Annotated in this window: 64 protein-coding genes and 1 pseudogene (2 of these 65 only partly in view); 47 read left to right on the top strand and 18 right to left on the bottom strand. The window is 55.8% G+C overall.

Features of this window, described 5'->3' with window-relative positions; translation table 11 throughout:
• From traA to EL335_RS13375, 22 genes are all read left to right on the top strand, one after another.
• Positions 1-199, top strand: partial view of a TraA family conjugative transfer protein gene (traA, locus tag EL335_RS13480; protein WP_126448133.1) — the 3' portion only. 98 nt of this gene lie to the left of the window's left edge; only the last 199 of its 297 coding nucleotides appear in the window; its start codon lies beyond the left edge, outside the window; the stop codon is at positions 197-199.
• Positions 200-236: 37 nt separating this feature from the next.
• The gene (traL, locus tag EL335_RS13475; RefSeq protein ID WP_126448131.1) at positions 237-530 is read left to right on the top strand and encodes a type IV conjugative transfer system protein TraL; all 294 of its coding nucleotides are present in this window, start codon (positions 237-239) and stop codon (positions 528-530) included.
• 33 nt (positions 531-563) lie between these two features.
• Positions 564-1,304, top strand: a complete 741-nt coding sequence (gene traE, locus EL335_RS13470) for a type IV conjugative transfer system protein TraE (protein ID WP_126448129.1) — start codon at positions 564-566, stop codon at positions 1,302-1,304.
• Positions 1,305-1,314: 10 nt separating this feature from the next.
• The gene (locus EL335_RS13465; protein WP_126448127.1) at positions 1,315-2,016 is read left to right on the top strand and encodes a type-F conjugative transfer system secretin TraK; all 702 of its coding nucleotides are present in this window, start codon (positions 1,315-1,317) and stop codon (positions 2,014-2,016) included.
• Complete coding sequence (locus EL335_RS13460; protein WP_126448125.1) at positions 2,016-3,269, top strand: TraB/TrbI/VirB10 family type IV secretion system protein; 1,254 nt, start codon at positions 2,016-2,018, stop codon at positions 3,267-3,269. Before EL335_RS13465 ends, EL335_RS13460 begins: the two co-directional genes overlap by 1 nt.
• Before the next feature lie 69 nt (positions 3,270-3,338).
• Positions 3,339-4,085 carry a DsbC family protein gene (locus tag EL335_RS13455; RefSeq protein ID WP_126448123.1) on the top strand — a complete coding sequence of 249 codons (747 nt, stop codon included), beginning with the start codon at positions 3,339-3,341 and terminating at the stop codon, positions 4,083-4,085.
• Entirely contained in the window at positions 4,082-4,657 is a 576-nt protein-coding gene (traV, locus tag EL335_RS13450) for a type IV conjugative transfer system lipoprotein TraV (protein ID WP_126448121.1), read from the top strand. Before EL335_RS13455 ends, traV begins: the two co-directional genes overlap by 4 nt.
• An 18-nt stretch (positions 4,658-4,675) precedes the next feature.
• Positions 4,676-7,345, top strand: a complete 2,670-nt coding sequence (traC, locus tag EL335_RS13445) for a type IV secretion system protein TraC (RefSeq protein ID WP_126448119.1) — start codon at positions 4,676-4,678, stop codon at positions 7,343-7,345.
• Positions 7,345-7,887, top strand: a complete 543-nt coding sequence (locus EL335_RS13440; protein WP_126448117.1) for a hypothetical protein — start codon at positions 7,345-7,347, stop codon at positions 7,885-7,887. Before traC ends, EL335_RS13440 begins: the two co-directional genes overlap by 1 nt.
• Positions 7,884-8,477 carry a S26 family signal peptidase gene (locus EL335_RS13435; protein WP_126448115.1) on the top strand — a complete coding sequence of 198 codons (594 nt, stop codon included), beginning with the start codon at positions 7,884-7,886 and terminating at the stop codon, positions 8,475-8,477. Before EL335_RS13440 ends, EL335_RS13435 begins: the two co-directional genes overlap by 4 nt.
• Before the next feature lie 153 nt (positions 8,478-8,630).
• Positions 8,631-9,248, top strand: coding sequence for a type-F conjugative transfer system protein TraW (traW, locus tag EL335_RS13430; RefSeq protein ID WP_172600131.1), 618 nt, complete (start codon positions 8,631-8,633; stop codon positions 9,246-9,248).
• The gene (gene traU / locus EL335_RS13425) at positions 9,248-10,297 is read left to right on the top strand and encodes a conjugal transfer pilus assembly protein TraU (RefSeq protein ID WP_284155514.1); all 1,050 of its coding nucleotides are present in this window, start codon (positions 9,248-9,250) and stop codon (positions 10,295-10,297) included. The genes traW and traU overlap by 1 nt, the downstream gene beginning before the upstream one ends.
• A 38-nt stretch (positions 10,298-10,335) precedes the next feature.
• Positions 10,336-11,028: a type-F conjugative transfer system pilin assembly protein TrbC gene (gene trbC / locus EL335_RS13420; protein WP_126448111.1), complete on the top strand. Its 693-nt coding sequence runs from the start codon at positions 10,336-10,338 to the stop codon at positions 11,026-11,028.
• Positions 11,025-12,197 (top strand): hypothetical protein, encoded by a 1,173-nt coding sequence (locus tag EL335_RS13415; protein WP_126448109.1) that lies wholly within the window; start codon positions 11,025-11,027, stop codon positions 12,195-12,197. Before trbC ends, EL335_RS13415 begins: the two co-directional genes overlap by 4 nt.
• On the top strand, positions 12,197-12,910 hold the full coding sequence (locus tag EL335_RS13410; RefSeq protein WP_126448107.1) for a hypothetical protein: 714 nt from the start codon (positions 12,197-12,199) through the stop codon (positions 12,908-12,910). The genes EL335_RS13415 and EL335_RS13410 overlap by 1 nt, the downstream gene beginning before the upstream one ends.
• Entirely contained in the window at positions 12,907-14,799 is a 1,893-nt protein-coding gene (locus EL335_RS13405; RefSeq protein ID WP_126448105.1) for a conjugal transfer protein TraN, read from the top strand. The genes EL335_RS13410 and EL335_RS13405 overlap by 4 nt, the downstream gene beginning before the upstream one ends.
• Positions 14,789-15,520, top strand: a complete 732-nt coding sequence (locus EL335_RS13400) for a hypothetical protein (RefSeq protein WP_126448103.1) — start codon at positions 14,789-14,791, stop codon at positions 15,518-15,520. Before EL335_RS13405 ends, EL335_RS13400 begins: the two co-directional genes overlap by 11 nt.
• The gene (locus EL335_RS13395; RefSeq protein ID WP_126448101.1) at positions 15,517-15,972 is read left to right on the top strand and encodes a hypothetical protein; all 456 of its coding nucleotides are present in this window, start codon (positions 15,517-15,519) and stop codon (positions 15,970-15,972) included. The genes EL335_RS13400 and EL335_RS13395 overlap by 4 nt, the downstream gene beginning before the upstream one ends.
• 298 nt (positions 15,973-16,270) lie before the next feature.
• Positions 16,271-17,344 carry a hypothetical protein gene (locus EL335_RS13390; RefSeq protein WP_126448099.1) on the top strand — a complete coding sequence of 358 codons (1,074 nt, stop codon included), beginning with the start codon at positions 16,271-16,273 and terminating at the stop codon, positions 17,342-17,344.
• A 73-nt stretch (positions 17,345-17,417) separates the two neighbouring features.
• Positions 17,418-18,161, top strand: a complete 744-nt coding sequence (locus EL335_RS13385) for a conjugal transfer protein TraF (protein ID WP_172600130.1) — start codon at positions 17,418-17,420, stop codon at positions 18,159-18,161.
• 3 nt (positions 18,162-18,164) lie between these two features.
• Entirely contained in the window at positions 18,165-19,628 is a 1,464-nt protein-coding gene (locus tag EL335_RS13380; RefSeq protein WP_126448095.1) for a conjugal transfer protein TraH, read from the top strand.
• Positions 19,629-19,637: 9 nt separating this feature from the next.
• A complete protein-coding gene (locus EL335_RS13375; protein WP_126448093.1) occupies positions 19,638-22,970 on the top strand; it encodes a conjugal transfer protein TraG N-terminal domain-containing protein in 3,333 nt (1,110 codons plus the stop codon).
• Positions 22,971-23,015: 45 nt separating this feature from the next.
• Here the strand turns inward: EL335_RS13375 and EL335_RS13370 are convergent, their stop codons facing one another.
• From EL335_RS13370 to EL335_RS13330, 9 genes are all read right to left on the bottom strand, one after another.
• The gene (locus EL335_RS13370) at positions 23,016-23,423 is read right to left on the bottom strand and encodes a hypothetical protein (protein WP_126448091.1); all 408 of its coding nucleotides are present in this window, start codon (positions 23,421-23,423) and stop codon (positions 23,016-23,018) included.
• 424 nt (positions 23,424-23,847) lie between these two features.
• Positions 23,848-25,359 (bottom strand): hypothetical protein, encoded by a 1,512-nt coding sequence (locus tag EL335_RS13365; RefSeq protein WP_126448089.1) that lies wholly within the window; start codon positions 25,357-25,359, stop codon positions 23,848-23,850.
• Between the two features lie 7 nt (positions 25,360-25,366).
• Entirely contained in the window at positions 25,367-26,881 is a 1,515-nt protein-coding gene (locus tag EL335_RS13360) for a hypothetical protein (protein WP_126448087.1), read from the bottom strand.
• A 4-nt stretch (positions 26,882-26,885) separates the two neighbouring features.
• On the bottom strand, positions 26,886-27,029 hold the full coding sequence (locus tag EL335_RS13355) for a hypothetical protein (RefSeq protein ID WP_172600129.1): 144 nt from the start codon (positions 27,027-27,029) through the stop codon (positions 26,886-26,888).
• Between the two features lie 44 nt (positions 27,030-27,073).
• A complete protein-coding gene (locus EL335_RS13350; RefSeq protein WP_172600128.1) occupies positions 27,074-27,457 on the bottom strand; it encodes a GtrA family protein in 384 nt (127 codons plus the stop codon).
• Positions 27,454-28,206, bottom strand: a complete 753-nt coding sequence (locus EL335_RS13345) for a class I SAM-dependent methyltransferase (RefSeq protein WP_126448082.1) — start codon at positions 28,204-28,206, stop codon at positions 27,454-27,456. The genes EL335_RS13350 and EL335_RS13345 overlap by 4 nt, the downstream gene beginning before the upstream one ends.
• A complete protein-coding gene (locus EL335_RS13340) occupies positions 28,206-29,186 on the bottom strand; it encodes a glycosyltransferase family 2 protein (RefSeq protein WP_126448079.1) in 981 nt (326 codons plus the stop codon). The genes EL335_RS13345 and EL335_RS13340 overlap by 1 nt, the downstream gene beginning before the upstream one ends.
• Positions 29,183-29,524 (bottom strand): hypothetical protein, encoded by a 342-nt coding sequence (locus EL335_RS13335; protein ID WP_126448077.1) that lies wholly within the window; start codon positions 29,522-29,524, stop codon positions 29,183-29,185. The genes EL335_RS13340 and EL335_RS13335 overlap by 4 nt, the downstream gene beginning before the upstream one ends.
• Positions 29,521-30,585: a PRTRC system protein D gene (locus tag EL335_RS13330; RefSeq protein WP_172600127.1), complete on the bottom strand. Its 1,065-nt coding sequence runs from the start codon at positions 30,583-30,585 to the stop codon at positions 29,521-29,523. Before EL335_RS13330 ends, EL335_RS13335 begins: the two co-directional genes overlap by 4 nt.
• 1,397 nt (positions 30,586-31,982) lie before the next feature.
• On the opposite strand from EL335_RS13330, the gene EL335_RS13325 reads away from it, so the two are divergent.
• The 18 genes and pseudogenes from EL335_RS13325 to EL335_RS13245 all read left to right on the top strand — a co-directional run bounded on the left by EL335_RS13325 (position 31,983) and on the right by EL335_RS13245 (position 43,266).
• On the top strand, positions 31,983-32,162 hold the full coding sequence (locus EL335_RS13325) for a hypothetical protein (protein ID WP_126448073.1): 180 nt from the start codon (positions 31,983-31,985) through the stop codon (positions 32,160-32,162).
• Positions 32,155-33,249: a tyrosine-type recombinase/integrase gene (locus EL335_RS13320; protein ID WP_126448071.1), complete on the top strand. Its 1,095-nt coding sequence runs from the start codon at positions 32,155-32,157 to the stop codon at positions 33,247-33,249. The genes EL335_RS13325 and EL335_RS13320 overlap by 8 nt, the downstream gene beginning before the upstream one ends.
• An 11-nt stretch (positions 33,250-33,260) precedes the next feature.
• Entirely contained in the window at positions 33,261-33,623 is a 363-nt protein-coding gene (locus EL335_RS13315) for a hypothetical protein (protein ID WP_126448069.1), read from the top strand.
• The gene (locus EL335_RS13310; RefSeq protein ID WP_126448067.1) at positions 33,592-33,912 is read left to right on the top strand and encodes a hypothetical protein; all 321 of its coding nucleotides are present in this window, start codon (positions 33,592-33,594) and stop codon (positions 33,910-33,912) included. The genes EL335_RS13315 and EL335_RS13310 overlap by 32 nt, the downstream gene beginning before the upstream one ends.
• Positions 33,913-34,166: 254 nt before the next feature.
• Positions 34,167-34,319, top strand: coding sequence for a hypothetical protein (locus EL335_RS14395; RefSeq protein WP_172600126.1), 153 nt, complete (start codon positions 34,167-34,169; stop codon positions 34,317-34,319).
• The gene (locus tag EL335_RS13305) at positions 34,316-34,915 is read left to right on the top strand and encodes a hypothetical protein (protein WP_126448065.1); all 600 of its coding nucleotides are present in this window, start codon (positions 34,316-34,318) and stop codon (positions 34,913-34,915) included. Before EL335_RS14395 ends, EL335_RS13305 begins: the two co-directional genes overlap by 4 nt.
• Positions 34,916-34,985: 70 nt before the next feature.
• On the top strand, positions 34,986-35,453 hold the full coding sequence (locus tag EL335_RS13300) for a hypothetical protein (protein WP_126448063.1): 468 nt from the start codon (positions 34,986-34,988) through the stop codon (positions 35,451-35,453).
• 208 nt (positions 35,454-35,661) lie between these two features.
• Positions 35,662-36,507, top strand: coding sequence for a hypothetical protein (locus tag EL335_RS13295; RefSeq protein ID WP_126448061.1), 846 nt, complete (start codon positions 35,662-35,664; stop codon positions 36,505-36,507).
• 218 nt (positions 36,508-36,725) lie between these two features.
• Complete coding sequence (locus EL335_RS13290) at positions 36,726-37,358, top strand: hypothetical protein (RefSeq protein ID WP_126448059.1); 633 nt, start codon at positions 36,726-36,728, stop codon at positions 37,356-37,358.
• Positions 37,359-37,414: 56 nt separating this feature from the next.
• Positions 37,415-37,750: a hypothetical protein gene (locus EL335_RS13285; protein WP_126448057.1), complete on the top strand. Its 336-nt coding sequence runs from the start codon at positions 37,415-37,417 to the stop codon at positions 37,748-37,750.
• Positions 37,751-37,851: 101 nt separating this feature from the next.
• Positions 37,852-38,474, top strand: a pseudogene (locus EL335_RS13280) (DUF6012 family protein).
• 267 nt (positions 38,475-38,741) lie between these two features.
• Positions 38,742-39,182: a hypothetical protein gene (locus EL335_RS13275; protein WP_126448053.1), complete on the top strand. Its 441-nt coding sequence runs from the start codon at positions 38,742-38,744 to the stop codon at positions 39,180-39,182.
• The gene (locus EL335_RS14525; protein WP_284155516.1) at positions 39,176-39,523 is read left to right on the top strand and encodes a hypothetical protein; all 348 of its coding nucleotides are present in this window, start codon (positions 39,176-39,178) and stop codon (positions 39,521-39,523) included. The genes EL335_RS13275 and EL335_RS14525 overlap by 7 nt, the downstream gene beginning before the upstream one ends.
• Complete coding sequence (locus tag EL335_RS13265) at positions 39,513-39,980, top strand: zinc-finger-containing protein (RefSeq protein ID WP_126448051.1); 468 nt, start codon at positions 39,513-39,515, stop codon at positions 39,978-39,980. The genes EL335_RS14525 and EL335_RS13265 overlap by 11 nt, the downstream gene beginning before the upstream one ends.
• An 885-nt stretch (positions 39,981-40,865) precedes the next feature.
• Positions 40,866-41,477: a phospholipase D family nuclease gene (locus EL335_RS13260; RefSeq protein WP_126448049.1), complete on the top strand. Its 612-nt coding sequence runs from the start codon at positions 40,866-40,868 to the stop codon at positions 41,475-41,477.
• A 124-nt stretch (positions 41,478-41,601) separates the two neighbouring features.
• Positions 41,602-41,946 (top strand): hypothetical protein, encoded by a 345-nt coding sequence (locus EL335_RS13255; protein ID WP_126448047.1) that lies wholly within the window; start codon positions 41,602-41,604, stop codon positions 41,944-41,946.
• A 184-nt stretch (positions 41,947-42,130) separates the two neighbouring features.
• The gene (locus EL335_RS13250; RefSeq protein ID WP_126448045.1) at positions 42,131-42,784 is read left to right on the top strand and encodes an ERCC4 domain-containing protein; all 654 of its coding nucleotides are present in this window, start codon (positions 42,131-42,133) and stop codon (positions 42,782-42,784) included.
• A 200-nt stretch (positions 42,785-42,984) separates the two neighbouring features.
• Positions 42,985-43,266, top strand: coding sequence for a hypothetical protein (locus EL335_RS13245; RefSeq protein ID WP_126448043.1), 282 nt, complete (start codon positions 42,985-42,987; stop codon positions 43,264-43,266).
• 163 nt (positions 43,267-43,429) lie between these two features.
• Here EL335_RS13245 and EL335_RS13240 read toward each other — a convergent pair whose 3' ends face one another.
• Genes EL335_RS13240 through EL335_RS13230 form a run of 3 tightly spaced genes read right to left on the bottom strand, consistent with a single transcriptional unit; the run spans position 43,430 to position 45,481 of the window.
• On the bottom strand, positions 43,430-44,515 hold the full coding sequence (locus EL335_RS13240; protein ID WP_126448041.1) for a DUF4942 domain-containing protein: 1,086 nt from the start codon (positions 44,513-44,515) through the stop codon (positions 43,430-43,432).
• Complete coding sequence (locus EL335_RS13235; RefSeq protein ID WP_126448039.1) at positions 44,512-44,865, bottom strand: hypothetical protein; 354 nt, start codon at positions 44,863-44,865, stop codon at positions 44,512-44,514. Before EL335_RS13235 ends, EL335_RS13240 begins: the two co-directional genes overlap by 4 nt.
• A 1-nt stretch (position 44,866) precedes the next feature.
• The gene (locus tag EL335_RS13230; RefSeq protein WP_126448037.1) at positions 44,867-45,481 is read right to left on the bottom strand and encodes a hypothetical protein; all 615 of its coding nucleotides are present in this window, start codon (positions 45,479-45,481) and stop codon (positions 44,867-44,869) included.
• A 182-nt stretch (positions 45,482-45,663) separates the two neighbouring features.
• On the opposite strand from EL335_RS13230, the gene EL335_RS13225 reads away from it, so the two are divergent.
• A complete protein-coding gene (locus EL335_RS13225) occupies positions 45,664-46,329 on the top strand; it encodes a hypothetical protein (RefSeq protein WP_126448035.1) in 666 nt (221 codons plus the stop codon).
• On the opposite strand, the gene EL335_RS14390 is transcribed toward EL335_RS13225, so the two are convergent.
• The 5 genes from EL335_RS14390 to EL335_RS13205 form a co-directional block, all read right to left on the bottom strand.
• Entirely contained in the window at positions 46,322-46,492 is a 171-nt protein-coding gene (locus EL335_RS14390) for a hypothetical protein (RefSeq protein ID WP_172600125.1), read from the bottom strand. The two genes, EL335_RS13225 and EL335_RS14390, sit on opposite strands and share 8 nt — an antisense overlap.
• Positions 46,493-46,507: 15 nt before the next feature.
• Positions 46,508-47,020 (bottom strand): tetratricopeptide repeat protein, encoded by a 513-nt coding sequence (locus EL335_RS13220; protein ID WP_126448033.1) that lies wholly within the window; start codon positions 47,018-47,020, stop codon positions 46,508-46,510.
• A 213-nt stretch (positions 47,021-47,233) separates the two neighbouring features.
• Complete coding sequence (locus tag EL335_RS13215; protein WP_126448031.1) at positions 47,234-47,536, bottom strand: helix-turn-helix domain-containing protein; 303 nt, start codon at positions 47,534-47,536, stop codon at positions 47,234-47,236.
• Positions 47,533-49,722, bottom strand: a complete 2,190-nt coding sequence (gene dinG, locus EL335_RS13210; protein WP_126448029.1) for an ATP-dependent DNA helicase DinG — start codon at positions 49,720-49,722, stop codon at positions 47,533-47,535. The genes EL335_RS13215 and dinG overlap by 4 nt, the downstream gene beginning before the upstream one ends.
• 247 nt (positions 49,723-49,969) lie before the next feature.
• Positions 49,970-50,212 (bottom strand): hypothetical protein, encoded by a 243-nt coding sequence (locus EL335_RS13205; RefSeq protein WP_126448027.1) that lies wholly within the window; start codon positions 50,210-50,212, stop codon positions 49,970-49,972.
• Positions 50,213-50,289: 77 nt separating this feature from the next.
• Here EL335_RS13205 and EL335_RS14385 point away from each other — a divergent pair, with 77 nt between their 5' ends.
• The 6 genes from EL335_RS14385 (at position 50,290) to EL335_RS13180 (ending at position 54,862) form a co-directional block, all read left to right on the top strand.
• A complete protein-coding gene (locus tag EL335_RS14385; protein ID WP_172600124.1) occupies positions 50,290-50,466 on the top strand; it encodes a hypothetical protein in 177 nt (58 codons plus the stop codon).
• Between the two features lie 141 nt (positions 50,467-50,607).
• Positions 50,608-51,255: a helix-turn-helix domain-containing protein gene (locus EL335_RS13200; protein ID WP_284155515.1), complete on the top strand. Its 648-nt coding sequence runs from the start codon at positions 50,608-50,610 to the stop codon at positions 51,253-51,255.
• Positions 51,256-52,093: 838 nt separating this feature from the next.
• Positions 52,094-52,291 carry a hypothetical protein gene (locus EL335_RS13195; protein WP_126448025.1) on the top strand — a complete coding sequence of 66 codons (198 nt, stop codon included), beginning with the start codon at positions 52,094-52,096 and terminating at the stop codon, positions 52,289-52,291.
• 220 nt (positions 52,292-52,511) lie between these two features.
• A complete protein-coding gene (locus EL335_RS13190; RefSeq protein WP_126448023.1) occupies positions 52,512-52,976 on the top strand; it encodes a hypothetical protein in 465 nt (154 codons plus the stop codon).
• Between the two features lie 219 nt (positions 52,977-53,195).
• On the top strand, positions 53,196-53,588 hold the full coding sequence (locus EL335_RS13185; protein WP_126448021.1) for a hypothetical protein: 393 nt from the start codon (positions 53,196-53,198) through the stop codon (positions 53,586-53,588).
• Positions 53,589-53,812: 224 nt separating this feature from the next.
• Positions 53,813-54,862, top strand: a complete 1,050-nt coding sequence (locus EL335_RS13180) for a DUF7146 domain-containing protein (protein WP_172600123.1) — start codon at positions 53,813-53,815, stop codon at positions 54,860-54,862.
• Between the two features lie 87 nt (positions 54,863-54,949).
• Here EL335_RS13180 and EL335_RS13175 read toward each other — a convergent pair whose 3' ends face one another.
• Positions 54,950-55,138, bottom strand: partial view of an HU family DNA-binding protein gene (locus EL335_RS13175; RefSeq protein WP_126448017.1) — the 3' portion only. It continues 96 nt past the right edge of the window; 189 of the gene's 285 nt are visible here — the last part of the coding sequence; its start codon lies off the right edge, out of view; the stop codon is at positions 54,950-54,952.

Raw genomic sequence — 55,138 nt, 5'->3', positions numbered from 1 at the left:
CGGCGGCCTGTACAACCTGGTGAAGGGCTGGTCTGAAGGCTACCTGGGTCGCACTCTGGCTATCGCCGCTTTCTTGGTGGGCGCCATTGTCGGCTTTGCGAAGTCCACCGCGATGCCCGCTCTGATCGGCATCATCTTCGCCGTGCTGTTCGCCATCGGCCCAGGCATCATTGACGGCATCGCTTCCGCGCTGATCTGATTCAGCCGTAGCAGGCCACAAGCGTAGAGCAATCGCCATGTCGGATATCGATCACAAGTACATCATCCCGCACCGTCTGGATGATCCACCCAAGTTCTTGTGGTGGGACTTCGACGTGGCGATCCTCTTCATGGGCTGTGTCGTCATTGGAATCATGACGAACCAGACCCTGACATTCTCTGGTCTGGGCGTAGTTATCGCCTTGTCCTACCAGAAATTGAAGTCCGGGCGTAGTCGTGCCTTTGGGCTTCATGCCCTTTACTGGTATTTGCCTACCAGTTTCGGGTTTCGTATCACCCCTCCATCAGCCATACGTGAATTCATCGGCTGATTATCCCAACACCGAGACGACGAGACTGTACTGATGTTACTCAGAAAATTGATGGCAGATGTGGAAGCCCGCGCAGGCGTTACCAAGGCTTTCCAGATGATCTTGATTGCTTCCCTGCTGACCAACGTGTTTATGGCAGGAGCCTTCTTCACGATGGACCGCACTGTGCGGACCATCCTCGTGCCCCCTGAAATCAACAAGACCTTTTGGGTCGATGGAAAACACATTGGTCCTGAATGGCTCGAACAGATGGGTTCTTGGGTAATTTCCCAGTACGCGACCGTTTCTCCTCAGTCCATCGATTATCAGAATTCCGTCCTCCTCAAGCTAGTTCACCCGTCCGTTAATGGTGAGCTGGCCGTTCGCTTCAAGATGGGTGCAAATCGTCTGAAGCAGGAGAACATGAGCAAGATTTTCATGCCTCGTGAAGTGCGGATTAGCGAAAAAGACCAGGCAGTCGCTCTGATTGGTACCCAGTCTACCTTCATCGCAGACAAGCGCGTCCCTGGTGATGAAGTGAAAGCCTATCTCGTTGTCTTCGACTACGACGGCAGCCGTACTTTTATCAAGGAGTTGAGGGAGACAAGCCCGGTTCGTCCGTTTGATCCCCCCAACGCTCCACCCACCGCTGAGACTGAATCTCTGTATCAGCAACCGGCCCAAGACGTACCAGCTGTCCAACAACAGGCTGGAACCTTCCACTCACCGGCGACACCAGCGCCAACCGCTCCTGTTACGCCAGCGGCGACTCCTGCTGCCCCGATCTCCCGTTAAAGGATACGGCATGGTAATCAAGAAACTGCTTTTTGCGGCGACGGCTGTTGTCGTCTCCTTCAACACTCTCGCGCTTCAGGAAGTTAATCCAGTCGAGGGCCAGAATGCATTCGTGAAGATCAGCGCCAAAGAGACGACGCGCCTGTACATCGACGGAGGGAAGATTCGTACCCTGATCGCAACGGATGGCGAACTAACCGTCGAGAAGGACGAAGACCGCGGTCAGTTGTTCATCCGGCCGGCGATTCTCAATAAGCCGATCAATGTGCGCGTGATTGCAGGTAGCGGTGCGACCTATAACCTAGTCATGCAGCCTGTCGATATTCCGCAAGAAGACATCGTAATCAAAGAGCCATCCACCTTCCGCACTACTGAGAACAGCAAGGGGAAGCGGAGGTCTTCCAGCAACTTGGAAAAGCAGGTTCGAAATCTGGTCGCATCAATGGCCTTGGAAGAACCACCTACCAGCGTTGAGATGCGGGTCACCCATCAGGAATTTGCTCTCTGGGAAAACACCCGTTTTGTGATGACGGCCGTATATAACGGGCGCGACTTGGTAGGTGAGAAATATGTCCTCACCAATACAGGAAAGACTCCAATGCGTCTTGTTGAGCAGGAGCTGTATCGCAAGGGTGTTGTCGCTGTGGCCATCGAGAACATGCTCCTCGAGGCCGGCCAATCGACCACCATCTATGTGGTAAGGAGCAACTGATGGCTGGTATCAAGGCGAAAGGCAAGGCAATATCCCAGGTGCGACGGAAGCAAATCATCATCCTTGTCAGTCTTCTAGTTGTTGTTGTCTTGATTGCCTTTGGCGCTGCCATGCTTGGAGAGAAAAAGAAAGCGCCCCCGCCGCGTGCCCAGGAAACTACCCGCAAGGCGTTTGGCGCCCAAGGCGAGCAAATCAATCAGGCCGACATATGGCGTACGCAGGAAGGGGCTCGCATTTCGCAGCTTCAGCAGCAGCTCTCCGATATCCAGGCGAAGCTGGCAGCCAAAGAAAAGGCTGACGCCGACGCCAAGATCCGCGATCAGGAAGCTGCTGCTAAACGAGAAGAGGAAGAGAAGAAAAAACGCGAGCGTGAAGAAGCCGAGCGCCGCGCATCAAAGGCACCGCCAGCGACGGGTCTGCCAATGCAGACGGGGCCGCTCGGTCAGCCGGGCCCACCTGACTTCAACGGTGGAGCGCCAAAAGCAGAGATTGTTAAAGGAATCATGCGCGTGGATATGGGTAATAGCCAATCCAAGGGCCTTCCAGCCCCGACAGGCAAGAACAACATCACCCATGACGCCAATGATGAAAATAACGGTGCAGTTGCTAAAGCGACTAGTGACCAAAACGCCGAAACATATATCCCGGCCGGCACGTTCATGCGTGGTGTCTTGCTTGCTGGGCTTGACGCCCCGACCGGAGGCCAAGCCCAGCAGAATCCCCATCCTGTTGTGATTGAGGTTTTGGACATGGCATCGCTACCGAACAAGTTCAAAGCTGACTACAAGAATTGTCGGTTCACGGCAAACGGTGCCGGCGACCTGAGCAGTGAGCGGGCATTGATCCGACTTGACAGACTGAGTTGCATTTCCGAAGACGGTGGTGCGCTTGATGTATCTGTGAAAGGCTACGTAGCTGATTCGACAGGGAAGGCCGGCATTCGGGGCCGCTTGGTTAGTAAGCAGGGCCAAGTGCTTGCAAATGCTCTCTTGGCGGGTGTGGCATCGGGGATCGGTACTGCCTTCTCCCAGGGCGCAATGACCACCTCCGTATCGCCCCTAGGCGCGACGCAAACAGTGAAGGATGGGCAACAGCTCCAGGCCGGCATTGGGCAGGGTGTCGGGAATGCCCTGCAGCAATTGTCACGGTATTACATCCAGCTCGCCGACAAAATGTTCCCAGTCATTGAGGTGGATGCAGGCCAGCCGGTGGACATTGTGATAACCAAAGGCATTTCCGTCGCCCGCAAGTAAGAAATTCCAGAAAAGCACGGGTCAAATTGGAAAAATGGCCCAACCACAACCCTCGAAAAAGGACCTGAAATGAAGACGACGAGACTGATCACTTCCCTCTTGGCTTCTGCACTGTGCACCGGTACCTCGCTTGCAGCCGGAGACACACTCAAGGACACCGCTGTCCTGGCCAATCTGAGGCAGAAGTATCCCAGCACGGTATTCAAGTCTGTAACAGCCACCAACCTGCCGGGTATCTATGAAGTAGTCATGGGCAAGAACGTCGCCTATGTCGAAGAATCCGGCCGGTATTTCCTATTTGGCCATCTCTTTGACATGCAGACCCAGACCGATTTGACGGAAGGCAAGATCATGGCAGAACAAGTGGCCAAGATTGACTTCAATAGTTTGCCCTTGAAGGATGCAATTACCATCGTCCGCGGCGACGGCAGCCGGAAGGTCGCCATCTTCAGCGACCCGGACTGCCCGTACTGCAAGCAACTGGAAAATAACATCGCCAACCTGACAAACGTGACGATTTACCTCTTCATGTTCCCAATCGACCAACTGCACCCACAAGCCAAGACAAAGGCGGTGGCTGTCTGGTGCTCGGCGGATAAAGCCAAGGCTTGGGAAGGTCTCATGCGTCGCAATGAAATCCCCACCGGCTCCTGCGAGCACCCGATTGATCGTAACGTGGCGCTGGCCGAATCCCTGGGTATCAATGGTACGCCGACAGTTATCCTGCCGGACGGTTCGATCATTCCGGGTGCCCCCTCGGCCGCGAAGCTGGAACAGATGCTCAATCAAGCCACTGGCAAGGTCGCCAAGAGATGATGAACAAACTCCTACTCGCAGCATCTGCGCTTACCGCCGCGTTCCTGGCGGGCTGTGGTTCGATGAGCGGCCTTGATGCCGCCAGTAGCTTCAGCTGTAAGGCAGCACCGGGTGTGAACTGTCAATCCATCACTGGCGTATATCAAAACACCATGGCTGGCAATCTTCCTTTCCAGCGCCAGGAGGAGGCCGCATCGAAGACGCAGGACGGAGAGAAAAAGCCTTATGGGACACAGCGCAACGATAGCAAGGTCTCGCCCAAGGACATGAATGCCCCGTTTTCGGGGATGCCCGTGCGACAACCACCACTGGTGCTTCGCATCTGGATGGCTCCGTACGAAGATGCAGACGGCGATCTGCATGATCAGTCCTACCTCTACACGATGGTCCACAGCGGCAAGTGGATGATCGAGGTCAATCGGAACTCAATCAGTAGTCAATTCAAACCGATCTATCCGCTCAATCGACCGACTCAGAGTAGCCAGGAGCAATCCCAGGCAGACAAGACAGTTCAGCCGCTCATCCAAAAGCAGCAGTACGAACACTTGGTCGAGAAACCCGATACCAAGTAATAGAGTGACTTCCTCCCCATGGGCACCATTAAGAATTTCTTCAAAACTATCTTTAAGGAAGGGGGGGTAGAGCATTACACCCCGTCTCCGATCGCCAATCCGTCCCGAGAAGTGAACTATGACCGCTTCTCGGACTTGCTGCCATATCTCGCCTGGATACCAGAGCGCCGCCTTTTCGTTCTTGAAGGCGACGTTCCGCAAAAGGTTGACGCGATTGGCTTCTGCCTGGAGATGACACCGCAGACCGGGGCAACCCCAGACATGGCGGATCTTCTCACCACGATCTTTACCTATTTACCCAAGGGTTCCGGTGTCCAGTGGAGTCTGATTGCCACGCCTCTCATTGACCGTTTTTTGGATGCATATGTTGGCGTTCGATTGGATCCGGCAACAGCACCCACGAAAGAGGAGCGGGAACGCCGCGAATTGTTCCGCGCACTGGCCCAACGCCAAGCGGAGCACTTTCGCAAGGGTGCGACAGATCCTCTGGTGCCGAACCAGCCATACCTACTGCGCGATTTCCGAATTGTAATGAGCGTCGTCATTCCGGCTACCTCCTACGAGGACGAAGATCTTCTACATGAGATTGAAACAATTCGTGAAACGTGCGCAACGACCCTGAAAACATACTACCAATACGAGCGGGACTGGGATCCTGAAGACCTCATCAATTGGTGTGCAGTGGTCTTGAATCCCCAGGAAGCCATTCTCAAGCGCAACGCTCCCCACATCAATTACGATGAAGGCCGGCCCATCAAAGAGCAGATCATCGCCCCGAACACCGTGATGCGCGTCACCGAGGACGGGTTGATTTACGGCCTACCACAGAGAAAGAATGAGTGCATTGCAAAGTGCATGTCGGTTCGGAGCTATCCGAAGGCCTGCACGCTGAATGCCATGGGCTCGTTGATTGGCGACTACATGCAGCCGGCGATCGGCTACACCTCGCCATTCATGATCACCATCGGCATTTCTACTCTTGATTTTGAAGAATCTCGGGCAACTACTCAGATGAAAGCAGCCCGAGCCACCCAAAAGGCGGAGAGCCCGATGGCGAGATTCCTGCCTGAACTGCAGGACATCAAGTACGATTGGGACATTGCCCAGCGTAGCTTCGACGAGGGCAAGGGCACGGTTCACATGTACCACCAACTCATCCTGTGGGCTGCCCCAGAAGACATGGCCCGGGCAGAGCAATCTGCCCAGGCGGTATGGCGGTCACGTCAGTTCGAGATCGTCGAAGACACCTTCATCCAGATCCAAGGCCTGCTCGGTTCTTTGCCGATGTCCCTGACGCCAACGCTGACCAAGGATATCCGTACCGCTCAGCGCATGACGACCAAGACGATCCCCAATGCAGTAAACATGGCACCCCTGCTTGCGGAGTGGCACGGGGTTGGCCGTCCGATTGTGCCGATGTGGGGCCGTCGTGGCCAGGCGATGTCCATCGATCTGTTTGCAAACATGACAGGTAACTTCAACGCCGTAATTGCAGGGACCAGTGGCTCAGGCAAATCCGTCCTCCTGAACTCGATCGCACTGTCATATCTGGGGATTGGCGGCCGCGTATGGATCGTCGATATTGGTAGGTCGTTCGAAAAGCTGTGTCATACGGTTGGCGGCCAGTATCTGGAATTCACCCCGGAATCGGATATTCGGCTGAATCCATTCACGATGGTTGAAGACATCGAGGATGACCTTGAAATGCTGGTCCCCCTGTTCGAACAGATGGTTTCGCCAAGCGAACCATTGGACGACTATCGTCGCCGGCAACTTGGACTGCACATTCTGTCCGTGTGGTACGAAAAGGGCCGCGAAGCAACGGTCGACGACCTCGCGTACTCGCTAATCAACAACTGCGAGAAAGGTGGTCCGAATTCCAAATGGGCCGATCCAGAGTGGATCGCCAAGGTTCGCGCACTGCCGCATGAGGAGCGCCAGAATTTATGCGATCCACGGATCCGGGACATTGGGATCCAGTTGTTCCCCTACACAAGCGATGGTCCGTACGGACGATACTTTCATGGAGAAACCAACGTCAATTTTGAAAGCGATCTGATTGTCCTTGAATTGGAAGAACTTGCTGCCAAGAAAGACCTTCAGGCTGTCATTATGTTCTTGCTGATGTACCGCATCACCCAGAACATGTACTTGACGCGGAATCGTCCCAAAATATGCATCCTGGACGAGGCCTGGTCCCTCTTGGGTAGCGGAAACAGCGGTGATTTCATCGAAACAGGGTATCGCCGCGCTCGGAAATATCACGGAAGCTTTTGCGCTGCGACACAGGGGATAGGGGACTTCAGCATGTCCCGCGCCGCCGAGGCTGCCTTCAACAACGCTGATTGGCTGTTCCTATTGCGCCAAAAGCCCGAATCGATCCTCGCCCTAGAGAAATCAGACAAGCTGGTCATCGACGAGGGCATGAGAGACATGCTGATGTCGGTGAAGACAGTACAGGGCGTCTATTCCGAGGTTTTCGTACACGGAGGTCAGATGGGGCACGGCATCGGCCGTGTTTTATTTGACCCGTTCTCTCTGCTCCTGGTTTCCTCCAAAGCCGAGGACTTTGAGGCTGTCAAAGCATACCGCCAGCAAGGCTACACGATTGTCGAGGCGCTGGAATCCGTTCTGGCCGATCGTGGCATGCCGGGCTACACCCACAAGCTGCAAAGGAAAGCTGCTTAATGAACCAAAACCAAAACACTGAGGTCCTGGCCGAGGTCGATCCGGGAATCTCAGAAGCAGAAGTTACATCCGACGATGTTGAGAAGGGCGAGAGCGTCTGGTTGGGGAGGTTGATCAGCCTCGTTACTACCGTTCTCATTGTGGTCATTGTGCTGATTGCCTACCACTACTTCTATGTGTTGCCGAATAAACAGAGATACGCTGTCGTTGATCTCTCAGAAGTCCTGAACATCAAGGAACTCCAAGTCACCATTGCGGCGATGCGTCCGGACGCCTCCGAGGAAGCAAAATTAAAGGCTTACGACGACGTGGCGAAATTTGGCAAGGATGTGGGAGTCGCCCTCAACGAACTCCAACAGGAGTGTGGCTGCAGCATCTTCGTCAAAGCGGCCGTAGTTAAGCCGGCAGGCGCTGAGGACCTAACCCCGGAACTCAAACGTCGCTTGGGAATGGAAAACGTCAATCAGGATGAGCTCGTCAAGCAATTGCGTTCGCTGGGCGGCGGTAGCCGTACCCCGATCATTGAAGGAGACAAGAAATGAGCCTGCTTGCGCCAGCCAACGGTGCTCGCCGCCTTTCCTTGCCGGAATACCTGAACCTCTGTAAGTCCCACTTTCTGCGGTATTGGAAGCACTACACCATCCCATTGGTTGTGGTGTTCTTGCTTCAACTCGTGATTCGTATCGACGTTAACTACACGGACTCTTTACCGGATCACGTGTTCATCACCGTGAAGGGATGGAAGACGGGCCTCAAACGAGGCGACTATGTGGCTTTCGAATTCCCGACCGAAAACCCGGTTTCCCCATTTCGTAAGGGTGCTCATATGGTCAAAATCATTGGCGGTGTTGGTGGTGACATAGTGAGCATGACGCCTGCCAGGGGGTTCTCTGTCATGTCACCTGGAGAACGCAATATGGCAACGATGATTCCTGGTAGCAATGGCACGATCGGGGTAGCGAAGACTTTCTCGATGAGTGGCAAGCCGCTCGAGGCGGGGCCGGTTGGGGTGATCCCGCAGGGCTCATATTACGTTTACGCTCCGCACCCCGACAGTCTGGATTCACGCTACGCGATGGTTGGATGGATTACTGAGAAAGAAATCATCGGCCGGACCTTTTCGTTGTTCTGACTCGGCCCTTATCAGGCTCCAACCGCAGCTCCAGCTGTATTTTTTGCCAGTCCATTTCTACGCCTAGTCCCACATTTTCGGCGGCATTTCTCCATTGGCATAGCAAAGGGGGCTCGTTATCTTAACGTGATGCAAATCCCCCTTATATCTTCCATGCTGCGTCGACTCACTCCACTGATTATCGCCTGTGGTGTTGTGATACCAAGTAAAGCCGCAGAGCAGATTGGCCCGGTACATCCGATCGTTGAACCAGACATGCTCCAAGAGATCTATCGGGTCCTGAAAGAAAAGCAGAGGTCCGGAGAGTTAGCTCGGTTGCAGAAGGAAGCTGTCGACCGCGCGAAGCGCTCTATCGAGAACCCTAAGCCCGTTAAGGGTCTCTCCCGTGTCGAAAAAGCGCGGGTGTTCTATTGGGACCCAACGGTGCGGGTCCCCAAAACGATCACGGATCCAAACGGAAACGTGATCGCTGAAGCAGGAAAAACTATCAACCCACTCGACTACGTGACCTTGCCGAAGAATTTGCTGTTCTTCGACGGTACCGACCCTGCCCAAGTGAAGAAAGCAGAGGCCTTGATGCAGCAATACAACGGCCAGATGAAGGCCGTCTTGGTCAATGGGCAGCCCCTAGAAATGTCTCGTCAATGGAAGACTCAGGTTTATTTCGACCAAGGCGGAATGCTGGTGCGCAAACTGGGCATTATCCGCGTTCCTTCACTGGTGAGCCAGGAAGGGAAACGGTTGCGAATTGACGAGCTGGAGATGAATTGATGTTCTTGTTCTACCGACGAATGATTGCTGCTACCGCTGCTTTGCTGGCTGGGGCGTTCTCCTTGCATGTGATGGCTGACCCGAACTGTCATGGCGCGTTCGCCAACCCGATCACGGATTACTGTTGGTCCTGCTCCTTTCCGATCAAGCTGGCCGGATCAAATGCAGTCACGATGGGTCAAGACGAAAACACGTCTAGTCTTGCCTCATCAAGCAACCCGTTTTGTGCCTGCACAGACCCCCCGCAGATCGGCATGAAGATGGGATTCTGGGAACCAGTACGCATGGTCGATGTGACACGCACACCTTACTGCTTCGTCGGGATGGGTGGCGTCAGTATGGACTTTGGTATTGAGACAGCCAAACACGCACAAACAGGAAAGAGCGAAGCGCGTTCCCCTAGTGCGTTTTACCACGCTCATTGGTATACCAACCCCTTGATGTTCTGGCTTGAGGTGCTGCTGGACGACAAATGCCTTGAAAGAGGTGTATTTGACCTCGTATACCTGACTGAAATTGATCCGTTGTGGTCTGACAGCGTATCGACCTTCATCATCAATCCGGACGTTGTGTTGTGGGGAAATCCTATAGCCCAAGCAGCCTGCGCGCTCGACTGCGTATCTGCCACGGCATTCGGATTCGGGCGTGATGAATTGTTCTGGTGTGATGGCTGCCAGGGCTCAATGTTTCCTTTGGACGGATGGGTCGGTTCGAAAGTAGGTGGTGTTCAGGCCTCTTCACTCATCGCAGCGCGGATGGCCACAAAACTGCATCGAGAACTTCTAATGTGGGCAGCATCCGGTGATGACGGCTTGTGTGGCTATTACCCTGAGCCAGTAATGAAGAAAACCGACTACAAATACACGATGCTCTACCCGATACCTCAAACCAAGAAAATCGCCGGGAAATGCTGTCAGCCGTTCGGGCGTTCAACCGCCCTCTGGGGGTCAGGCAGAGAGTTTCCGGTTAAGGGCGAGGATTTCGTCTACCAAATCTTCCGGAAAAGGGATTGCTGCGCCGGAAACTTGCTGAATTACATGGCCCCGTAAGCATCCTAAACCGTCACCTGATATTGCGATATACACCTATGACGAAACGTCAAATAGCTCTTGCCCTGCTATCCATACCCCCTGCAATTGCATTGGCACAGATTAACCCCTCGGCACAGGAACAAGATCCTTACCTCCGCACCCAGCAGGCTATCGAGCGCGCAATGGCCCAAGCTCAATCCATGCGGCAGAACGACAAGCAAACAGGGCATAAGCAAGGACTGAGCGTAGAGGAAGTCCGAAAGATGAAAGGGGTCGATCCGTTGACGCTCGCCAATAAGTACGAGGCATCTGGAGTTGGACAGGGGCCGGCAAAGCAGGAGCTGATGATCTTTATCTCGACATCGATGCCTACCAAAGCACTGGTCATGCTTGGGGAACAGGCTAAGGCAACTGGTGCGGTTCTGGTCATGCGCGGTCTGGTTGCACCTCTGGGAACCAGGGGGGCCATCCAGAAGACGATGGAGGCCCTTCAGCCGGTTGGCACTACGGGTGCCCAAATTCAAATCGACCCGGAGGCCTTCACCCGCTACAACGTCAAAGCCGTTCCGACGTTTGTAATTGCGAGCAAGGAAGAGGGCTGTTCCTCAGACACCTGTGACAGCCAATCATACGCACTCACAGGCGATGTCACGTTGGAGTACGCCTTGGAGCAGTGGTCGAGCCGAGGCGGTCCGATCGGAGAGAAAGCCGACATTTACCTTCAGCGTCTGGAAAGGACTCGGCAATGATCATCCGTTCCCTAATCGTGGCATTGGCAATATCTTTTGGAATTGCCTACGCACAAACGCCAGAGCAGATGGCCGCTTTTGCGGACGGTAAAGCGGCTGGAGATAACACTCACACACAAGACATCTTCAACAACATTGGTCATTCCCAAGCGGGTAACGTGGTCAGCGGCTACTCCCAAATACCGCCGCCGCAATCTGCCTATTATGGAGGGCAAAACACAGTATTGAACTCACTGTATTTTGGAGGCCAAGCCAAGATTTCTGAATGCGGCGCAGGCACGTCATCGACGAATCCGGCAGACAAGGAACATTGTGAGGCAGTCAATTCATTAGTTAATGCACAGTCTTTCAATGCGAACAGTCAAATTACCCGCAGCGACCCGCTCATGCTGCAGGGTAAGGCGATCGCAGCTAATCCAGAAGCCATTGCTGGGGCGATTAACGGAAATTACTCGAACTGTACTACCACACAGCAAGCCTCAACGCCAGACTTTGTCATGCAAACATGTGATGACTGGTCGGAAAACGGGGCCGCCTCATGCACAATAGGTCAGAACGTCGTCGTCGATCCTGACTACCTCTACAGTTGTAAGGAAACCATCTCCACCATCAACCACGGAACCTGTACCTACGGCGATGTGGTTGTGGTTGATGTAGATTACAACTACCAGTGCACGAAAATCGAATATCAAACCAATACCCACACCTGCCATAAGACGCTGAACATCCAGATCAACACGATCCCAGGATGTACGCCGGGCGCCTTTATCGTCAGAGTAATCGCCGACCCCTGCCCTTACTGCATCGATTACCTGGTATACGACTACTACTGCCAGAACGGGTACTACCAGCAGCACTTCTACACGCAGGTGCACGGAACCAACCAATTCTACGTAGACTTAGGTTGGGCAAACATTCCCGGAACGCCTGGGGCCTACATCCCGCAAACCCAGGGTATTACCAATATGAATACCGGAGCTGGGTACTGCTTCATAACCTACTACAGCCAAACCTGTAACGCTACGACTTGCACTATGGGCTCCTGGTTCTACAACCCGTGCCTGGGCTTTTCGTATTACGGGTCAGCGAACTTCTCCCTCCCCACTCAGGTTACATACACCGATGTCTGGAACGACCAGTGCGCAACGCTAAACAGTAGGACGTACTGATGAGAATAATTATTGGAATAGCGGTCTCTTTCTTGGCTGCATTAGCGATTGCAGGGGATTTGGGCCGAATCGAAAGTCGCGTTGAGGGCGTGGCTACGCTTAGGCCCGAAGCTGGTGCCGTCTATGCTCAGTTTGTCGGTAGCCCGTCCATCACGGATACGATACGCCGTGATTTAGCCGCACATGGTTTTGCTGTGGCGTGGAACAAGGCAGATGCGAAGCAATACCTGACTCTGAAGGGCAGTTTGAGCATTAAGTCTTCAAATGGCAAAGCTGCCCAGGAAGATATCGCCGCCATCGCGGAAGGCCAGCGAGTGGCCTTGTCTGTCCCGGTGAAGGAAAAGCCTACTCCAGCCCATGTTCCGGAAGGGCATTACACCATCGGTGATCACGGGCAGCAGCCTAATACCCAACAAGGCATATCCCTGGTTACGGGAAACCCAATTCCCGTTGATCTCGGGGATCAAGGACGGTGGTTTTCCAAACGCATGTTTGAGAAGGGCATCGGTAACGATCCTTCATGTCCCCCCGAAAGATGCCGTGTTGCACAAATCATTACACAGCAGACAATTATTGATATCGAGGTCACGAAAAACGGGCGGACGGAGAAGGGCAAAGTGATTGCTTCGATGAAAGACAAATTTGTGAACATGAATGTACTTACCGTCCGAGCGTTGTATCTCGCCATGGACATGGTCCGAGGTGGGAGATGAACAATATTTTCCGATACATCCTGTCGGTCCTAGTGGCTGTTACCTTCTCGACAGGAGCCAACGCAGTTGCTACCTGCCAAAAGACGGGCGAGGTATGTGTGGATGGGCCCAGTTCTAAAAACATTGGCGGTACGATGATCTATCGCGACTGCTGGGATTATCAAGCAACTTACAACTGCGTCGATCCCAACCCGGTCGATTACTGTGCGGCCATCGCTGCCACGCCTGGATGCTCCCAAGTTAGTTCAGTCTGCAACGGAACTGCATTCAATGGGACATGCCTCGGCTATACGAAGACCTACCATTGCGACAATGCTGCGCAAGTGGGGAATGGGGTCATTCAACTGGGCAATAGCTATACGATCGTCTCGGACACGATCGACACATCCCCATGCGCCAGTTACTCCAGTAATCCAAGCTGCCAACTCTCGGCTAAGATATGTATCGATGGCCCCGCCACAAAGAATATCAACGGCCTCGATGTCTACAAGGACTGCTGGCAGTGGAAGGAGGACTACAACTGCGTGGTCAGCAACCCGGCCGACTATTGCATGCCCCTGAAGCAAGCCGGATGTACGCAACAGACGGAAATCTGTACGAATGTCGCCTTTACTGGCGTTTGCATCGAAAAGCAGTTCACCTATCTTTGCGGCTCGGAAATCACGCCGCTTCCGACGAACGTTCAATATCTCAACACCTCGTACACGATCGTCAATGACCAGGTAGATGTGTCGCAATGCACGTCGCTCGACAACAATCCGAACTGCACTGTTGCTTCCCAAACCTGTGTAGATGGCCCAGGAACAAAAAATATTAATGGCCTGGACGTCTACAAAGACTGCTGGCAATGGAAGAAAGATTACACCTGCGCTTCTACAAACCTCACCTCGACCTGCGATGAACTAAAGAACGATCCTCTTTGCGTCGAAACTGGATCGACTTGCGTTGATACTTTGCCCGGAGGCCAGTGTGGATTACTTGAGCACCAGTACAAATGCGCTGAAGCGCCGGTTTCCACCTCCACCCAGACAGACTGTGGAACCCAGTCTTTCTGCCTGGATGGCCAGTGTTTCGATACTGGTCATCCCGCCGATAGGGATTTCGCCGCGACGATCTCGCAAATGGAGCTTGCCAGAGAAGCCACCAACTACAACATCTTCGATGGAGAGTCGCAGTCTTGCACCAAAAAATTACTAAAGAACTGCTGTAAAGCCAAAGGGGGAGGTCAAGGCGGCAGGAACGATGTGATCGCCCAGGCGATCGGCACGGCCGTTTTCAAAGTGGGCACAGAAGAAATCTACGTCTGGGGTTCCAAATACATCTTCGAAGGTTTGATGGCTACTGGCAGCGAAATTCTTCAGGAATACGCTTTACAGGCCGCTGGCAACCTCCTGAGTACATCGAGCACGTTCTCTATCTGGGGCGCAGAGTTTTCAATCTCGACCGCAGGCGGAATTAGTTATGTCGGATTTGACCCATGGTCTCTCGCAACCTCTATTGCCATTTACGTCATTATGGATATGATGAGCTGCGATCAACAGGATCAAATCCTGGGGATGAAGCGAGGGCAGGGATTATGCCACCAGGTTGGTTCATACTGCAGTTCTAAAGTTCTGGGGGTATGTGTTGAGAAAAAAGAGGGATGGTGCTGCTTCCCCTCAAAGCTCGGTCGTATCGTCAATGAACAAGGTCGTGCTCAGATCGGCAAGAGCTGGGGATCGGCGCAAAATCCGGATTGCTCGGGCTTTACCCTGGAAGAGCTCAAGCTTCTGAAATTCGACGAGATGGATCTGTCAGAATTCTTCAACAGCATCCAACCCGACCCTAAGACAAATACCTATGCAGTCGAGCGGTTGCAACAAAAAGCTGCGAGTTACTATGGTCCGTAAATTCATTCTTGCTTTGACTCTTGCGACTTCAGCAGTTGTGGTTCTGGCAGATACTGGTTCCACGACGAGCGTCGAGATCGAGCGCGAACCGCATTTCAATTCCCTGCCAAATGCCGGAATTGCAGAAAAGCGTCTGTACGTTTCTTTCAAACACAGCCCGAAGATGACACGCATCCTCCAAGAAAAAATGAGGGCGATGGGCTTCACCGTAGCTGAGAAGCTGGAAGATGCCGATGCGAAGTTCAATTTCGACGGCATATTCCTAATTTCCGGTGCTGGCAAAGAGGAAGTTCGCGGTAGGCTTGGAGAGTTGTTGGAGTCCGCTGTTGGCGTCGCTCAACCCAGCAATCCAGACTATCACCATCAGAACGTGGATCTGCTGCAGATTGGCGTGTCTGTAGCCGCCACAGGCGTGGCATCTATGCTGTCCGTCACTGACATGGTTCGATGGATTGGCCAGAAGACCGGAATCGCGGGTCGCTTCAATGAACTGCTCACCGGCGATCCCCGTGGGTTTTGTTATGGCGACCAATGCAACAAATTCACCAGTTCCGTCATATTGAGTGTCAACGGCGACAGCGGACACTGGTGGATAATGGAAAAGGCACAGGACTCCAAGGTAGTTCTTGACATGGTTATTAGCGACGCCATTGAAAATGTCCTGAAGCCGTTCTATGACGTGAAAAAGCCAGCAGCAGTCCAAGGGAGCAATGAGTCTTGAACGCTAAAGGTATTGTTAGCCTGCTCGCGCTCTTGCCGGCGATGACCTTCGCCGCCGGAGACGGAACCGATTACCGTGATCTGCTGATGAAGGCCATGAACGCCAAAGATGGCAAAGCCTCGGTGGAGGTGACAGGGAGAACCGCCGAGATGATCCGCCAACAGATCAATCGTCCGAATGCCCGAGTAGTTGCCGAGGTGACCACTGTAGCCAACCTGAAGCAGGAGGGGTGCAAGCGGTTCAACATTCGCTACTACACTCCTGGTACCTTGTTACCCATGACGGATGGTTCAACCCGTATGCTTGACATGAGCGTCAAGTTGAACATGTGCCAAAATGGCTTGCCGCCCGGAGTAGATAGCGAATACGAGTTAGAAGAGAGGATGGTGAAGGACTCTGGCCTCAAGCCAGATCTGGGTTCTCCGATTCAGCAGCCAGCAGCGCAACAGTAGCCGGTGCAACCGAATTGTCTCGCATCCTGCGCTCTGAGCGTCTTGCTCTCCGGCTGGATACGACGACTTTTTCAGTGTTTCCCTAAGGGCGGGAATCCAAAACTGCACCTAACTCCACTTTTTCGGCTGCATTTCTGCATTGCCGTAACTTGAGTGCGAGGACTATCCTCAGGGCATGCTACGCGTGTCCTGTATCTTCCCCCTTGTCTGCGCTTTGACGGCTTGTACCGGTCTCGGATCGGCAAAGCCGTATATACCGTTGTCACCTCCAGAGATGCGGACAGCAGCCGCATCGATCATGGGCAAGGACGTAAATAATACCGTGCCTCCGGACCCGGATAACCCGCATCCTGCGGTGGGCCTGCCCCCAACTCCAGGCAAAGCGCCTCTGATCGGACAAGCTCCAGTGGAGGTGCTGCGTTCGGATCCGAAGTCGGGCGCCTACATCGCCTTCACTGGCCAAGTTCCGCCGACGAAGTATTTCGAAGTCATCGGTCGCGCGGACTGCGACGACTGGCTGTACCTGCAGTTGATGAATGCCGACATGATTATCAACCGGCCGAGATACTACGCTGGCGGAGAATACACCGGAGACAAAGCTGCCTTGAAGTGCGCTGGCGTCTTCCACCGGAAATTCCGGGACAAATCTGACGATCGCCTGGTTGGAGCGGACGGAGTGATTTTCGACCACGAGTCGGCAGTCTTCACGGATGTCGATGGCTGGTTCAATCAGAACCGCAAACTGCACATGGACGGCTGGGCGATCAAATTTGTAGAACCTTCTGTAGAGACCATACGCGCACGCCTAGCTACTCCTGTTACTTCCGCTATCGATGTCGTCCAGATGCGAGCCGCGGCATTTTGGATTGAAAAACACCATGCCTCCGATCTGGCTGCCGACCTACGACGAATTCTTCCTCTGAAAGACACACACCAGGCTCTTACAGACTGGAAAAGGGCTGACCACCTTCTCTTACGTGCGCTAGCGTCCGTTGAGGATGACGCCGAGCCGGATGATGTGTTTAGAACCATCCTCGACGCTGGTATTGCGAAAATGCTCAGACCTGGTGCCCAAACAACGGTCTCCTCTGCGATTCTTGGCGAGGTGCCATTCGTGGCCGCCAACGTGATTGTCTGCCGCAAACAACCAGGTGCAAAGGAGGAGCTTAGGAAAGTCCTCCTTCAAGCAACTATACGCCAACACAAGCTTGCTTCTGCGAAGGGCCTGATCGCCTTGGGCGATTCGGATTTCGTTAAGGAGCAACTAAACCAGGGGCGCCTAGGTGACGTGTCCGCTAAAGTCATGACCATGCTCTCTGGAATCGATGTCGAGCCCTTCGCTTGCCCATACCGGAGCAAAGTAAGTGCCTAGAGCAAATCAATATCTGGCAGCCTTTGGTTGCTGCTTTTGGGCTATTACAGTCCATGCTACGAGCGGAGATATATTGAATGAAACTCGCAGCTGGTGGGACGAAACACCTTGGGTTAATCCAGACCGCGGCTTCAACTGGTACCCCGACCCAAAGGAAGAACACCACGAGCAGAAGCTAAAGCCGGAGGTAAAGCCCAAGACCATCTATGAGATGACGACCCTCGAGGAGATCCAGAAGGAACTGGCGCGCTTGAAGGGCGAGGCGGTCGTCAATCCCACCGAGGAGAATGTCCTGGCCTTCCTGAGGGCTCAGCATTTCGTCATGGACAAGGCCTCGATGTTCGCTGATGTCTCCCGCCGCGTTGTCTGGGCCAATCCGGATGTGAATTACTCGGCGCGATCGTCTGTAGTGAGCTATGCCCGGGATCGAGACAGGATGCGTAAAGACAAAATGCGAGAGGACAATCTGAAGAACCTGTCCGAGACGCACGGCATTCTCTTTTTCGCCCGATCCGATTGTAACTACTGCCACGACGAGGCGCCAATCCTCAAAGCCTTCAGCATGAAGACGGGCATACCAATACTGACGATCTCCATGGACTCGGGTCCCATACCTCTATTTCCAGACGCCAAGCCTGACAACGGGATTTCGATGCTTGCGTCCGGCGGGAATGGCATCAATATAGTTCCGGCTATCTATCTAATTGACCGAAAGACACAGAAAGTCACGCCACTGGGTACTGGTGTTGTCGCCGGCGAGGAGCTGGCCGAGCGCATCCGTGTAATGACCATGACGAAACCCGGGGAGGAATTCTAGGAAATGAGATTGCAATTGCGTATTACAGCTGCTGCCGTAGCCGCCACACTGGCTTTGTCATCTGTAACAGCCTACGCAGATTGGATTGGCGATTTCTACAATTCCGCAGGCGCTGCTGTGAACACGACGGCTCCCCAGGCCATTGCGTCTCAGTCTGTGGTCGGCTACAGTGGTGGAGGTTTGAGCTGGCGGGTTCCGAACAAGAATTTCCAGCCCTTGATGATCACTCCTCCGTCGCTTAAAGCTGGTTGTGGTGGCATCGATGTTTACCTTGGAGGGTTCAGCTTCCCGAACAAGGCAGAATTTGTTCAGGCTCTCCGAAATTTCGGCCAGGCTGCGCTCGGGTATTTCTTCGAGCTAGCGCTGCGGACGATGGCGCCGGAAATCGCGGTTACCCTCGACGTGATCAATGACTTGGCTAACCGGATCAATCAGTTCTCGATGAATTCCTGCCGCGCGGCCCAGAAGGCCGTCAATTACCTGGCAGGAGACTGGATGGAGGCCAATGCCCGCGATGCAACGGGCTACGCTCGAGCGGCAGGCGAATTTGTCGACGAATTCGACGCGATGTTCGGCATCCAAGGAAACGGGCAAAAGATAATGCAGGAAAAATACATGCAGAACTATGGCAAGCCCAGGTCTGCTGTCATTGCTGCCGATAACGGCAAGGCAATACCGGTGTATGTGAACCTCTTGCGTTGGGCGCTTGATCATAACAATGCAGTCAATCTGAATGACGATGAGAAGGATTTGATCATGTCCATCGTCGGGCCAACCGTGATCGTCACTCAAGGCACTGATAGTGATGGTAACGAGGCCCCCGACTTCAATGCTGGACGTCCAGGAACCATCGACTTCTCGCATCTGGTGGGCGATGACGCCCTGACCGCTTCAGTTCTGCAACCCCTCAAGGTGCTGACGTGTATTGATGCGGAATGCACCACCGTGACAGACACCACGAAGACATTCATGCCCTTCTCCGCTCGCGCTATGGGAGCGGTAACACACATTCGCCAGAACATCGTTAATCGCACTTCAGGGAATACCCTGACGCCCGACGAACTGCTCGTTCTGAAAATGTCTTCCGTGCCGCTTTATCGTGCGGCAGCGATGGCAGAAAGTTCTGGTGTGGCGGCCATCGTTGCTGACCAACTAGTCTATGACCTTGTTGACTACGCTGCGGTTGATGCCGCGTTCAACATGATGACCTATTACCTCAATACCGCCGACAAGGCTCTCAATGGGATCTCGGCCAAAGTACCTCAAATCCTTATGGCTCCCTACCAGGAGATGCGTGAGCGCATCAAGGCGATACGAGTAGATATGCATCAGAAGATCACCCACTTCTACCAACAAAAGGGTAATCCCTACGAGAAGATCGATCAGCTGGATAAGGTAGAGCGCGCCATGTATGCCAACCTGAACACGATGCTCGCCGCTAATGCTCGCTTTGGCAAGCGCCAGTAAGGAACAGTAATGAACGCCTACACGATCTACTGCTACTTCAACGCCGACCAGATTCAGGGAGTCCTTAATGCTGTAGTGATGCTGATGGGCTCAGGCGGCGTCGACGGAGACTATCTCAGCCTTGTCCGTGTAGCCGCATTACTTGGATCCTTCATGGCGGTCTGTTACGGATTCCTCCGCGCGCGCGGGGAAGACGCTGCCCACTACTTGCTTTTGATGGCGATCTTCTACACTACCTTGTTCATTCCGCGGGTGAGCGTAACGATTGAAGACCACGGCGGAGCTGGGGGGGGCGCCCCCATTGTTGTCGACCACGTGCCCATTGGCCTGGCATTCTTCGCATCGACCACTAGTCACATTGGATACTGGCTTACGGAGAAGACTGAGACATTCTTCTCCCTTCCCGATACATCGTTGCGGCTGAGTTCGCATGGTCTGATGGGGGGGGCAAGGGCCCTCAGGCTGGCACAGTCCGCGGCCATGCCTGATCCTATCCTGGCTCAGGATGTTACCAACTTTATGCGAGAGTGCATCAATCCAGAGCTGGTGGTATCTCCGGCGCTGGTCAATGCGCTGCTCGTCTCGAAGGATATCTGGACAGATCTCGGGCCATCGGGTATCGGCGTCCTCAACCCTGGCCGAATGGTCACGCTCTCTGGCAACACTGGCTCCGTCCAATGCGACGATGCCTATACCAACAAGATCGGGCCCAGACTGGCTCCGGCGGCAGCGAGCGAATTTGCTCGTATCGCACAGATCCTATCTCCGAATGCGAGTCCTGCAACGGCTAACACGATGCTCGCTTCCCTGCTGCCGGCTGCTGAAGGATTGATCATGACCGCCAGTGCGTCTACTACCGATGCCATCAGACAGCGAATGATGATCAACATGCTCAACGATACCTCGTCGAACATGGCACAGATCATGAACGATCCTACGGCCGCGCAAACTGCTCTAGGTACTGCAATGGCAACGTCCAATGCCAATACGGCCTATTCGGTCTTGGCCCGACTGGCTCAAGAAACGCTTCCTCTTGTACGGAACGCGATCGAACTTGTGGTGCTCGGCATTTTCCCGATAGTTCTCATCCTGATTATCATCGCCGGCTCCAAAGGGGGGTTGGTTCTCCGTTCCTATGTAATGACTATGCTCTGGGTTCAGCTGTGGGCTCCGCTGTATGCAATTGTGAACTATGTTGGCACAATGGCCGGCGCGAAAAATTTCAAAGCCGCCCTCGCGGGTATCGATGGGGTAGCGGTGAACAATGCGGCTGCATTGCTGAACAGCACAATCTCCGCCGAAGCCGTAGCAGGGGTTCTGACCATCAGTGTTCCTTTGATTGCCCTGGCCATAATCAAGGGGGGTGAAATTGCTCTTTCAGGGATTACGTCCGGCATTACCGGACCTGCTGATAGAGCAGCAACCAATGTGGGCGGACAGGTAGGGTCCGGCAACGTCAATGCTGGCAACATTTCTTGGGGCAATTACAACGCCAACAATGCGGCTGCAAACCACTCGAATACGGCCTTTGCTTACGCAATGCTGAGCCGCGGCGATGTCCAAACCGAATTCGGCTCGATGACCCTTCGTGGGAGCCAAGCCGGCACACCTAATGCGGTCGGGAATCTTACGGGCGAATATGGCAATATTGGGGTCATTGGTAGCCATGGCGCGCGTGTGGAGGCTGCGAAGATTGGCAGCAGCGGCGATCGGGCAGAATTCACCAGTGGTACGTCATCGGGTCTGGCCCAAAGGACCTCTGGGCAGTTTACGCATCAAGAAGGCGCGACGGCGGCAGCGAAGATCCAGAAGGCTTTGGAGAACAGCCTTGGGGGTGACTGGTCATGGCTAACCCGCGATGGTTCCGGGAAAGCCACCACAGCCAGCGACCGAAGTGGCACAACTACCGCCACAGCTCACACAAGCAACATTGAGCTCGGTGGGCGTGCTGGAATCAATGCGGGCGCAGCGCAGACAGCAAAAAATCCTGTACATGACGCAAAAAACAAGCAGAATGCTCAGGGTGCCGCACACGTCCTTAACGGCGACCCGTACAAGGCGGCGTCTGGTTCAAATGTTCCCCCGGCTGTCGCGCAACAAGGTGCTTCGGCACCGGGTGCAACGACTGGGGCGGCTTCCGGATCTTCTGGTGTTCCGGCGGTAGGTGATCCGGCAGGTGGCGGTCAGAATGGATCGCCAATGCCGAAAGGCGCCGCAGAAGATCTACAGGGCAAGGCCAATCGTGCAGCGCAACAACTCGGCCAGGCTCCAAGCCAATCGTCATATGGGCCAAACGCCACTTATGGCTTCTCTTCTCGAGATACTGAGCAGAAGAGTTGGTCTAGCGATCGGGGCAATACCGCTGAGATTCAGCAGCGCGCAGAAAAGAACTTCGATAAAGCGGCTAGGGCGATCGAGGGGCTGATGTCCAAGACGAGCAATTCCGGGGAACGTGCCGCAATGCAAAGTTTCCTCGGCTCGTTGGCCAGAGCTACAGACGCAACATACCAAACCAATGTCAGCCAGAGTTATACGCAGACTGCGAGCAAAGCCAGCTCACGCACCGATGCAAACGGAGCGTCGGTCGAAGTCAACGACAATGGTCTCTACGGGGCCGAAGCGCTGCGCCTAGCTGGTGGAAGTGGGTATCGTGCCATTGAACAGGCAGTGACAAATCCAAACTTTCGCGAGCAGGTTGCCAGCACCGTGGCTCGGCGCGTTGCCGGAGCGGTGGCACCTCTTGGTGGCTCGGCGTATGGAATGGATGGCCAGCCAATCGAGGCTCCCAAGAGCGTTGACAAACAACGTCTTGACGGCCAAGAAGCGGTTAAGAATCAGCGCGGTAAAGACCAGAAAGCTGCCGCTGCCGCCGGCCAAGGCTACTTGCAAATGGCAGAAAAACAAAGAACACAGGTTGGAGCACCACCTTCCGTTGATATGCCAGACCTAACGTCTGCCCAGAAGGCTTTCGACACGATCAAGGGATCTACAGAACGCGGCTTGAATTCGGGCCAGCACAGTGCTGCTCGCGAAGCAGGGATCAACCGGTTGTTGGAGGCCGCGTTTGCAGACCAAGCGGGATTCGGACGGCTCCTTAGTGCTTCACTGGGATTTGGCATTGGGACGAAAACGCATGATGAAAACCGTGCTGCCATTCAGAAGCTGGCGGATTCCAATCCGGCGTTCAACGCTCGCCTGGAGCAAATTGGTCGCCACGGGCGAGTCACCGAGGATGACAAGCAGTTCTTTAGTGAGCATCGAGATGACGGGTTTTTTGATAGAGCAGGCGAGACATTAAACAATGCCCTCCAAAGCGCGAAGGATTACTGGATCGGGAAGTAACGTAATGATCCGCCTGGTGCCTTCAACCCGTCAAAGTCGGTACCGTCAGTACTTCTCGTTCTCGTCGTGCAAGAAGACCGCATCGCCCCCCGGACCATCATAGATGGTCGGCAGGTGGGTGTTTAGCCACGTTGGTATGGTCGGGATGATCTTATCAGGTAACCACCAGGCATTGTCAGTTGCATATACGACTCCATCGTCTGTGCCGACTTGTTCTTTATATGGCCCTGCAGAACGGACGTCGTTCTGAATCATCTTCTGCCATTCAGCACGCGAGATCGTCAGCACGCCAGACCCTCCGAAAAGCAGGAAGTCGAACGGCTTGAGGATCAAGAGCCGAAAGGTGGCAGAGAGGAACTGGAAAACGGTTTTCATAATGGAAAAATAGCATACTGCTTCGTCTCGTTCTGGTAAACCTGCATATTCCAGACCAAACCTGCTACTCATTCCCATCAAAACCATCCCAGCGGTTCAATTTGAAACCCGCTACCCGTTCGGTTTGGGTAAATCTGATGGAACGGTGTCAGCTCACTTTCGATTATTCGCCTGTTTCGGACATCCCCACTGAAGCCTGCTAATCCTGCGGGGCGTCGGAGGGGGAAGTGGCTGATCTTCGGCAGCGCGGGGTTTGTACGCGGACGCATCGATTCTGCGCTGCAAGTTGATCGCAAGTGGATTTCCCTTTGCAACCAGGCGCTCCAATTCATACCGGACTAAGGGGGACATCTCTGCTAACTCCCCCTGTAGTTCCTGGGCCATGGCAAGGAAATGCTGCCAAGCAGCACGCTCCTTGGGTGTCGGCTCCGGAGGGCGTAATTTGGGGACGCGGACCTTCTTGATGATTGATGATTTAGACATTGTTTTCTCCGCAAAGGTGTCATGGCATGTAGGGGCGGATCATCCGTCCCTGCCCATCTAGGTAAGCTACGGCTTTGACGTCCACAGAAGGAAGGGGACTGTTGGCGGGAACCAGGATTGAGTACCGTTCATCCTCATAGACCTGCTTCCACTGCTGGCTGGCCAGAGCCGCCTGACGGATTGCCATATCCAAGCGAAGCAGCATAGCGGTTGGCTTGTGTTTTTCGAGCAACGCTTCCCATCCCGGAGCTGCACGGCTGGCCAAATACCACTCGAAAAAGTGCTGATCCTTGTACAGATCCATACGGCCATCGACAAATACCGGAATGCCACGGTGGATCAGATAGCTGGCCTCAAGAGTGTCCGATAGCACGCGGTCGGTCAGGTGGTGCTCTTGAAGGTAGTCGGTCGCCTTCAGTGGATATTGAAGGTTCATGGTCGCCTCCCACGTGCCATTACCTTTGGCTGCGATGGCGGGAAATGATCCGCCCAGAACGGCTAGGATGAGGATGTACAAGACAGGGCGGCTTGGATCGGAAATGGTTGGCAGCATCTTCGCGTAATGCGGGGCGCGGGCGAGCAAGGCCGCGGTCAATGGCGCCATGACGGCCGCACACATGGCGACCTGCCGGTTTGCCATTACCCCAAATATCAGGAAGAACCCGGCTACCATCGCGTGAGTCAGTCTCGGCCTGCAGCCAGACACCGCCATCAAGGCAACAAAGGGGACCAAGTTGAGGAGATAGAACCAGCCAAGCTCAGTGGTCAGATTGACGGGCATCCATTCGGAGATCACTGACGAGCTCCTGAGACCGCCAATCATTATCACTGCGAGGATCGCGTTGATGCCGTACGGGTTAGCGAGGGTTGCTAGTGTAGACGCAACCACCACACCCCAGGTAAGCAATAGGTCCCGTACCGATGATTTCAGCCGTCCAGCGAGGACAGCTTCCGCAGTCATACCGGTGGCCATGAGCCCGATGAGGATGAGGCCTACTATGAAGCCTCCATGTAGATTAACCCAGCCCACCATTAGCAGCGGGTATCCAATGATGAATCGAATGCGCCGGGTTTCCAAGAAGCTCACAACCAGGTAGGTAGCGACAGATAGCAAAGCGAAGGAGAACAACTGAGGACGCATCGGTGTGACGATCTGCACCAGGTTGCACATCAGCGCCAAACCCAGGGCCACCGACGTGTGAACGTAGCGGCAAGCGGCCAGCCAGGCAAATCCAATCGTAATCGCTGAAAGAACAACGGACAGAAACTTGGTGCCGTCAAGCCCAGCAATTTTGTATGCCATACCCATGGCGCTTTCGCCAAGCCATTGAGTCAGCTGATAGGGTTGGCCTGCGAACGTCCAGCTGAAGAAGTCGCTCGTGGGAAGCTCACCGTGATCTACGATCCATTGTCCGTAGGTCAGATGCCAGTAAAAGTCTGTATCGGCAATCCCAGATGAAGGCGGGTAGATAGCTTTCACCCAGAGAACGGCAAGGAACACAAGCAGAGTAGTGGGAAATCGAATGGACATGTTTGACCTACGAAGTGAGCTGATCGAGGATGGCACGATTCGTCGGTTTCATCTGGACGGTCGGTAGGTTGCTGTACTGCCCTTGACGAACGAATACCGTATAGGCCGGCCCTTCAAATACTGCACGGTATTCCCCACTGTCAGCCAACAGATATCGGAGCGGCGAAGGGTTATTGAGTAAAACGACATCGGGGTCGAGGCGGGCGATGTACTCTTTCCAACCCGCATCTCCCCGCATGGCAAACAGCAGTTCGAAGAGGGCGCGGTCCCCATATAGGTCAAGGCGGGTGTCGATCGAAACACGGGTTCCGAGTTGGCGGATCAGATAGCCACCGGACTCAGGGGTGTTGAGGATTTTCCCGGCGATGGCATGCGCCTTCATAAAAGCCACTTCCTCGACAGGGAACTTGGTGGCCATGTATTGAGCCGTCGTTCTTTCGATCTTGGACAAGCCAAGGGAGGCCGTGAAGACTAGGGCAATTGCGCCAAGAGCTATGGCGATATGGACGGTCCGATCATAGCGCCTGGCTTCTCCGGCGAAGGCAAGGTCGTAGAAGGCGGTTCCGCGAACGGCCGCGGCGAGAAGCGGAACCATCAGAACCGTAGCCATCAGCGACAACCGGACCGCAGACCAACCGATGGCACCCAGGGCCAATACCGTCAAAACTTGGCTGATCGAGGGGCGCTGTTTTGTGGCGGACATCGCGGCCGCTACCGCAGAGGTCACCAGGAAGAAGCTGAGGCCGGCATCGGTCTTGATGCTGGTAGCCGCCCACTCGTCAACGATGCCGGCGGACGAGGATTTCAAGGCCGCGATTTGAATAGCGTATTGCCAGGCGCCCCAGCCGTAAGGATTCAGGAGCGTAGCCAGGAGACTGACGCTGGTGGCGATGAAAAGGGGCACGGCAGAGGCTCGAAGCCTTGCCATGTCGCGCTGCATATAGGCTTCGATAGACACAAAGGTGGCCATCATGCCCAGGTACGTCAGGCCGAAGGCATAGCCGCCATGCAGATTCACCCAGAGAGCGAAGAGGGGAGGGAGCCAATACAGGGCGCGGCGATTTCCCGTCTGGTAGGCGGCGAGAATCCAGGTCAGGGCTGCAAGCCCCAAGTGGGTAAATTGATGCGGGCGGCAAGCCAGGGAAATCAAAGCCGAATTGCAGCCAATCGCGACAGCCAGGGCGGCGAGGCGGTTGTCGAGGTAGCAGCATGCAGCTCGATAGGAGGCTGCCATGGTCAGGCTGACAAGAAGAGCTGCCAGCATGGAAGTTCCTGTCAGTCCTGCTGCTTGATTGGCTAACCCCATGCAGACCTCGCCGAGCCATTGCGTTAGGCGGTAAGCGTGTCCGTCGAATGTCCAGGACCAGAAGTCCTCCGTCGGAAGGCTCCCGTGGTTCAGGATCCATTCACCATAACCCACATGCCAGTAGTAGTCCGGGTCCGTGATGCCGGCGCCAGCAAGGGAAGGGGCTCTGTAGGCGAATAGGCACGCGAGGACAATGAAGGGAATCGATACCATCATGCCATCAACCTCCAGAAAGAATACGGTCGAGCCGGCCCTTCAGCACGGCTACTAGAACTTCCGCGTCATTGAGCGCATCTACCGGGTCGCGTGTAATGGACTTCCGCAAAGCCTCTTTCAGCCAGAAGGAGGCGGAAGGGTCGGCCATGATCTGTTCGGGAGTTGGAGGAGTCGTTCCGGGAGTTGGAGGAGTCATTCTTTCCTTTCTTCATGGGACGGGAACACGAAGATCCTGGACATGATGTAGGTGGCCAGTACATGGCAAGCAATGGCTGCCGTCTGTGCCAGGTAAGGGTTGGTGCCGGACTGCATAGCCACGGTGAGCATGGCGAAGTTGGCGCAATAGCCAGTTAGGATGGTTGGGATATAGCGTACGAAGGCTTTCAGCCGGTTACCTCGGTCGCGAAAGGAAAGGTCGCGGTGCGCTAGAAACGAGATTGGCACCACGACGAGATAGCCGATCAGGTTGGCCGCAACATCCGAGAAGATTTGTCGAGAGCTGAAAATAACTGCCAGTCCGAGAGCGGTATTCCCGGCGCCGACGGCCAGGAACCGGACCAATGTCCGGTCGATCATGGTTTCGGACGACGAAGAACCCAGCACTGCGTCCAGAGCAGGGGAGCGAGCCTGGACCCAGCTAGTCGCCGTGCGAACCATTGGCAGATCCGGACCCCGAGATCTCCGCAAAACTCGGCGATCACTGGCAGGTAGAAAGCAATGTTTTCTTGGCGCACGACCTCGAAGCCGGCGGCGTCAATCTGGGTCCTAAGTTGGGAGCGGGTCATGCGGTTGATGTGTCCCAGGTCGTCGACAGACTCGCCGTAGATCAGGCGGGCGAGTTTTACGACCAGACCGAATGAGAGCAACCGTGCGGTCAGTTCAACCGTCGAATAGGAGTTCGGGGTTGTCAACACTAGGTAGCCCCCCGGCTTAAGGCTTGCATAGATGTTTTTGAGTGCGGATGCCGAGTCTCGGACGTGCTCGAGCACTTCAGAGCAGAGAGCAACGTCGTGTACTGGATCGAAGCGGTCGATGGTGATATCGGAAACCTGTGCGACCACGTTGGGGATTTGGTTGGCCGCTTCAACGAAGGCAGAGTTGATATCGATCGCGAATACTTTGCCGCGTGAAGCCATCAGATGGGTGTAGATACCGCACCCAATGCCGATCTCGAGGAAATGCGCCTGTGACGGCGTTACATGATCGAGGGCTTGAATGACCCAATCGCGCCGGACATTGTGTAGCCAGCGGCGTGTCGGGTTGTTGGATTCGTAAAGGTTTGCCTGGAAGGCGATATGTTCTTGACGTAGTTCGGCGGCAGACATCAAAGAGCTCCTCGATCAGCAGATGCCGCATCAAGCTGGACAACGGTGTTGCGATCCTCGAAGCCATACAGTGCTCCGACTAGGAAAAGAGGGCGGCGCTTGGTTTCTGCCACGATACGTCCGATGTACTCGCCGAGAACGCCAATGCCAATCAACTGTATCCCGCCGAGGAAAAGGATGACGCTGGTTAAGGTTGCAAACCCAGGCGTAACGACACCCCAGACTATGGTTTTGATGATGATCCAGCCGGCGTAGGAGAACGAAAACAGCGCGACTATGGCGCCGATGTAGGTCCATATTCGGAGGGGGACGGTAGAAAATCCGGTAATGCCGTCGAGTGCGAAGTTCCAGAGCTTCCAGAAGTTGAACTTAGTTTCGCCGGCGGCGCGCTCCGGCCGGTCATACTCGACTTGGGTAGCTTTGAACCCGGCAGCAGCCATGATCCCTTTCATGAATCGGTTCCGTTCTGGAAAGGACAGAATGGCATTGACCACAGTGCGATCCATGAGCCGGTAGTCACCGCAGTTGGGTGGGATCGCGACGTCGGTGATGCCTTCCATCATCCGGTAGAAGGCGCTGGCCGTGATACGCTTCAGCCAAGTGTCAGTCTGTCTGGATCTGCGGACTGCATGCACGACTTTAAAGCCAGCTTTCCACTTCGCGATCATTTCAGGAATCAATTCTGGCGGATCTTGAAGATCGCAATCCATTGGGATGATGGCATCCCCCGTCGCATAAGAGAAACCGGCGGTCATCGCGGCTTCTTTCCCAAAATTGCGTGATAGTTCAACCAGTCGCACCTTGGAATAGAGGTTGGATAGGGCAACGATGGTGGCCACTGTGGTGTCGCGAGAGCCGTCGTCCACAAAAATGATCTCGTAATCGAGGCCGGTGCTTTGGACGATCGGTGTGACTGTTGAAAGGAAGACTGGGATCGTGGCTTCCTCGTTATAGCAGGGGACGACAATCGATAGCTTCATGTTTGGCTGCCAAATTGAAACGAGGCGGGATCAATACCCAGGGAGTCCAGAATATCGTCGGGTTCTGGCTGATGGATTGGCTTGGGCGAGACGGCCATGGGTGCAGCTTGCTCCGTATTCTCTCGGGTGCCTTGTTGCGAGGGACAGGCTTGCTCCTCCGTGGGAAGCGAAGGAATCCGCCCTTTGGAAACTTCCAGTCCTAGGCGTATCAGAAAGCGTATCCGTCCGGAGCGATCGGCGCCCGGTGAATAGCGGTTCAGGTCCTCTTCCAGGTCGGCATACTCGACCCGATTGAAGCGCGCATGAACGCGGAAGGACGAATCGTCTTTGTCGCTCATGCTGTTGCTACGGCGCTCATCTTAAGTGCCTGCCCAAGCGACTTCGCCAGCTTTTCGCCGATCATGTGGAATCCACGCACATTGGCTAGCGCCGGTTCTTCAAGCGTCACGACCTTATGGCGCGGGAACTTCTCTGCGATAGCCTTCGCATAAAACGAAGCTCCGCCGCCGGTGAGAATGATCACGTTGATATCCGATCCCGACCCGATTGAGTTCTTGATCGCCTGGGCGGCTTCGTACACCACGTCATCACCTGCAGCAAGGTGCTTCTCGATGTCGAAGCGCTGCCCGTAAAGCTCGAACGGTGTTTTGGTGGTGAGGGAACGATCGATGGCTCGGACGAGTTCCACGGGTGTTGCATCAAATCCGTGCGTTTTGATGATGTCGTCCGCGATTGCGCGAAGCACAGCGCCCATGCCGCGCGGCACGGCATCGCTCAACGAATCGTTGGCGGACATTCCCTGGCAGACGAACCAGTCGACAGTGTTGTAGCCAGGGTCGATCGACAGAGCCAACGGAGCCTTTTCGTGGCAGGGGTTGGTCGCTAGGTAGCACATGTAGCTCCCAAGCGGTTGAGGATAAACGTGGCAGGTCTTGATCTGGATCTTGGAACCACGCTCATTGATTTCGTGTTCCCCGACGAAGCGCTTCGCCAGTGCAGCATGATGCTTCCGATAGGTATTGAGTGGCAAACCCAAGACCAAGACATCGATCACGTCGGCTGGCAAGTTCGGAACCATGTAGTTGATTGCGCCAAAGAGCCTCGCGGCGTAGGCATCGCCAAGGCAAAAGTTTTCGTCCATAACCTCGGTCTCTTGTTTTCCATGGAGGGCCAAATGGACGTCGCGGCCAACCTCGAACAGGCGCCCGCCGACAGGGACTAGAAAAGTATCCCGCTGTTTCATAACGCCGGCTCCAAGCTTAACGCTAGGCCTGGCGATGGGAGATTGAGACGGAATGGAGTCGGTGCGGATGATTTGGCTCGTCGGGTGGCGGCCGTCGGAAAACTTGATGTGGCCGTAGCCGACGTCGATCGCACGGGTAGTGATGGAAAGTGACATGGAAGGCCTCTCTGATATGGGAGAGGTGATTGTCGGCATCCGGATGGGTGGAAGGAAGTCGGAAATACTGCCGAATCGATGGGATTAGAGGTAGGAATGGACAGGTAGCGCAAACTTTTTTGCGTAAATCCCAAGGGTGGCGACACAGTGGCGACACTGTGGCACCGCAGTGTCGCCAAACAACGGAGGATCCTCTGGTGCGGCATGGGTGGCGACACAGTGGCACCGCAGTGTCGCCAAAACAACGTGAGATCTTCCGGTACAGCAAGGGTGGCGACACGGAGGACGGCTCTGCCGAAGAACCAGCTGAAATGGCTGGCTGTGGAGGGGGTGAATTTCGGCGGCGGCACTCCCCCTCCCAGAAGGGGGCATTCAATATCCATTCAAAACTCGACTCAAACCTGACGGGGATCGATTTCCGCTTCTGGACTAGGTTTGAGGGGTTAAATTCGAACAGAATAATCACCTGATTGGATATTGAATGCCCTGAGGGGTTGACACGGACCGGTAAAAGCGATCAAAATGCGCCCCGTTGTGTGTCCGTGATGGACCACCCAGGATCACGACGGCCTCCTGGAGTTGGTGTTGTCAAAACCAACAAAGCCGTTGCTATTTCGGTGCGAGCCGCGCCGGAATCCCGTAGCTGGTAGAACTGGCTACGGCCTTCGATGTCCTGTGGGACATCCCGCTCTTAGACGGGCGTTACCGAGTTGTTGTGCAACTCCCATCATCGTTCTCCTCACTGGAGGACAACTTTCCTGGGCCTTTTGGCATGTCGTTGCAGGAGCAGGGCGGTCCCTGACTCTTTTGCACTTCACCCACTGGCCGACACTCGAACAAAGAAATTGCAGCGTGAGCGTCCTTCATGGACCCCCGGTGTAGAAATCCGGTAGAGGCCGGATCGTCTAGCTGGACGGCGCAACCGAGGCCTCTGGTGGCAGGAGGCAAAAATCCCTTCGGGGCCGGAGCAATTTCTTCAGAAAAGCGATCGAGTCATCCACGGATGACCACCTTGCCTGGTTAGGCAAAACGATCGGACTGCGAAGCGAGTCCATGGGGCTCGTGGTCGCAGATGGACAGGACCGGTGCGGGTAAAAATCCGCCTGGGGGGTATTCCTCTGGGGTGCTCCCGTCGAATGCGATTCGACACCAATGGGTCCAACCGCTGCGAGCGGATTGGGCTACCGGACTTGGGCGTGCCGCGCTGTGATGCGCCGCCGCTGACGCCGGGTTGCAGAAATGGAACCTGCCGTCGCCACCTGATTCACCTTTCTAAACACTCTCGCCATTCCTGCTGTACCCGAACTTTCCTCATGCGCGGCTCCGCATGAGGACTGCGCACATCTGCGCACCGACAAGACCGAGTCGGTTTTCCATTCAACACCTGGAGACCAGACATGAGCAACGAATCGACAAAGCGTGGCTATCTGCCGCAAGACGTCTATAACGATCTGCTCCGCTACGGCATTGAAGTCGAAGCGGAAGCGATCGAGTGCATCACGCAAGCATCCCAGGTTGTCTTCCTGGAGTGCGCATCTCCTCCGGCCATTCCAGTTCGCGAGGTGGCATATGGCTAAATCCCTTGCCGAACGAGTGCTGCCGAAGTACATAATCGACGGAGTTCTTCGCACTATCGAACCTTACCTGCGGCTTCGTGCCAAAGGCGATCGCGTCTGCTCAGCCAAGATGCGTACTGAGCGCCGGCAGTTCATACTGCTGATGGTCGCAGAGCTGTGGGAACTGGGATACCGCATCCGCAAACTGGAATCCCTGTCCTCTAAGCACGTCGAAACACTCATGGCCTACTGGCATGAGAAGGGCATCGTCGCCGGAACTCTGCACACACGGCTTTCGATGATCAAAGTCCTCTGCAGCTGGTTGGGCAAGTTCAACGTTGTGAAGGGCATCACCGCCTACTTGCCGGCCGAGGAGGTTCGGAGACACACCGTTGCTAAGGTCTCGAAGGCCTGGGACGCGAAAGACATTGATCCGCTGACGATCATCCAGCTAGCAAAGCAGATTGATGAGCGCCTCGCCGTCATGTTGGCCATGCAGCACTACTTTGGTCTGCGTGTTAAAGAGAGCATTGAGTTGCGTCCGGCTAATGCTGTGGTCGATGGCGGAAGGATGCTGGAGATCCACGAGGGCACGAAGGGGGGCCGTGTCCGTCGCGTACCGATCAAGTCGGATCAGCAACGGGAAATAATTGCCTGGGCTCGTCAGGTTGCTGAGTCTGGCAACACCAAGCGGCTGAGGTGGCCGGATTGCACCTTCACGCAGGCCCAAGGGCGGTTCTATCACTACGTCAGGAACCGACTCGGGATCTCTGGCAAGACAGCCGGCGTTACTCCTCACGGTTTGCGTCACGGCTATGCTCAACGCGCCTATGAGGAAGAGACCGGCGGTCTGCCCAGTCCGATCAAGGGCGGCGCCATTGGCCGGATTGAGCGCGAGACGCACCGGGCAGCCAGCATCACCGTGTCCCGTGCGCTAGGCCACGGCCGGATCGATGTCACCACCAGTTACTACGGCAGTTATGGACACGCCCTGCGCCAGGACCCGGTAAGCATGACCTATACATTCAAACCGATCTCGATGCCCAGTACGGACAAGCAGAGTAAGGAAAAGAAGAAAGACGGAAATGGAGTTTGTACTTTTTGCTAGGAGACAGCACTATGCCTGCCATTCTTTTGAGTGGTGATCCGGAGCACGCCCCAATCTACATCCCCGATTCCGGATTACCTCCCGCTTGGTCGGGAAAGTCGATCTATGAGCTGACCAAAACGGATCTCGATGCGATCGCCAACTTCACCATGAATGAAGCCTACGAGCTAGGGAAAGAGGACTTCCTAGAAGACCGCCACGAGACGCCCAACCCATTCCACAGGCGTTTTCTGATGGGCGTTCCACGCTCGATCTTCGAGACGTTCTATCGGAGAGGGCAAGTTCTTGCAGTCGGATCCTTCTCCGCATCGCACGATTTAGGTCTTTCCGAAGAGGGAAGCCATGGTTACCAGCCACAAGCCGTATCCCTTTGACGATGCCTGGAAAGCCACGGTCGATCGAAACGGCATCGAGTGGATGGCCTACTGCGAGGCTGTGGCCATAGTGAAGCAGTACATCAGGACCCGGCTTCTGGATGGCAAAGATGCCGCAATCGAAGAGTTCAAAGCTACCTGTGAGCTGTATTGCAAGAACGACCCACAGGGTGCAGTCAGGATAGCCAGGATCAAGGAGCACTTTCAGTTGATCTGGGCGAATGAGCGCGAAACCCTGAAGGCGAAGGTGCTTGAGGAGGCCTCTTTACTTCAGTCCCAAGCAAAGTAAGAGCCCTATCAAGGCTCTTACATTGGTCGGTCGATCAAGGCAAGCGCCTTGGTGCAAACGATGTTCTGTGGTGTCGCGGGATACGCCCCGATTTATCCCGACTCCTTCCGGTGCTGTCTGGCCGGGACTTCCTGCAGCGAAGTTTGTTGCAGGCATCTATCGCGGTACCGCCTTGGCGGTCTGCGGTCTTTCCCTGTTGGGGCCAACAACCCCGACAGGGGCTGATTGCGCCCCGTTTTGAGTGAGGTGCAACCATGCAAGCAGTCGTTAATTCGCGTTTCAATCGCAACATCTTTACGCAGGACTCCATCTGGAACAACCCGGACAAGCTAGACGCTCTGGTGTTCAAGGTCACCCTCGTCTGCGGCGTCATCGGCATGTTCCTTCCATGGGGAGGTCAGGTATGAGCGCCGTGGTCGTGTGGCTGACCAAGGGCGGTATCGTCGAGCACGTTGCGAGCCCAGAGGTGGATGTGGTGGTCATCGACTTCCAGAACCTGGAAGCTGGTGATCCTGCCCCGGAATTGAGCGACGCCCACAAGGCGCTGCTCATGGAAAAAGCGCCGTCCGTACTGGACGACATCGCTGAGTACATCGTGCATTACCGGTGTGACAACTGCGATGCCGGCTATCGGAAGCAGGACGAGCTCAAGCCCGTCTTGGATCTGGAGCAACGGGTCGCCCCTGGCGAGCCGATGCCGGTGGGTGAATGTCCCGCTTGCGGGGCAGTCGTTCATCCGGTTGCCGAAGATTGGTGGCCGGTTCCCCAGTCCGCGCTCGACCGGCATTGCCTGTCGGGTCGATTCAACCTGGCACCCGAGGCTCTGCCTCTGGTCCACAAGGTCGGCCTGGATCGGGTGCTCGCCTGGTTCGAGACCACGCGCGGTGTGACCGTCGGCGACACGATGCTGGTCGGTGACTTCGGACTCAAGGCCTACTTCGGCTTTGACCCGGACAAACCGAACGGTGAGTGCTGCTACGTGAACATCAGCATGCTGCGTTAAGACTTATGCCCCCTTGCCGAAAGGCTTGGGGGCGTTCCTTTTGGGATGTGAAGAAATGGGATGTGAAGAAATGAAAGAAGAGCTGAAACTGCAGGTCCTCGCCATCATCGTCGGCAAGATGATCGATGCTGGATGGAAAGAACTCGACACCGCGCCGCAGGTGATGAACAAGTTCTTCGCGACCGCGGTGGGTCGCAAGGAAGCTCAGATTCGTGTCGATGCTGGATCGAGCGACAGCTGGTGGGTGAATGGGGAGTACAGGAGCGAAGGCAACAACGTCTTGGCCGCCATGGACCTCTTCATCCCGTTCGATATGGACCAGAGGCTCGTCGCCATGAAAATCGACGCCTATCTGGTCGAGGCGGAGATGCGGATTGGTTCGAGCTACGCCGCCCGGCTCCTTCACCCGGTCCTGCCGGGACAGGTGCTGGAAGGCGAAGTGCTTCCCCCCGAAAGCGAATTGATGTCCCGCGGCCGCCAGCTGCTGGACGATATCGCCAAGGAAATCCGCGCGATCGAGAACATCGCTCGTCGGTGATCCTGCCTTCCCCTTCCGCTTGGAGGGGGCTTTTCCGTGTTGCCAGTCCGTAGGCGACGTCGAAAAGCCAAGTTTTCCCGAGTGATCGGAAACGCTTACTGGTCTGCGTTATGACCTGCTACCCCTGCGCTGTCCGGCAGGATTTCGACCCTGGTGGGGACCATTCCCCACAGGGGACTGGCTCCACCGCATTTGAGGAGCTTGTCCTATGAAGTCGTATTTCAATGCAACCTGCAAAGCCGACGCGGTTGGCGATGGCACTGTTGGCGCACTCGTCGCCTGGTTGGAGAAGTTCGTGAATGTTCTCTTCCCGGAGAACGGCATCGAATACTTCGCCGATAACCAGTTCGGACGGGGGCGGGCACTGCAACGCAATGATCGCGTTCCCGGCGCCGGCGTCGCAGACGACTGTGTGCATCACGTCGCGTGCTATGTGCGCGAAGGTGCCAACGAAGGCCGGATCATCGAGGTGATGCTGTACCTGCGTGGGGATGTCTTCAAAAGCCTCACCTGGATCAAGAGCTTCGGTTCTGCCGATGAGTGTTGGGCAATCGCCCGAGCGATCGATGCGGCGCTCAACTCGATCATATTCTGGAACGAGGTGCCCGAGTTGGTCTCCATGGCCGACAAGGTGCCTCGCCAGTACATTTGGCATCGTCAGACATCCCTCACGGAGGAAATCACCATTCTGTCCGGCATGGACAAGGTTTTGGTTTCCACTGCCTCGGGCCTTGTGCTCGATGACCGCAGCTGGGAAGGTCAGGCCTATGCAGAGTCCCAAGCAACAGCAGTCGCGCTGGACTGGGTGACCGTCCTCTCCGCTTTGAAGGCCAGCTTCAAGCTGGTGAAGGATGCCCCTGATCGGTTGGCGGTCCCAGATCTTCCCGGATACGTCATCTCAAAACGGGGCGTGGATGTTGAAGGCTACTACGTCCTGCCGCCTGGAGGGAATCCCAACGACGACCGTGACTACCTGGGCTACTTCCGTGATAGAGATGCGGCCATCGCTGCCGCCCGCAATCACAAGGCCTGTCAGTTACTGGTGGCCGCCTGACGATCCACACCGGACTTCCGGTTTCCCCTTCCGGCTGGAGGGGGTTTTTCAGCCCAGCTTCGATGAGGCTTGGCCGAAAAGCACAAAGATTTCCCGAGTGATCGAAAACGCCTGCTGGTCTGCGTTATGACCTGCTCTTGCCCCTGCCTTCTGGTGGGGATTCCCGTGTCGGGCATTCCTCCCGACCGGGGGTGGATGCCCTTTGATTGGAGGTATCCATGATGTTGAAGTATCTGCACGAAGCCGCTCTTGCCGGCCTTGTTATTCCGGAAGGCGCTGATAAGTCTGCCGAACGTGAAATCCTTCGCCGTCGCAGAAAAGTTGAAGCCCAGTTGTCGCTCGCTCGTCGCGCGATCCTGATGCTCAAGAGCCTGCATGCCGACGTTTCCGCCCTGCGCGTGGATGACGGTGATGGTTTCCAAGGGACGGGCGATTGCGAATACGGTCATGAAGGCGTGGGTGTCACGCTCGAATGGCCTAACCTCGCAATTCTCATTGACGAAACCAAAGTAATCCTCGACGAGGTTGCCGCATCGGACGTACCGAAGGTCTGGTTCGTCTTCCACGGTGACTGCTCGCAGGCATTCCGTTGTGAAGCGGATGACCGGGAGGAGGCGATGGAGATCTGTGCCGAAGCCCACCCGGGCAGCAAGATTCATGTTGCTGTTCCGGCCAGCGCCAGCGGCGAGCTCGTAATGTATGGCTACGGTGAAGAGATGGTCCATTGCCCGCTATGCGGTTCGCGCACCGAGTTTGGTGAGCTGCCCCGCGATGGTTGGCAAGTCCATGTTTGCCGTTGCAATCACAGCTTCATCGCTGTCCCTGACGAAGAGACAGAGGTGGTGTCGTGAGCCCGCAGCGTGCCCAGGAAATCTGGGACACCCGACTTGCCTCTGGGGAACTGTCCATGACGGACGCTGAGCGTTTAGCGGTAAGGAAGGTCTGGTCCGGAATGCCTGGACATACCTGCTTTGCCGATGCGCTGCTGCGGATCGCCAGGGGCGAGGCCGTCGCTGAGAAGCCCGTGATGATCGGAACCGCCGTTTTCACCTACGGCGACGATATCATCGAGCAAACCCCGGTCTATGAGGGGGAGATGGCTGGCTCGGATGCGGTCTATGCGCGGGCACGTCGTTCCATCGAGATGCTTGGCATGCCAGCGACAGATCCTGTTCATGGCTGCAACGCACGGCTGATCAAGCTGCAGAAAGCCTCCGTGAAGTTCTATCCACGGGGCCATTAAACCCATGTAGTTCCCTTCGCCTCCACTGGGGGCGTTCTTTTCAGGACGTTCTGCCGAGCGCATCCTGAAAAGAACCCGTTATCGCACCAAAGGAGCTTCAAATGCTGATCCACGTTCTACCCAAGCTGTACGTCCCTGGCGGACTGGATGCCGCCGTTCGTCTTGTCGATTTGACCATCGATGAGACGGACCTGGTACTCAAGGGCGACCAGGACCTGACGATCTGCCGTCCCTACCGAACAAGTGCTACTGGGTGGGCTGCCGCAAGGTCGGCCAGAAGGCCGTGGCCGGGCTCTTCATCGAGAACGAGAAGTTCCTGGAGTCCTACACCGTGGTGACGTGCTGGGCGATCAAGGCCGACACCGTGCTGAACCACCGGGTTGAGCATGTTGTCCTGGATGGACACTTCGATTCGGTCAGCGACGACATGACCCTCAGGTACGCCACCTGCGAGAGCCTGGGCAACTGGCATTCCCGCTGGCCGCTTTGCTACAACGGCATGCCTCCGGTGAAGGTGCAGCCGCGCATGGACGTGCTGGCTCCGGACTGGGGAGGCTCCAAGCGCGATGTCGAGCTGCGCGACGTGCTGTCCGAGGATGGCCTGGTGATCCGCCGCGAAGAACGGTTCATGGTGCCCACCATCGAGCGTGGCCGTTTCCAGGGCAAGTTGGCCGAGATCGGCCGCCTGCCCGAGCTGAAGGACGCCTTCACCGCGGCTTCCTGAATGACCCTACGGGATATCGATAGCAGAGGGCAAAGGTTGCGCACAGCGCATCCCTTACGGACCCCGAAACACCCAGGGCACAGGCCGATTTTTTTCCAGAACCGCCTGTGCCACCTATGTAATCTGGTCTCGGTTCTCCTCCACTGCCTCACCTTGAGGCTTTAGGCCTCCTTCCCTCCCTGGGAGGCCTCTTTTTCGATCCGGTCTACCAAACCGGATGGAAAAAGATCGGAGGAAGCTGATGCCAACCACTATGGAGTTGTCACCATGATCAGCAATTACCTGAACTACCAATTCGCCCTGTTTCTTCTGCTGGTGAAGCGCGACATCGACGTGCCCACCTGGCGCTACGCTGCGTGGCATCGCCCCATCGTCGTTTGTGGCTATACCGGAAGTTGGGTGGTGGACACCCCACCGGAAGCGCTCAGCAGCACTCTCAGTCAGCGCGCGCTGATCCAGTTTTTCGTCGGCATGCTGATGATCGCCGGTGCGGTCGGCTGGATCGCAAATACCGTCGATGGCGTGGGCATCTCTGTAATCCTGACCCTGGCCTCGTTCAAGGCCGCCGGGGTGGTCGCCCTCGGGCTGGTGCTAGCGCTGGACGCGACGGTCGCAGGCATCTATCGCTGGGTGTCCATGCCGTGCCCGGGCAGGAAGGCCTACCAGGAGCGGCTGCCAGTGGTCAAGCAGGAGGAGGCATCATGCTGAGCCTGGGCATGCTTGAATGGATCGGAGCCATCGGGGGCGCTGCGGGTGCGCTCCTCTTGGCCTTAAACAATCGCTGGTCGGGGTATGGGTTCGTCCTCTTTCTGGTGTCCAACGCCGCCTGGATAGCCTATGGCCTGATGACGCACACCTTCGGGATGGTCGCCATGCAAATCGTTTTTACAGGAACCTCGCTCTTGGGTGTTTGGCGGTGGCTTGTACTGCCTCGCCTGAGCCGATCGAGGAACTACTGTGATGAACTGGCCATGTTCCCGGTGCAACAGGTCATATGTCAGTCCCGGGACTGGCAACCTTACTCGAACAGTGGATGCCATGGCCGGTAAGCGCAGGCGCTTCAAGCCATATGAGCTGTTCGGACGGACGGTGAATCTGCCTGAAGCAGTTGCGCGTGTGAAAGGTGCAACAGCATCCGTACCAGGTTCCTGCCGCTTCTGCAATGGCGAAGTGAAGCTGGTCAACAACGCCGATTTCTACAATGGCCGTGAGTATGGTTGGCCCTTGGCGTATTGCTGCTCGTCCTGCGGGGCGCGCGTGGGGTGCCATCCAGGCACCGACATACCCTTGGGCACGCTGGCCGATGGCCCGACCATGCAGGCCCGTCGGGAAGCTCATGACGCTCTTGACCAGCTGTGGCGAGGAAAGACCTCGTGGCATCGTTCTCAGGCGTACAAGGCACTCGCCAAGGCCTTGGGAGTTCGCTACGTCCACATCTCCTGGATGGATGTAACGGAGTGCAAACGAGTCGTCAGCCTGTGTCAGAGCGGAGCACTGTTCGTCTAATCTGCTTGAGCGCCTTTCGGATACCATCGCTGACGTTGCCGTTGCCAAACTCGGCGGCAATGACAAGACTTTCGGCATCAAGATAGACTTGGACGCGCTTTCCACCAACATAGGCCGGGCGGCCGACAGGGCACTTCTCAGTCGGTCGCTTAGTGCCTGGCATTACGTGCCTCGATGTATATCTCCCCGGCTTCCCTGGCGATGCGTGATGCTTGCGCTACGTGCTCTTTGGTCAGTGGCGATGGTTGAACGACGCATTGGCCGTCGAAAGCACCTGCCTGGTCAGTAGCTGGGAAGAACTTGAACACCCAGCCATCGCAGTGCGTGGCTGTGGCAGTTTCCAGGTCAACGGACCAGCGAGAGCGCCAACCTCGGTTTGAGTGATTGACCATACGCATGACTCAAGAAAAAATCCAGGCCGAGCCAGGGTAGGTGTCACGATGCGTATATCTGGCGAACCCACCTGCCATTACGGACGGCCCACAACTCGAAGTGTCCGGGGAACTGGCTGTAGTAAAAGCCGAGACCGAGTTCGGTGGCTTTCTGCTCGCCAGCCTTGAGACCACCCGCCTTAATCGCTTCGAGAACCTGATGTGTCTTACTCTTTCTCATGTGACTTACCCCTTCTCATTTTGAATTTCGAGTGGTAATGATGCTTAACGGCGCTGGTAGCCAGAGGCCAGGGAGGGCGCCAAAGTGAAGTGCTTTCGTTTTTAATTATATACACACGAAAAGAGATGTGAAGGATCTCCGTCATCGGTCAGCCTGGCGATGGCCGACATAAGTGGTCGCCTGGCACCAAGACCTGATCACCCTCCGCAAAGCCAATGGCAAGGAGCGAAACCATTCCGCCACGCAAATGGTGCCATCTCGAAAGGTAACAACATGAAGCATGCCGTACTCAGGGCAGCCGCCCTTACATTCGTCCTCTTCGCTGTCCAGGCCAGCGCAGCCAACTGGCTGAAGGTAGTCGAAAAGTCTGCCCAGGAAATCGGAGATCATTCCTCAACGGTTCAGCATAATGGAACAATCGAATACGCATTTAGCCCGCATGAGGGAGCCGAAAGATTGGTCCTGAAGGTCATTGACTCGGCTCGCTCCGAAATCCGCATGATGACCTACTCTTTGACTTCAGCGCAGGTGGTAAGGGCTTTAATCGCTGCACGTCATAGGGGCGTTGATGTTGCTATCGTCTCCGATTACAAGAGCAATGTCGCCGAAGACAAGTCAGGCAAGGCACGCGCTGCCCTCTCCGCCCTAGTAAATGCTGGCTGTCGTGTCAGGACGATATCGCTCTACCCCATCCACCATGACAAGGTAATCATTGTAGATAGGGAAACCGTTGAAACGGGAAGTTTCAACTACAGCGATGCCGCCGCGGGCAAGAACAGCGAGAACGTAATGGTGATTTGGAGGAACACCGAGCTAGCTAAAGGCTACCTGGAGCACTGGAACAGACGCTTCTCTCATGGTGAGGATTACCAGATCCGTTACTGAGAAAGAGATCAGAAAAAACCAGAATGCTGTCATGCGACCTGATAGGATTAACCTGTAAATAATCATCAACTTAATGGTTTCTGCCACTCGTTGGAGCAGTGCCCTTTTGAATGTGGAGCGCACTATGGAAACTGATCTCAAACTCACGAATGAACAGGAAGCGTTGTTCCAGCCAGGATGCTTTGTTGTGCTGCATCCAGAGAGCAACCATCCAGACGCCGGTCGTGTCGGCAAGATCATCAACCGCATTGGCAAGGAAATGCTGGTTGAGTTCTTCAACGATGAACTGATCGGCAAAACCGAATTCAGCATGATTCCGCTTGGCCACTGGGGGCCTGTACCGGAATTCTTAGTCGAAGAATATGAGCCTCGCGCCAAGAAGCGCGGCTGGCGCGTCACCGAGCGCGGCATAAAGATGTTTCGTGATCTAGGTTGGGGCTACACGGCGGCAACGGAGGGTAAAGCCTGATAGATAGCGTGGCGTGCCATTGCACGAGATGCGTTTGTTTGCTGTCCTATAGGCCAGCAGATCCATTCCTCCGTCTAACCTGCGGAATCAAACTGCATTTCCGTATAGAGCAAGGCAGCTCCATCCACGATAATCCCAAAATAATCGATTGTCCTTGCACGGCGAGGACGTACGCCTCTTTCGCATGATCGAAAAATCAACAAAGGACGGTATCAAGCCCGTCATCATCACCGTCGACAGCCGGGAAACACGTTCTGGTATTGCCCTCAAGCTAAAGAACATCCCCGGCGTGTCTCTTGAGCAGGCAGAACTGACCAGCGGCGACTATCTCATTGGAACGAGCGTCGCTGTCGAGCGCAAGGCTGCCAGCGACTTCGTGATCAGTCTCATGGAGGGGAGGCTGTTTGATCAACTGGCCCGCATGGTCATCGAGTATGAGCGGGCAATCGTCCTGGTTGAAGGCAACATCTACGAGACGCGCTCGGCAATCAGCCCGGAATCCCTGGATGGCGCCTTGTCCTACATTTCCTTGCTCTCGGGTGCATCGCTGATCCACTCGCCGTCCCTGGCGCGAACCCCTTTCATCCTTCACCGCATGGCGCTCCATGTTCAGAACGGACTGGGTTACGAGATACCCCTTCGAGCCAAACCGAAAGGACTGACAGCGGCCCAGTACATCCTGGAGGGCCTCCCTGGTGTCGGGCCAAAGCTGGCCCAGGCGCTACTTGCCCATTTCGGCACGCCACGCGCCGTGTTTTCTGCAACCAGAGAGGAGTTGCTTCAAGTAAAAGGCCTTGGCCCGAAGAGCGCAGACACCATCATATCAGCCCTCTCGTAACCGCCGTCAATTACCCCCCGACTGAAGTCGCGGGTTTCCTAGCGAGGTGTTTATGAAAAACCACACGAGAATCTTTCTTCGCCAAGGCTTAACGGTTGTTAAGGACAAGCTCACTTCCCGAAGTGTCTTTCCGAAAATACGGGGCTTCCGTCCTATTAAGGATGCGTCCGGACAGTACGTCTTTGCCTGACGAGGGCAAGATGCAGGCAATCATCCTTTACCCGGGCGGCGAAATCAATAGCCGCGAATTGCCGGATGACGAGAAACAGCGCCTTCAACTGCTTAAGGATCTCGTGGGCGGCCACCTCGAAGTGGTGCCCGTGCCGGGCGCCAAATACCTGGTCTTTTGGGAAGAGGTCAAGGATAGCCCGCATCTCATCAATGAAATCGCTACTGTGATTGCACGAGAAGCTGAGTCCATTCAATCGGACGATTACCTCGCAGGGGTTGTTGTCGTCGTGCCTTGGGAGGCACTGTCTTGACGCCATCGGAGCTCGGCCTTGATCAAGAAAGCAGCAAATATGGCGGCATCTATTTAAAGCATACAAATACTGCTTTTCTCTTGCCAGTGCCCTTACGGGCCTCGTTACGCGCCCTTTCGGGCGTCTCCCCTCGGGAATCTGTCTGCCTCGGTCCGTTTCGTGCTTACCCGTTAGAGGAAGCTTTTGGCATCCGTCCAGTGCGCTCCATTTCGTGAAAGGCAGACCTAAAGTCGTAGTGGAATTGCCAACTGTTCTCGGTCTGCTGCCCTCCATGACGGCACAGAAAATCTGCAACACTTGCAGGCACTGGCGATGTAAAAAATACCCGCCGACCGTCCGGGGAGAATACCCCATCGCCGATGCTGGAGATAACGTCAAAGTGAGCTAGCCCATGGTGCAGAGGGCGATCGACTTTATCTCTGGCAGGTACCTTGCGAAACCGGACGGGGATGGCAGTAGGATTGCGCCAGGCTAGGACCATATTCAATCGGTAGGCAACATCCGGATGAATCTCAATATGGCAAGTGCCAACTTTGTAGAGTCTTACTCTGATTGCGCCGCCGTCGAACTCGTACCAGACGCCGAAGTTGCCAGCCCGGTAGATGCCTTCCATCGCCCGAGCGGTGAGCATCGCCGGCGGCTCTCCGCGGCCTGAGAACTTGGCTATCACGCACCGTAGGTCATGGACCAAATTGCAGCGGTCGTAACAAAGCGAACCGAAGTAGGTCAACATCCCCGAGAGGATCATTCGCTTGCAGAATCCCTCTGGACTGTTCGTGGCATGGCGGTCGCTGAGATTGTAGAAAAGACCTTCCACCCTGTCCGCAAAGAACTTGGCACGACTGGCGATCATGGTCTGCAAGGTAGCTCGAACACTGGCAGGCTCGAATGGAGGCGTTTCGTGCGCTCGTATCTGGCGAGTCCATTCGTTGCGTACCTCTGCCGGCATCAAGTCCAGGACGTCCGTGAGCTTCATTGCGCGGGACCAGAAATACGAATCCAAGGCGCGGATAGCGGGACCGGCGGCAAACAGCTCCGTTGCCGTGTAATGCCCGACACTACGTTCCTTCTGCGCCCCCGCGAGGAAATAGCACATGACATCCGACGCGCCTGCAACGTAGCCGGAGATCTGCTCAATGTCGGCTCGCAACTTCTGGTATTCGGCGAATAGAGCGTTGAGGGGCGTATAGAGGGCAAGCGCCGCTGTCTCGTCGTCGAGAAGGGCAAGAACCTCGGTTTCCTGGCTCATTCCGATAGTCCTGATGGCAATGGATTACCCGTCATCTCGTGCAGGATGGTCACTGGCAAGCAACTCACGCCGACCCTGTTGCGGCGGGTGTAGATACGTAGTGCGCCCGACAATAAACAATCCCACACCTCATCTACCTCGGACTGGGTAGCGGGACGGGTCAGATAGACATTCAGAACCTTGTGCAGCTGGCCACCCTGCATCCAAGTAAATTCGCCCAAGCCAAGGGCGTTGCCGTAGCACGGCAGACCTTGCCAGCCGAGGGACCGCCAGGTGCGCCAGACCTCCAAGGCTGTAGCGCCCAGGGATGGTTTGCTGACCACAGGGACAGATTGGGATGCGCTCATCATTTCAGGCAGCCTGCAGGAACATCGTTCCCAGCCGAATTAAACCTGCCAAGACCTCTTCATGCCGGGATAGGCTAGGCCGTGCAACTCCATCGTAACGGCGAGGAGCTTCAATCTGATCACGAACGGCCATGTAGTAACGCTGGGCTTTCGCTGATTCAGCGGCAGCTACCGCAAGAAGCTCCATGACTTTATCGTTTGCAGTAGCATCATCGGGTTGCGGGTACTGGTTATACGCTTTCCGCAGCACCACAAGGCGCTGTTCGTTGGCTTCCCAGGACTTGCGTATCGCTGTGGTCAGTTCGTTGCGCAGGGCCGAATTCACTACTCGCCTGAATTCTGTAATTTGTTGTTCGTCGTCAATAGGAATTTGTCCGATGACAGAGACCGCCACGTTGAATTGCAAGTAATAGCTGAAGTAGGGAGCAGGGATCAGTTTGTGATTGACCCAGATATTGGGGCGTTCGAGAATGTCATCAGCTGACTCGAAATATCGTCCAAGATGGCGAGCGGCCCGGTTTTGTGGGCGGCGCGGGTCGAGGGCGAGGACCTGCATAAGGGCGCAGGCCTGCTGCCAGTCGGCATCATCCGGGCTGATTTTTTTCGGACAAATGACCATGGGATTCTCCTTCGTCGGTTCGGTGCAGTCGGTAACTGCTGCCCATCCTACGCAGGAGGCATAGCCATTTCTGGAAATTCTACGGAACCGCGAAACCGCTCAGAACAGCAGAATTCCACGTCCATCGCTGAGCCTGTCCGGCGCGGACGGGCCACTTAAATTCCGTCCGGTTGCCGCCGGTCATGGCAACAGAGCTGTTGCATAATGGCCCGATGGTATTTTGCGAAGCTCCTCCTCTCATCCTGTTCTTACATGGCGATCTAGCCATCACTACGCGCTCGATCCCATCGATGCTGGCAGTCCCACTCTACCTGCTCGTCTGCCTGGTGCATTGCATTCGGAGGCGGACGATCGGCTGGATGGATCCACTCATTGTGTTGGGGCTAGTCGCTGGGCAGCTTGCCGTGTTGAAAACCAGGATGGTCACCGACGGAGCTGCAGGGCTCCCGGGCTACGCACTCCTCGCACCCTTCATGATCTTCCTAGCAGGGTATGCCGTCTGGCGGCTATCTGGGCAAAAGCCGCTGGAGAACTGGCCGTGGCCACGTTTTGGCTTGGTGGCCACGCTGACGCTATTGCTGTCGGATATCGGGATTGCTTTGATGACGCCGGCGGCGTCCGGCAAGGTCTGGCAGCTCGGGGGTGCGTGCATGAAAGATGCGCTGCTGATCGGCCCGCCGTTCGTGATGATCGTGTTCTATTGGCTCTTAGACTGTCGATCGCCCATGGTCTTCTGTAGCCAGAAATGCGTCCGCCTAGGACGCTGCCGTTTCGGCATGGATGGGAAAAGCGGGGACTGCCACTGCCAGGACAACAAAGGCCTGGAAGAAGCGTCCCGCGCTAGTTGATCAGCAGATCAGAGAGGACCAGGAAGGTGAAGAGGAAGGCAGCGACGATGCTCGCCGCCTTCCACCCGGACAAACGGAACCGGTCAAGGTTAAAAGAAACCGCGATACCGAGCACGGCACCAATGGTCAGTTGGACGACCTCAGCAGTATTTGCAGCAATCATTTCGGCTCCACCTGCTCAATGTAGTTGGGCCGGAACAGCCGACGCGGCACCGGCCCACTTGGACTGCTTGCGCATCTGCATTACCAATTTGCACAGCTCATCTTCGGTGAAATGCTCACCGACCACTGAGTTGTCCTTATAGGCGAGAGCGCCCAGTACCTCGATGGCCTGCATGTTGCCAGCCTTGCCGGCACGGTACAGCCAATAGGCGGCCTCCTTGCGGTCCTCCAAGGTGCCGAGGCCTCCGGCCAGGCACATGCCAAGTGCCGCCTGGGACGGAACGTGACCCCGAATGGCCGCCTGACGGAACCAGGCACAGGCGTCTTGCGGGTTCTTCTCGACACCGCGACCGAGGGCAGACAGGGCAGCAAAAAAACCCATTGCGCAGGCATCGCCCCTATTCATGGCCGCTTTCAGCAGCGGCACAGCCGCAGCATAATCACGTCGTTGCAGAGGAACGATGTATGGGGCAGGAGCAGCGTCCTCGTGGGACACCACAGCGCCGAAGAATCTATCCAGAAAGTCCATGATTCTTTTTCCTTTTACGAAAACGCATGCGAATCCTCCTCGTGGGCAGGTCAGGCAATGCGAGCGAGCTGCGGGTATTCAGCTTTAGCATGAGCGTGCTCCTAGTTGATGGCCACAGCAAATCCCTGTCGGGATCGGCAAGTAGCAGGTTAAGAAATTGTTTAGCATAGCCGTCCGTAAGGTACGGAGCAACTTTGCCGCTGGATGACTCACTTATACCAGTCCTCTACGTGTGTTTCTTTTTTTTCTTTGACGTGTCACATTACGCGTCACCAGATTGTTCGGTTGCGGATCCAGGAGGTCGCCCGGGCGGCAGCCAAGAACGATGGTCAGTACCGCCAGTGTTTGCAAGTTGAGACGCGCCGGGGGGGATTGTACGATCCGGGCGAGCTGGGCATACTTGATTGTATCGGGGGCAATAGCCATGATCCGGTGGTGCAGCTCGGTGACAGTATGGATATTGGCAGCCTCCATGCATTCACGCAGTCGCCAGGTGACAGGGAATATCAGGCTCACAGTCTTACCTCCTTGCCCATCGCCTTTACGCGGAAGTTCGGCAATCCGCGCAGCATCGCGCGACCAAAGCGGGATTCCCAGAGACGAGGGTCAGTAACAACCACTTGTCCGTGGTCGGTTTCATTACGGATCAAGCGACCGACGGATTGCTCGAGCTTGCGCGCGGCATCCGGTACCGATATCTCCATGAAGGGATTGCCGCCGCGGCGTTCGATCCATCTGGCCAACGTACGAAGAACCGGGCTGTCGGGGACAGCGAACGGTAGCTTGGTGATCACGACCTGGGTGCAGTAGCTCGAGGGCAGATCAACGCCCTCCGTGAAAGACGCCAAGCCGAATATTGTGGAAGGCTTGCCGGCATCAATGGCAGCACAATGGGCGGAGATAATCGCGGCCTTAGACTGCTCGCCTTGAACCAAGACCCGAGCACGCAAATCCTTCGGCAACCGACCTGCGATGTCTTCCATCTGGCGCCGACTGGTGAAGAGCACCAACATCCCTTCAGGGCCCTGCTTAGCCATGTCGGTGATCAGGCGATCAGCCACCGCCTTGGTATGGGCCTCGTAGTGCTTGGGGCTCGGCATCTTCGGGATGTCGATGAGGCCCTGGGTAGCGTAGTCGAACGGGCTGGGTAGGTCTACGCACGAAACTTCGTAGGAATCCAGGCCTGTTCGACGAAGGAAATCATCGAAGGTCCCCAGGGTGGTAATCGTAGCGGAGGTCAACACCACGCCTGCAGCTTTTTCCCAAAGGAGGTGGCGAAGGTAGTCGCCGGCGAAAACCGGAGAAGCATTGATCTGGTAGTCGACGCTGTTCTTCTTGAAACTGATGGCCTCGATCCACTTGGCCACCGGCGGGGCGTTCTCGCCTGGCTCCTTAAGGAAGAGGTTCCAAGTAGTGTGCACTTCCTCCATCCGACCCAACTGGAAGCCGACCTCGGCCAACAGTTTTTCGAACAACGCTTGCTTACTGCGATCAGTGCCGAGTTGGTCGTTGAGGGCGCGCTGGCACTCGTCAAGGAGGCCAGACAAGCTGTTCGTCAAGCTCTTGATGTTCTCGCCGATCTCGAAGAACTCCTCAGGGAGGCAAGAATCCTCGAACTCAATCGTTGGACGAGGACATTTGATGGACGGTTGCAGCTGTGCAAGGCTCGAGAGGAAACCGTAGGCGTCAGTGAGATCGGAACGCAGCCGATCAGCCTCATCATGGATCTGCTCACATGTATGCTCATATGCGGACCCCAGTGCTACCTGAAGATTGGTAGCCAGGTTGATCAGCTTTTCGGCCGACCGGCGCTCGGCATTGATGAAGTGGCCAGAGGCAAAGCTCGAGACAGCCTTCTCGGGGAGACTATGAGCTTCGTCGATGACGTAGAAGCATTCCTCCGGAGGTGGAAGGATCTTGCCGCCGCCCATAGCAAGGTCGGCGAGGAGTAGATCGTGGTTGGCAACGATCACCGAAGCATCGCGCAAGCGCTTGCGCGCGGCCATCTGGGTGCAGCTTTTGTAGAACGGGCAGATCCGGTTGAGACAGCCATGACGGTCGGTAGTAATCGACTTCCATACCTCATCAGTTACAGCATCCCGTAAGTCACGATCGCCATTCCAACGGCCTTCCGCTAGATCCTTTGCCATAGCCTCGATATCCTTCCGGATCGAGTCGGAATCGACGTCGCCAGTCGCGCCAGCACGTTCTTCCTTGTGGTCGAACATGGCGATCTGCTGCATATCACCAATCGCCTGATTGAGCTTGTATTGACATACGTAACGGGTCCTGCCCTTGGCGAGCTCGATCGATACGTTGAGACCTGCTGCCTGGCTGAAGAGGGGGAGATCGCGAATCGTCAGTTGCTCCTGCAAAGCGATGGTCGACGAGGAAATGACCAGCTTCTTGCCCTTGCGCTTGGCCATGACCATGCCGGCCAGTCCATACCCCAGGGACTTGCCGGTACCGGTGCCACCTTGAATGACCAAAATGGTCTGCCCAGGGACTGGCTTGCTGACACTCAGTCCCGGATCAGGACAGCGGGCCAGAGTCTTCGCCACCTCAGCGATCATCACTCTCTGTGCCGGGCGCGAACGGAAACCTGGGATGGCCTTGGAAATGGCAGCCAGCTTGTCGCGGATTTCTTGTTTGGTGTCTTCGGTGAGCATGACGTCGGTCAGTGATTTCAGATCCGTCTTCAAGACTACCGATCTGACCTAGGCGCGTTTGGAATAAGTTCTACTCTGCGTAGTAATCGTTCAAATCAACCGCAGCCGGGGCGGCGATCCACGGCTCGAAAAGGCCCTGGGGTTTTGACCGGCCTTACTCGAGGGACCCGGTAGCCATTCGACCAACCAAATCCACGAATTCCTTGTAGTGCGTGTCGGGTGCGCATGCTTGATTGACACCCTCCCCGCCCTGAACGGCGGGGTCTGTCGCGCATTTCGATCAGCAGGGCAACTGCATGGAATTGGCTGTGCGAAGGAGGGACGCCGAGGGAACCATGCGCACGAAGGTGCCTTCTTCGTAGTTGTCGGTAATCGGTACGGTCTGCTCGATGCCAGTGACGAAATCCAGAATTGGATTTGCTGACTCGAATACGCCGCTGTTGAGGGCCGCGAACACAGCATTTTCCGCTTCTTCTGGATTGTCGGTAGAGCAGAGGATGAACGCCTTGATCACAATAGCCATGGTTGAAAATCCTTACGAGTGGATGATGGTGCCAGGTTCCGCGATGACGTGGGCAGATCCTTAAGGGCCAGACGGCCATGAATCTCCAGGTTGCGCAGCTCTTTGTCGATGAATGCGGATGTGTCCATGCCTTGGCAGCTTATGGAACCGATCAGGGCATTTCTGAAAAAAGTACCGATCGACCATCCCGCCAAGTCCCCGTCCGCGATGGATGGATGAAACTGATCAAAAAGAGCGAATTAAAGGCTGCATAAGTTCAGAAACCTTTGGCACTCCTTTGTGGAGGAAGGAGCGCCATGCGGGTTCAGCACGTTGGATACCGAGTTCGGGGGTTTTACCGGATAGCGAAGCTGGGGCATCTTTGGGACCTGTCTGCGTGCAACGCACAGGCAGGGATGATCCCCAAAGATGCCCAAGAACGACTGAAGATTCTGCGGTTTTTTGACAAACACGGCCTGGCCGCCACGGTCGATGCCTTCGGGGTGTCGCGCAGAACCCTCTACCGCTGGAAGAGGGCCCTCAAGGAGGCGGGCGGCAACCCGGCGGCTCTGGCCGCGAAGTCCTGCGCACCCAAAAGGCGCAGGGTTCCCAAGACCGATGTGCGGCGGGTGGCCGAGATGAGACGGCTGCGCACGCTCTACCCCAACCTGGGCAAGGAAAAGCTCCACGTTTTGCTTGCCCCCTGGTGTGCCAAGCAGGGTATCGCCCTGCCGTCGGTTTCCACCATTGGCCGCATCATCTCCCGCGCGCCGGACAAGATGCGCCTCACCCCCCACCGGCTCGATGCACGCGGCCGCGTCAAACCCGTGCGCTGCGCGCGCAAGGCGCGCAAACCCCAAGACCTCAAGCCTGCGCCGCTGACCCTGTGGGCCGTAGACACCATCGAGCGGGTGCGCGATGGCATCCGCCGCTATGTGCTCACCGCCATCGCCCCCGTCTCGGCCACGGCCTTTGCCGTGGCCCTGCCAAGCAAGCATGCCCGCTACAGCGCGCGCGTGGCCGAAGCCCTCGTGCAAGGGCTTGCTGCAGATACGTCCCGCTAACTCCTGTTCCTCTCCGACAACGGCTCGGAGTTCAAGGGCGCCTTCCACCAGACCCTCACACGCTTTGGCCTCACCCACTACTGGACCTACCCTAAGAGCCCCAAAATGAACGCCCATGCCGAATACACGAGCAAGACTCAAGGCGCAAGGCAAAAGAGGCAAGGTTTCGTTCTTTCACACCTTTCACCTTTCACCTTTCACCTTTCACCTTGAACCTTGCTTCTGCTGATTTACCGACTGGCTGGTCGCCTACAACACCCTCATCCCCCACCATCGCTTAGGACTCCTCTCCCCAGTACAATGGCTCCTCACCCATCACCCAGAGTGCCAAAGGTACTGGACGAATACAAAGGCTTGCAATCTGAATTGATAATAGATAGAATAACTAACAAAGATTCAGCACTGCAGGATGTTTGTTCCGGTGCAATCTCACTGGCGTCTTACGGGTTGTCGATATTCAATCCGCTATTTCGGTCGCGGACGCTTTCACAAAGCGTCCGTCTTCCGGACTCTGGCCTGCGGTTGTAGGCCATTATGACCTGTCCTCTTGGTGCAGGTCACCTGTCACATATGTGACAGTTTTTTCGATGCTCTGCATCGGACTCCCCAAATTTTGGCTGGCCTTTGGGCCGGGTTCGTTTGGCGCGCGGTCTATGCTCGTCATGAAGATATGTTCTGCGCATATCAAGAATGGAACCCCAGATCAGCTCTGCAGAAGTTGATCGCCGCTGGATCAAGCGTGAATAGCCCCACGGGGCTATTCCGCTCCAGCGTATCCACCCTCGTCGGGACACCATCCCGACAGGGATCACGGTGTCCCCTTTTAGGAGACACTGTGATGAAAGTTATGATGATAGTTTGGATCGCTGCTCTGAGCATCGCCTATCTGGTTGCTGGCCATTCTTTTGAACAGGCTCTGCTTGCTGGAAAAGTCGTGCTCTTCGGCTTCGTCCTTGGATTTGTCGGTGCCAAGCTTTCTGCTGCGCTCCATGCGTTTCGGGATGCAAAATCCGTCATTTCCACACATCGTCGTTAACTTGCAGCATTAGACCCTTTCGATCTTTCGAGGGGTCTTCTTTATGAGACCACTGGTCGCATAAAGAAGACCCTTTACTTGGCTGAGTTATCAGCTCGTCCCTTACTGCTTCGGACGTGATCGAAGCCGCTCACCGTCGCCACGGCGACACTTCCCTGATCGGGGCACCTTCCCCGACAGGGGTCATGGTGCCCTTTTCGTTTATCGAAGGAGTTCCACCATGAAAGCACGTATCACCCTGTCTCTTCTTTTCGCCCTGCTTGTCGCCAGCACCCCTGCTCGTGCCGACCTGCTGACCGGACTTCTCGTCGACGCTGCCTCGCGTCTTCTGAGCAAGGGTGTTCATTCTGTCGTCGACGCGGCCAAGGAGGCCGTAACTCAGGAATCCGAAGAAGATCGCAAGGCGCGCGAAAACGCCGAGATCGACAAGGCTGCTGATCAGATCCTGGCTCAGTATCCCGAAGATCAACGCGAGGCCAAAAAGCCTGAAGTCATGATGCGTCTTACCAAAGTCTATGCACAGTACAAGACGATGGAAGAGCGTCAAGAAGCCGTTCGCGCCCAGCAAAACAGCATTGGCAACATCATCGTCGATTCCACGGTCGGTTCTGCCTCGGCGGTAATCGGTAATCGCATGGCGATTGACGCCGCCGCTCGCTCCGCCTTTCTTCGCGCGCGGTTCTGATGAGGAGCCCGGCAGTTCTCCCTGACCTCTGGTTGGGGAGCTTTTCAAAGCGCCTTCGTTGAGGACGCTCCGAAAAGCTGCATGACCGGTTTTCCCGAGTGATCGGAAACGCCTACTGCTCTGCGTTATGAGCAGCTATCCCCTCACCTTCGTGAGGTTCCCGTCGGGGGCACAACTCCCGACAGGGAGTGGTGCTCCTCTCTACCAAGGAGTTGCACCATGAAAAGCTTTCCCATGATCGCCACGCTGCGGAAGTCCGGCAACAAAGTCATTCCCCTCGCTAAAGCCGCCTATCTGGATGCCGTGGCAGCAGCGGCCCAGCTCGCCATCAACTCCATCCCGGAAGAGGGGGCGGTGTTGTGGTCGTGCCGCGTCGGCAGTGATTGGCGGTACTACTATCACCTCGAAGTCCGCGCCTATCCGGATCAGCAGTACCGGGTGGTGTGGCGTCACAGCTCTGGCCACCAGAACCCGTCCAAGATGGCCTACACCTTCTTGGTGGACGCCATTCTTGAGGCGTTGCTTGAGCGTCGTGATTACTACCAGGCTGAAGCGGATGACCGTGAAGCTGCGCTCGAGGTCTGCTACGCCGATCTGGCGATGCAGGTCTAACGCTGCACTTCAAGGTGTTCGCATCCTTTCCCCTTCCGGCTGGAGGGGGCTTCTCAGCGCTCCTGTGCCAACGGGGGCGGCGAAAAGCAAGGTTTTTTCGGGTGACCGAGAACGCTTACGGCTCTGCGTAATGAGCTGCTGCCCTCACCGATGTTTGGTGAGGATCCTCTGGTCGGGCCCATCTCCCGACAGGGGGCATGGTGCCCTTTGTTAAAGGAAACACCATGTCGAAAAGCATCTGCAAAAAGGATGTCAAGGCCAAAGCCGCTGGCATGTGGGACCGGATCATCCGGACGCTAGCGCCGTCGATATCTCCTGCGTTGGATCGTCCTGGGCTCGTGCATATAGACTGCCCGATGCATGGAGGGGCTCGTGATTTCCGGGTCTATCGTGACGTTGTTGACACTGGTGGCGGTGTTTGTACCTGCGGAAACTGGCCCGACGGTATTGCGCTGATCGGGGCAGTGAATGACTGGACGTTCAAGGACACGTTGTCAGAGATAGGTCGGATGATTTTGGGTGAAAAGCCCGAGTTGACTCCTGTCTGTCGTGAAACGCGCAAGCGTGACACTGCCCGTGAAGATGCCGCGATCCGGCAGCGTCTCATGGCTCTCTGGAACGGCGGCCGCTCCATCAAGAGCGACGAAGCACGTTTGTTCTGGATATACCTGATGGGACGCGGACTGAAGCCGCCTCGTAATCTCCAGAGCGTTCGTTTTCACCCGTCGATGGCCTATTACGAGAAAGGCGAGCTGGTCGGACACTTCCCAGGTTTCATGGCCTGCGTGATGGCACCCGATGGCACTCCGGTGACCATTCACCGGACGTTCCTCTCGGAGGATGGTCGCAAGGCCCCCGTCGAGTCGCCGAAGAAGCTGTGCCCCCATGCGAGCTACCGCCCGCTGCAAGGTGCGGCCATTAGACTTTTCCCGGCTATGGACACCATCGCGGTGGCCGAAGGCATCGAGACGGCGCTTGCTGTGACGGAAATGACTGGCATTCCTTGCTGGGCAACCGTTACGGCCGGCCTGATGGCGGAATTTATTCCTCCTCCGGGCATCAAGCGCGTCACGATTTTTGCTGACAAAGACAGCCCGAGCAAATTCCACCCAAGCGGTCATGGGCAGGAAGCTGCAAAGGCGTTGGCGGAGCGGCTGTGGAAATGCGGTATCCAGGCTGGCGTAGAACTCCCACCTAGCGATATCCCTGAAGGAAGGAAAGGGATTGACTGGCTGGATGTCCTCGAAGGTGTCAATGCTCTCAAGGCAGCTTAATCACGTGATTCACCAACTTCTCCCCGTCCTTGTCGGGGAGTTTTCCAGACGGTCTGATGCAGGCCGCCTGGAAAACTGAGCGAGGCGTTATTTCTTCCTTTTCGCCACGGCCGCTTTGAAGCCGGCGCCGGCGGAAAACCTCGGCACCGTGGTTGCCGGAATCTTGATCTTGGCGCCGGTCTTCGGATTCTTGCCGGTGCGCGCAGCCCGGGTGGAAGCCTTGAAGGAACCAAAGCCCACCAGGGTCACCTGATCGCCCTTGGCGACGGCAGCTAT

Source organism: Sulfuricystis multivorans (assembly GCF_003966565.1).
Taxonomy (GTDB): domain Bacteria; phylum Pseudomonadota; class Gammaproteobacteria; order Burkholderiales; family Rhodocyclaceae; genus Sulfuricystis; species Sulfuricystis multivorans.
Note: the sequence above shows the minus strand (reverse complement) of the source record. Positions and strands in the feature narration are given on the sequence as shown.

Excerpts from the sequence above, each read along its gene's own strand:
- traL (WP_126448131.1), top strand. The coding sequence starts at position 237 with ATGTCGGATATCGATCACAAGTACATCATCCCGCACCGTCTGGATGAT.
- traE (WP_126448129.1), top strand. The coding sequence starts at position 564 with ATGTTACTCAGAAAATTGATGGCAGATGTGGAAGCCCGCGCAGGCGTT.
- EL335_RS13465 (WP_126448127.1), top strand. The coding sequence starts at position 1,315 with ATGGTAATCAAGAAACTGCTTTTTGCGGCGACGGCTGTTGTCGTCTCC.
- EL335_RS13460 (WP_126448125.1), top strand. The coding sequence starts at position 2,016 with ATGGCTGGTATCAAGGCGAAAGGCAAGGCAATATCCCAGGTGCGACGG.
- EL335_RS13455 (WP_126448123.1), top strand. The coding sequence starts at position 3,339 with ATGAAGACGACGAGACTGATCACTTCCCTCTTGGCTTCTGCACTGTGC.
- traV (WP_126448121.1), top strand. The coding sequence starts at position 4,082 with ATGATGAACAAACTCCTACTCGCAGCATCTGCGCTTACCGCCGCGTTC.
- traC (WP_126448119.1), top strand. The coding sequence starts at position 4,676 with ATGGGCACCATTAAGAATTTCTTCAAAACTATCTTTAAGGAAGGGGGG.
- EL335_RS13440 (WP_126448117.1), top strand. The coding sequence starts at position 7,345 with ATGAACCAAAACCAAAACACTGAGGTCCTGGCCGAGGTCGATCCGGGA.
- EL335_RS13435 (WP_126448115.1), top strand. The coding sequence starts at position 7,884 with ATGAGCCTGCTTGCGCCAGCCAACGGTGCTCGCCGCCTTTCCTTGCCG.
- traW (WP_172600131.1), top strand. The coding sequence starts at position 8,631 with ATGCTGCGTCGACTCACTCCACTGATTATCGCCTGTGGTGTTGTGATA.
- traU (WP_284155514.1), top strand. The coding sequence starts at position 9,248 with ATGTTCTTGTTCTACCGACGAATGATTGCTGCTACCGCTGCTTTGCTG.
- trbC (WP_126448111.1), top strand. The coding sequence starts at position 10,336 with ATGACGAAACGTCAAATAGCTCTTGCCCTGCTATCCATACCCCCTGCA.
- EL335_RS13415 (WP_126448109.1), top strand. The coding sequence starts at position 11,025 with ATGATCATCCGTTCCCTAATCGTGGCATTGGCAATATCTTTTGGAATT.
- EL335_RS13410 (WP_126448107.1), top strand. The coding sequence starts at position 12,197 with ATGAGAATAATTATTGGAATAGCGGTCTCTTTCTTGGCTGCATTAGCG.
- EL335_RS13405 (WP_126448105.1), top strand. The coding sequence starts at position 12,907 with ATGAACAATATTTTCCGATACATCCTGTCGGTCCTAGTGGCTGTTACC.
- EL335_RS13400 (WP_126448103.1), top strand. The coding sequence starts at position 14,789 with ATGGTCCGTAAATTCATTCTTGCTTTGACTCTTGCGACTTCAGCAGTT.
- EL335_RS13390 (WP_126448099.1), top strand. The coding sequence starts at position 16,271 with ATGGGCAAGGACGTAAATAATACCGTGCCTCCGGACCCGGATAACCCG.
- EL335_RS13380 (WP_126448095.1), top strand. The coding sequence starts at position 18,165 with ATGAGATTGCAATTGCGTATTACAGCTGCTGCCGTAGCCGCCACACTG.
- EL335_RS13375 (WP_126448093.1), top strand. The coding sequence starts at position 19,638 with ATGAACGCCTACACGATCTACTGCTACTTCAACGCCGACCAGATTCAG.
- EL335_RS13370 (WP_126448091.1), bottom strand. The coding sequence starts at position 23,423 with ATGGGAATGAGTAGCAGGTTTGGTCTGGAATATGCAGGTTTACCAGAA.
- EL335_RS13365 (WP_126448089.1), bottom strand. The coding sequence starts at position 25,359 with ATGTCCATTCGATTTCCCACTACTCTGCTTGTGTTCCTTGCCGTTCTC.
- EL335_RS13360 (WP_126448087.1), bottom strand. The coding sequence starts at position 26,881 with ATGATGGTATCGATTCCCTTCATTGTCCTCGCGTGCCTATTCGCCTAC.
- EL335_RS13355 (WP_172600129.1), bottom strand. The coding sequence starts at position 27,029 with ATGGCCGACCCTTCCGCCTCCTTCTGGCTGAAAGAGGCTTTGCGGAAG.
- EL335_RS13350 (WP_172600128.1), bottom strand. The coding sequence starts at position 27,457 with ATGATCGACCGGACATTGGTCCGGTTCCTGGCCGTCGGCGCCGGGAAT.
- EL335_RS13345 (WP_126448082.1), bottom strand. The coding sequence starts at position 28,206 with ATGTCTGCCGCCGAACTACGTCAAGAACATATCGCCTTCCAGGCAAAC.
- EL335_RS13340 (WP_126448079.1), bottom strand. The coding sequence starts at position 29,186 with ATGAAGCTATCGATTGTCGTCCCCTGCTATAACGAGGAAGCCACGATC.
- EL335_RS13335 (WP_126448077.1), bottom strand. The coding sequence starts at position 29,524 with ATGAGCGACAAAGACGATTCGTCCTTCCGCGTTCATGCGCGCTTCAAT.
- EL335_RS13330 (WP_172600127.1), bottom strand. The coding sequence starts at position 30,585 with ATGTCACTTTCCATCACTACCCGTGCGATCGACGTCGGCTACGGCCAC.
- EL335_RS13325 (WP_126448073.1), top strand. The coding sequence starts at position 31,983 with ATGAGCAACGAATCGACAAAGCGTGGCTATCTGCCGCAAGACGTCTAT.
- EL335_RS13320 (WP_126448071.1), top strand. The coding sequence starts at position 32,155 with ATGGCTAAATCCCTTGCCGAACGAGTGCTGCCGAAGTACATAATCGAC.
- EL335_RS13315 (WP_126448069.1), top strand. The coding sequence starts at position 33,261 with ATGCCTGCCATTCTTTTGAGTGGTGATCCGGAGCACGCCCCAATCTAC.
- EL335_RS13310 (WP_126448067.1), top strand. The coding sequence starts at position 33,592 with ATGGTTACCAGCCACAAGCCGTATCCCTTTGACGATGCCTGGAAAGCC.
- EL335_RS14395 (WP_172600126.1), top strand. The coding sequence starts at position 34,167 with ATGCAAGCAGTCGTTAATTCGCGTTTCAATCGCAACATCTTTACGCAG.
- EL335_RS13305 (WP_126448065.1), top strand. The coding sequence starts at position 34,316 with ATGAGCGCCGTGGTCGTGTGGCTGACCAAGGGCGGTATCGTCGAGCAC.
- EL335_RS13300 (WP_126448063.1), top strand. The coding sequence starts at position 34,986 with ATGAAAGAAGAGCTGAAACTGCAGGTCCTCGCCATCATCGTCGGCAAG.
- EL335_RS13295 (WP_126448061.1), top strand. The coding sequence starts at position 35,662 with ATGAAGTCGTATTTCAATGCAACCTGCAAAGCCGACGCGGTTGGCGAT.
- EL335_RS13290 (WP_126448059.1), top strand. The coding sequence starts at position 36,726 with ATGATGTTGAAGTATCTGCACGAAGCCGCTCTTGCCGGCCTTGTTATT.
- EL335_RS13285 (WP_126448057.1), top strand. The coding sequence starts at position 37,415 with ATGACGGACGCTGAGCGTTTAGCGGTAAGGAAGGTCTGGTCCGGAATG.
- EL335_RS13275 (WP_126448053.1), top strand. The coding sequence starts at position 38,742 with ATGATCAGCAATTACCTGAACTACCAATTCGCCCTGTTTCTTCTGCTG.
- EL335_RS14525 (WP_284155516.1), top strand. The coding sequence starts at position 39,176 with ATGCTGAGCCTGGGCATGCTTGAATGGATCGGAGCCATCGGGGGCGCT.
- EL335_RS13265 (WP_126448051.1), top strand. The coding sequence starts at position 39,513 with ATGGCCGGTAAGCGCAGGCGCTTCAAGCCATATGAGCTGTTCGGACGG.
- EL335_RS13260 (WP_126448049.1), top strand. The coding sequence starts at position 40,866 with ATGAAGCATGCCGTACTCAGGGCAGCCGCCCTTACATTCGTCCTCTTC.
- EL335_RS13255 (WP_126448047.1), top strand. The coding sequence starts at position 41,602 with ATGGAAACTGATCTCAAACTCACGAATGAACAGGAAGCGTTGTTCCAG.
- EL335_RS13250 (WP_126448045.1), top strand. The coding sequence starts at position 42,131 with ATGATCGAAAAATCAACAAAGGACGGTATCAAGCCCGTCATCATCACC.
- EL335_RS13245 (WP_126448043.1), top strand. The coding sequence starts at position 42,985 with ATGCAGGCAATCATCCTTTACCCGGGCGGCGAAATCAATAGCCGCGAA.
- EL335_RS13240 (WP_126448041.1), bottom strand. The coding sequence starts at position 44,515 with ATGAGCCAGGAAACCGAGGTTCTTGCCCTTCTCGACGACGAGACAGCG.
- EL335_RS13235 (WP_126448039.1), bottom strand. The coding sequence starts at position 44,865 with ATGATGAGCGCATCCCAATCTGTCCCTGTGGTCAGCAAACCATCCCTG.
- EL335_RS13230 (WP_126448037.1), bottom strand. The coding sequence starts at position 45,481 with ATGGTCATTTGTCCGAAAAAAATCAGCCCGGATGATGCCGACTGGCAG.
- EL335_RS13225 (WP_126448035.1), top strand. The coding sequence starts at position 45,664 with ATGGCAACAGAGCTGTTGCATAATGGCCCGATGGTATTTTGCGAAGCT.
- EL335_RS14390 (WP_172600125.1), bottom strand. The coding sequence starts at position 46,492 with ATGATTGCTGCAAATACTGCTGAGGTCGTCCAACTGACCATTGGTGCC.
- EL335_RS13220 (WP_126448033.1), bottom strand. The coding sequence starts at position 47,020 with ATGGACTTTCTGGATAGATTCTTCGGCGCTGTGGTGTCCCACGAGGAC.
- EL335_RS13205 (WP_126448027.1), bottom strand. The coding sequence starts at position 50,212 with ATGGCTATTGTGATCAAGGCGTTCATCCTCTGCTCTACCGACAATCCA.
- EL335_RS14385 (WP_172600124.1), top strand. The coding sequence starts at position 50,290 with ATGAATCTCCAGGTTGCGCAGCTCTTTGTCGATGAATGCGGATGTGTC.
- EL335_RS13200 (WP_284155515.1), top strand. The coding sequence starts at position 50,608 with ATGATCCCCAAAGATGCCCAAGAACGACTGAAGATTCTGCGGTTTTTT.
- EL335_RS13195 (WP_126448025.1), top strand. The coding sequence starts at position 52,094 with ATGAAAGTTATGATGATAGTTTGGATCGCTGCTCTGAGCATCGCCTAT.
- EL335_RS13190 (WP_126448023.1), top strand. The coding sequence starts at position 52,512 with ATGAAAGCACGTATCACCCTGTCTCTTCTTTTCGCCCTGCTTGTCGCC.
- EL335_RS13185 (WP_126448021.1), top strand. The coding sequence starts at position 53,196 with ATGAAAAGCTTTCCCATGATCGCCACGCTGCGGAAGTCCGGCAACAAA.
- EL335_RS13180 (WP_172600123.1), top strand. The coding sequence starts at position 53,813 with ATGTCGAAAAGCATCTGCAAAAAGGATGTCAAGGCCAAAGCCGCTGGC.